55 protein-coding genes and 5 riboswitches (1 of these 60 running past the window's edge) are annotated in these 57,671 nt (G+C 30.0%); of the genes, 12 read left to right on the top strand and 43 right to left on the bottom strand.

Annotation, left to right across the window (positions count from 1 at the left end):
* The 4 genes from B2P65_RS05415 to pepT all read right to left on the bottom strand — a co-directional run.
* The coding region (locus B2P65_RS05415) for a collagen binding domain-containing protein (RefSeq protein WP_346879735.1) at nucleotides 1–3,162 on the bottom strand (3,162 nt) is incomplete at its 3' end.
* Nucleotides 3,163–3,235: 73 nt separating this feature from the next.
* Nucleotides 3,236–3,318: riboswitch (cyclic di-GMP riboswitch) on the bottom strand.
* Between the two features lie 182 nt (nucleotides 3,319–3,500).
* A riboswitch (cyclic di-GMP riboswitch) is annotated at nucleotides 3,501–3,582 on the bottom strand.
* A gap of 207 nt (nucleotides 3,583–3,789) precedes the next feature.
* Nucleotides 3,790–3,872, bottom strand: a riboswitch (cyclic di-GMP riboswitch).
* A 271-nt stretch (nucleotides 3,873–4,143) separates the two neighbouring features.
* The gene (locus B2P65_RS05420; protein ID WP_346879736.1) at nucleotides 4,144–5,472 is read right to left on the bottom strand and encodes a S1C family serine protease; all 1,329 of its coding nucleotides are present in this window, start codon (nucleotides 5,470–5,472) and stop codon (nucleotides 4,144–4,146) included.
* A gap of 255 nt (nucleotides 5,473–5,727) precedes the next feature.
* Nucleotides 5,728–6,033, bottom strand: coding sequence for a hypothetical protein (locus B2P65_RS05425; protein WP_346847087.1), 306 nt, complete (start codon nucleotides 6,031–6,033; stop codon nucleotides 5,728–5,730).
* An 86-nt stretch (nucleotides 6,034–6,119) separates the two neighbouring features.
* Nucleotides 6,120–7,337: a peptidase T gene (pepT, locus tag B2P65_RS05430; RefSeq protein ID WP_346879789.1), complete on the bottom strand. Its 1,218-nt coding sequence runs from the start codon at nucleotides 7,335–7,337 to the stop codon at nucleotides 6,120–6,122.
* A gap of 279 nt (nucleotides 7,338–7,616) precedes the next feature.
* Between pepT and B2P65_RS05435 the strand changes: the two genes are divergently transcribed.
* Both B2P65_RS05435 and B2P65_RS05440 read left to right on the top strand, forming a co-directional pair.
* On the top strand, nucleotides 7,617–8,105 hold the full coding sequence (locus tag B2P65_RS05435; protein ID WP_346847085.1) for a thioredoxin family protein: 489 nt from the start codon (nucleotides 7,617–7,619) through the stop codon (nucleotides 8,103–8,105).
* Between the two features lie 99 nt (nucleotides 8,106–8,204).
* Nucleotides 8,205–8,816 (top strand): HutD family protein, encoded by a 612-nt coding sequence (locus tag B2P65_RS05440; protein WP_346847084.1) that lies wholly within the window; start codon nucleotides 8,205–8,207, stop codon nucleotides 8,814–8,816.
* Between the two features lie 119 nt (nucleotides 8,817–8,935).
* Here B2P65_RS05440 and B2P65_RS05445 read toward each other — a convergent pair whose 3' ends face one another.
* Both B2P65_RS05445 and nth read right to left on the bottom strand, forming a co-directional pair.
* A complete protein-coding gene (locus B2P65_RS05445) occupies nucleotides 8,936–10,108 on the bottom strand; it encodes an NAD(P)-dependent malic enzyme (RefSeq protein WP_346879737.1) in 1,173 nt (390 codons plus the stop codon).
* Nucleotides 10,109–10,134: 26 nt separating this feature from the next.
* Entirely contained in the window at nucleotides 10,135–10,776 is a 642-nt protein-coding gene (gene nth, locus B2P65_RS05450; RefSeq protein WP_346879738.1) for an endonuclease III, read from the bottom strand.
* A gap of 185 nt (nucleotides 10,777–10,961) precedes the next feature.
* Between nth and hcp the strand changes: the two genes are divergently transcribed.
* Nucleotides 10,962–12,620, top strand: a complete 1,659-nt coding sequence (hcp, locus tag B2P65_RS05455; RefSeq protein WP_346877629.1) for a hydroxylamine reductase — start codon at nucleotides 10,962–10,964, stop codon at nucleotides 12,618–12,620.
* Nucleotides 12,621–12,692: 72 nt separating this feature from the next.
* Here hcp and B2P65_RS05460 read toward each other — a convergent pair whose 3' ends face one another.
* Together B2P65_RS05460 and B2P65_RS05465 are read right to left on the bottom strand one after the other, a co-directional pair.
* Nucleotides 12,693–13,085, bottom strand: a complete 393-nt coding sequence (locus B2P65_RS05460) for a bacteriohemerythrin (protein WP_346847080.1) — start codon at nucleotides 13,083–13,085, stop codon at nucleotides 12,693–12,695.
* A 161-nt stretch (nucleotides 13,086–13,246) separates the two neighbouring features.
* Nucleotides 13,247–13,750 (bottom strand): FliG C-terminal domain-containing protein, encoded by a 504-nt coding sequence (locus B2P65_RS05465; RefSeq protein ID WP_346847079.1) that lies wholly within the window; start codon nucleotides 13,748–13,750, stop codon nucleotides 13,247–13,249.
* Between the two features lie 342 nt (nucleotides 13,751–14,092).
* Between B2P65_RS05465 and B2P65_RS05470 the strand changes: the two genes are divergently transcribed.
* The gene (locus B2P65_RS05470; protein WP_414632293.1) at nucleotides 14,093–14,752 is read left to right on the top strand and encodes an NAD(P)/FAD-dependent oxidoreductase; all 660 of its coding nucleotides are present in this window, start codon (nucleotides 14,093–14,095) and stop codon (nucleotides 14,750–14,752) included.
* Nucleotides 14,753–14,866: 114 nt separating this feature from the next.
* On the opposite strand, the gene B2P65_RS05475 is transcribed toward B2P65_RS05470, so the two are convergent.
* On the bottom strand, nucleotides 14,867–16,117 hold the full coding sequence (locus B2P65_RS05475) for a serpin family protein (RefSeq protein WP_346879739.1): 1,251 nt from the start codon (nucleotides 16,115–16,117) through the stop codon (nucleotides 14,867–14,869).
* A gap of 251 nt (nucleotides 16,118–16,368) precedes the next feature.
* On the opposite strand from B2P65_RS05475, the gene B2P65_RS05480 reads away from it, so the two are divergent.
* Nucleotides 16,369–17,697 carry an MATE family efflux transporter gene (locus B2P65_RS05480; protein ID WP_346879740.1) on the top strand — a complete coding sequence of 443 codons (1,329 nt, stop codon included), beginning with the start codon at nucleotides 16,369–16,371 and terminating at the stop codon, nucleotides 17,695–17,697.
* A 64-nt stretch (nucleotides 17,698–17,761) separates the two neighbouring features.
* Here B2P65_RS05480 and B2P65_RS05485 read toward each other — a convergent pair whose 3' ends face one another.
* The 7 genes from B2P65_RS05485 to B2P65_RS05515 all read right to left on the bottom strand — a co-directional run bounded on the left by B2P65_RS05485 (nucleotide 17,762) and on the right by B2P65_RS05515 (nucleotide 24,752).
* Nucleotides 17,762–19,024: an MFS transporter gene (locus B2P65_RS05485; RefSeq protein WP_346879741.1), complete on the bottom strand. Its 1,263-nt coding sequence runs from the start codon at nucleotides 19,022–19,024 to the stop codon at nucleotides 17,762–17,764.
* 10 nt (nucleotides 19,025–19,034) lie between these two features.
* A complete protein-coding gene (locus B2P65_RS05490) occupies nucleotides 19,035–19,823 on the bottom strand; it encodes a zinc dependent phospholipase C family protein (RefSeq protein ID WP_346879742.1) in 789 nt (262 codons plus the stop codon).
* Nucleotides 19,824–19,993: 170 nt separating this feature from the next.
* Nucleotides 19,994–21,280 carry a hypothetical protein gene (locus B2P65_RS05495; protein ID WP_346879743.1) on the bottom strand — a complete coding sequence of 429 codons (1,287 nt, stop codon included), beginning with the start codon at nucleotides 21,278–21,280 and terminating at the stop codon, nucleotides 19,994–19,996.
* A 2-nt stretch (nucleotides 21,281–21,282) separates the two neighbouring features.
* A complete protein-coding gene (locus B2P65_RS05500) occupies nucleotides 21,283–21,843 on the bottom strand; it encodes a sigma-70 family RNA polymerase sigma factor (protein WP_346879744.1) in 561 nt (186 codons plus the stop codon).
* Between the two features lie 197 nt (nucleotides 21,844–22,040).
* Nucleotides 22,041–22,196, bottom strand: a complete 156-nt coding sequence (locus B2P65_RS05505) for a rubredoxin (protein WP_346879745.1) — start codon at nucleotides 22,194–22,196, stop codon at nucleotides 22,041–22,043.
* Between the two features lie 234 nt (nucleotides 22,197–22,430).
* Complete coding sequence (locus B2P65_RS05510; protein WP_346879746.1) at nucleotides 22,431–23,354, bottom strand: hypothetical protein; 924 nt, start codon at nucleotides 23,352–23,354, stop codon at nucleotides 22,431–22,433.
* A gap of 18 nt (nucleotides 23,355–23,372) precedes the next feature.
* Entirely contained in the window at nucleotides 23,373–24,752 is a 1,380-nt protein-coding gene (locus B2P65_RS05515; RefSeq protein ID WP_346879747.1) for a bifunctional metallophosphatase/5'-nucleotidase, read from the bottom strand.
* A 223-nt stretch (nucleotides 24,753–24,975) separates the two neighbouring features.
* On the opposite strand from B2P65_RS05515, the gene B2P65_RS05520 reads away from it, so the two are divergent.
* The 4 genes from B2P65_RS05520 to B2P65_RS05535 all read left to right on the top strand — a co-directional run bounded on the left by B2P65_RS05520 (nucleotide 24,976) and on the right by B2P65_RS05535 (nucleotide 26,557).
* Nucleotides 24,976–25,146: a spore coat associated protein CotJA gene (locus B2P65_RS05520; RefSeq protein WP_150844121.1), complete on the top strand. Its 171-nt coding sequence runs from the start codon at nucleotides 24,976–24,978 to the stop codon at nucleotides 25,144–25,146.
* 14 nt (nucleotides 25,147–25,160) lie between these two features.
* Nucleotides 25,161–25,409 (top strand): spore coat protein CotJB, encoded by a 249-nt coding sequence (locus B2P65_RS05525; protein WP_346879748.1) that lies wholly within the window; start codon nucleotides 25,161–25,163, stop codon nucleotides 25,407–25,409.
* A gap of 17 nt (nucleotides 25,410–25,426) precedes the next feature.
* Nucleotides 25,427–26,014 (top strand): manganese catalase family protein, encoded by a 588-nt coding sequence (locus B2P65_RS05530; RefSeq protein WP_346847068.1) that lies wholly within the window; start codon nucleotides 25,427–25,429, stop codon nucleotides 26,012–26,014.
* A gap of 171 nt (nucleotides 26,015–26,185) precedes the next feature.
* Complete coding sequence (locus B2P65_RS05535) at nucleotides 26,186–26,557, top strand: hypothetical protein (protein ID WP_346879749.1); 372 nt, start codon at nucleotides 26,186–26,188, stop codon at nucleotides 26,555–26,557.
* A 153-nt stretch (nucleotides 26,558–26,710) separates the two neighbouring features.
* Here the strand turns inward: B2P65_RS05535 and B2P65_RS05540 are convergent, their stop codons facing one another.
* From B2P65_RS05540 to B2P65_RS05565, 6 genes are all read right to left on the bottom strand, one after another.
* Nucleotides 26,711–27,148 carry a GNAT family N-acetyltransferase gene (locus tag B2P65_RS05540; RefSeq protein ID WP_346877617.1) on the bottom strand — a complete coding sequence of 146 codons (438 nt, stop codon included), beginning with the start codon at nucleotides 27,146–27,148 and terminating at the stop codon, nucleotides 26,711–26,713.
* Nucleotides 27,149–27,167: 19 nt separating this feature from the next.
* The gene (locus B2P65_RS05545) at nucleotides 27,168–27,614 is read right to left on the bottom strand and encodes a GNAT family N-acetyltransferase (RefSeq protein ID WP_346879750.1); all 447 of its coding nucleotides are present in this window, start codon (nucleotides 27,612–27,614) and stop codon (nucleotides 27,168–27,170) included.
* 201 nt (nucleotides 27,615–27,815) lie between these two features.
* Nucleotides 27,816–28,817 carry an alpha/beta hydrolase-fold protein gene (locus tag B2P65_RS05550; protein WP_346879751.1) on the bottom strand — a complete coding sequence of 334 codons (1,002 nt, stop codon included), beginning with the start codon at nucleotides 28,815–28,817 and terminating at the stop codon, nucleotides 27,816–27,818.
* Nucleotides 28,818–28,992: 175 nt separating this feature from the next.
* Nucleotides 28,993–29,850: a GNAT family N-acetyltransferase gene (locus tag B2P65_RS05555; RefSeq protein ID WP_346879752.1), complete on the bottom strand. Its 858-nt coding sequence runs from the start codon at nucleotides 29,848–29,850 to the stop codon at nucleotides 28,993–28,995.
* A gap of 423 nt (nucleotides 29,851–30,273) precedes the next feature.
* Complete coding sequence (locus B2P65_RS05560; protein ID WP_346877615.1) at nucleotides 30,274–31,077, bottom strand: GNAT family N-acetyltransferase; 804 nt, start codon at nucleotides 31,075–31,077, stop codon at nucleotides 30,274–30,276.
* 276 nt (nucleotides 31,078–31,353) lie between these two features.
* A complete protein-coding gene (locus tag B2P65_RS05565; protein ID WP_346847062.1) occupies nucleotides 31,354–31,851 on the bottom strand; it encodes an LURP-one-related/scramblase family protein in 498 nt (165 codons plus the stop codon).
* Nucleotides 31,852–32,110: 259 nt separating this feature from the next.
* Here B2P65_RS05565 and B2P65_RS05570 point away from each other — a divergent pair, with 259 nt between their 5' ends.
* Nucleotides 32,111–33,514 (top strand): APC family permease, encoded by a 1,404-nt coding sequence (locus B2P65_RS05570; protein WP_346847061.1) that lies wholly within the window; start codon nucleotides 32,111–32,113, stop codon nucleotides 33,512–33,514.
* 84 nt (nucleotides 33,515–33,598) lie between these two features.
* On the opposite strand, the gene B2P65_RS05575 is transcribed toward B2P65_RS05570, so the two are convergent.
* The 14 genes from B2P65_RS05575 to yedE form a co-directional block, all read right to left on the bottom strand.
* Entirely contained in the window at nucleotides 33,599–34,552 is a 954-nt protein-coding gene (locus B2P65_RS05575; RefSeq protein ID WP_346847060.1) for an L-threonine 3-dehydrogenase, read from the bottom strand.
* A 107-nt stretch (nucleotides 34,553–34,659) separates the two neighbouring features.
* Nucleotides 34,660–35,853, bottom strand: a complete 1,194-nt coding sequence (locus B2P65_RS05580) for a glycine C-acetyltransferase (RefSeq protein WP_035129643.1) — start codon at nucleotides 35,851–35,853, stop codon at nucleotides 34,660–34,662.
* 185 nt (nucleotides 35,854–36,038) lie between these two features.
* Nucleotides 36,039–36,737 carry a lysophospholipid acyltransferase family protein gene (locus tag B2P65_RS05585; protein WP_035129646.1) on the bottom strand — a complete coding sequence of 233 codons (699 nt, stop codon included), beginning with the start codon at nucleotides 36,735–36,737 and terminating at the stop codon, nucleotides 36,039–36,041.
* 35 nt (nucleotides 36,738–36,772) lie between these two features.
* A complete protein-coding gene (gene queG / locus B2P65_RS05590; RefSeq protein WP_346847059.1) occupies nucleotides 36,773–37,762 on the bottom strand; it encodes a tRNA epoxyqueuosine(34) reductase QueG in 990 nt (329 codons plus the stop codon).
* 77 nt (nucleotides 37,763–37,839) lie between these two features.
* Nucleotides 37,840–38,817 (bottom strand): NAD(P)/FAD-dependent oxidoreductase, encoded by a 978-nt coding sequence (locus B2P65_RS05595; protein ID WP_346878062.1) that lies wholly within the window; start codon nucleotides 38,815–38,817, stop codon nucleotides 37,840–37,842.
* A 73-nt stretch (nucleotides 38,818–38,890) separates the two neighbouring features.
* A complete protein-coding gene (gene modB, locus B2P65_RS05600; protein ID WP_346847057.1) occupies nucleotides 38,891–39,556 on the bottom strand; it encodes a molybdate ABC transporter permease subunit in 666 nt (221 codons plus the stop codon).
* A 130-nt stretch (nucleotides 39,557–39,686) separates the two neighbouring features.
* The gene (gene modA, locus B2P65_RS05605; protein ID WP_346879753.1) at nucleotides 39,687–40,478 is read right to left on the bottom strand and encodes a molybdate ABC transporter substrate-binding protein; all 792 of its coding nucleotides are present in this window, start codon (nucleotides 40,476–40,478) and stop codon (nucleotides 39,687–39,689) included.
* A gap of 241 nt (nucleotides 40,479–40,719) precedes the next feature.
* Nucleotides 40,720–41,619: a HAMP domain-containing sensor histidine kinase gene (locus B2P65_RS05610; protein WP_346877612.1), complete on the bottom strand. Its 900-nt coding sequence runs from the start codon at nucleotides 41,617–41,619 to the stop codon at nucleotides 40,720–40,722.
* 202 nt (nucleotides 41,620–41,821) lie between these two features.
* Nucleotides 41,822–42,586, bottom strand: coding sequence for an ABC transporter permease (locus B2P65_RS05615; RefSeq protein WP_346847054.1), 765 nt, complete (start codon nucleotides 42,584–42,586; stop codon nucleotides 41,822–41,824).
* On the bottom strand, nucleotides 42,579–43,502 hold the full coding sequence (locus B2P65_RS05620) for an ABC transporter ATP-binding protein (protein WP_346847053.1): 924 nt from the start codon (nucleotides 43,500–43,502) through the stop codon (nucleotides 42,579–42,581). Before B2P65_RS05620 ends, B2P65_RS05615 begins: the two co-directional genes overlap by 8 nt.
* 88 nt (nucleotides 43,503–43,590) lie before the next feature.
* On the bottom strand, nucleotides 43,591–44,286 hold the full coding sequence (locus tag B2P65_RS05625) for a response regulator transcription factor (RefSeq protein WP_035129662.1): 696 nt from the start codon (nucleotides 44,284–44,286) through the stop codon (nucleotides 43,591–43,593).
* 133 nt (nucleotides 44,287–44,419) lie between these two features.
* A complete protein-coding gene (locus B2P65_RS05630) occupies nucleotides 44,420–44,656 on the bottom strand; it encodes a putative Se/S carrier-like protein (protein ID WP_346847052.1) in 237 nt (78 codons plus the stop codon).
* A gap of 1 nt (nucleotide 44,657) precedes the next feature.
* Nucleotides 44,658–44,873, bottom strand: a complete 216-nt coding sequence (locus tag B2P65_RS05635) for a sulfurtransferase TusA family protein (RefSeq protein ID WP_341349071.1) — start codon at nucleotides 44,871–44,873, stop codon at nucleotides 44,658–44,660.
* Entirely contained in the window at nucleotides 44,857–45,954 is a 1,098-nt protein-coding gene (gene yedE, locus B2P65_RS05640) for a YedE family putative selenium transporter (protein WP_035129665.1), read from the bottom strand. The genes B2P65_RS05635 and yedE overlap by 17 nt, the downstream gene beginning before the upstream one ends.
* A gap of 262 nt (nucleotides 45,955–46,216) precedes the next feature.
* On the opposite strand from yedE, the gene B2P65_RS05645 reads away from it, so the two are divergent.
* Nucleotides 46,217–47,392 carry an aminotransferase class V-fold PLP-dependent enzyme gene (locus B2P65_RS05645; protein WP_346879754.1) on the top strand — a complete coding sequence of 392 codons (1,176 nt, stop codon included), beginning with the start codon at nucleotides 46,217–46,219 and terminating at the stop codon, nucleotides 47,390–47,392.
* A 234-nt stretch (nucleotides 47,393–47,626) separates the two neighbouring features.
* Nucleotides 47,627–47,809: riboswitch (cobalamin riboswitch) on the bottom strand.
* A 353-nt stretch (nucleotides 47,810–48,162) separates the two neighbouring features.
* Nucleotides 48,163–48,783, top strand: a complete 621-nt coding sequence (locus tag B2P65_RS05650; RefSeq protein WP_346847050.1) for a DedA family protein — start codon at nucleotides 48,163–48,165, stop codon at nucleotides 48,781–48,783.
* 81 nt (nucleotides 48,784–48,864) lie between these two features.
* Here B2P65_RS05650 and B2P65_RS05655 read toward each other — a convergent pair whose 3' ends face one another.
* The 7 genes from B2P65_RS05655 to asrB form a co-directional block, all read right to left on the bottom strand.
* The gene (locus B2P65_RS05655) at nucleotides 48,865–49,683 is read right to left on the bottom strand and encodes a DUF4430 domain-containing protein (protein ID WP_346879755.1); all 819 of its coding nucleotides are present in this window, start codon (nucleotides 49,681–49,683) and stop codon (nucleotides 48,865–48,867) included.
* A gap of 67 nt (nucleotides 49,684–49,750) precedes the next feature.
* Nucleotides 49,751–52,561, bottom strand: coding sequence for a DUF4430 domain-containing protein (locus B2P65_RS05660; RefSeq protein ID WP_346879756.1), 2,811 nt, complete (start codon nucleotides 52,559–52,561; stop codon nucleotides 49,751–49,753).
* Nucleotides 52,562–52,574: 13 nt separating this feature from the next.
* Complete coding sequence (locus B2P65_RS05665) at nucleotides 52,575–53,264, bottom strand: ECF transporter S component (RefSeq protein ID WP_346847047.1); 690 nt, start codon at nucleotides 53,262–53,264, stop codon at nucleotides 52,575–52,577.
* On the bottom strand, nucleotides 53,251–54,930 hold the full coding sequence (locus B2P65_RS05670; protein ID WP_346877608.1) for an energy-coupling factor transporter ATPase: 1,680 nt from the start codon (nucleotides 54,928–54,930) through the stop codon (nucleotides 53,251–53,253). The genes B2P65_RS05665 and B2P65_RS05670 overlap by 14 nt, the downstream gene beginning before the upstream one ends.
* Nucleotides 54,911–55,795, bottom strand: a complete 885-nt coding sequence (locus B2P65_RS05675; protein WP_346879757.1) for an energy-coupling factor transporter transmembrane component T — start codon at nucleotides 55,793–55,795, stop codon at nucleotides 54,911–54,913. The genes B2P65_RS05670 and B2P65_RS05675 overlap by 20 nt, the downstream gene beginning before the upstream one ends.
* A gap of 224 nt (nucleotides 55,796–56,019) precedes the next feature.
* Nucleotides 56,020–56,195, bottom strand: a riboswitch (cobalamin riboswitch).
* A gap of 96 nt (nucleotides 56,196–56,291) precedes the next feature.
* A complete protein-coding gene (asrC, locus tag B2P65_RS05680; protein WP_346847044.1) occupies nucleotides 56,292–57,254 on the bottom strand; it encodes a sulfite reductase subunit C in 963 nt (320 codons plus the stop codon).
* A 15-nt stretch (nucleotides 57,255–57,269) separates the two neighbouring features.
* Nucleotides 57,270–57,671: the 3' portion of an anaerobic sulfite reductase subunit AsrB gene (gene asrB / locus B2P65_RS05685; protein WP_346879758.1), read on the bottom strand. It continues 393 nt past the right edge of the window; the window shows 402 of its 795 coding nt (coding positions 394–795); its start codon lies beyond the right edge, outside the window; the stop codon is at nucleotides 57,270–57,272.

Genomic DNA, 57,671 nt, shown 5'->3' on the forward strand with positions numbered 1-57,671 from the left:
TATACTTTCAGGGTTTGCTTTTACTATCTTTCCATTTTCAGTGATAATAGCAGTTAGTATTTTCCCTGAAGGTATATATCCTTCTGGAGCTTTTGTTTCTTTTATTGCATACTCTCCATACTCCACATTTTTGAAATTTACTTTTCCATTTTCGTCACTTATAGCTATTGCTATAGGATTTGAATAGGAAGTGTCTGAAATCATATAGAGAGTAAACTCAGCTCCCTCAAGAGGGATATTATTTTCACCAGTTTTAAAGAATTCAATTTCACCTTTAATCTTTTCATCTTTATAATTATATGTTATATTCTTTTCATCTTTAGTATTTTTAAGTTGAAATTTATACAATTCACTACTTAATGTATATCCTGTTGGAGCAACCTTTTCTCTAACGTAATAGTCTATATCAAACTTCAATTTACTAAATACAATCTCTCCAGTTAAGTCTGTTGGTTCTGAAGTTTTTATAACATTTTCATACTTATCAAGAAGTTCAAATACAGCTCCTTCCAGTTTAATGTTTTCGTTATTTTTATCTACTTTTGCAACCTTAATGCTACCAGTTTCGCCAACTCCACCACCGCCAGCACCTTGGAATATAACATCAACATTTCCTGAAGAAGAAGTTCCCTCTATTCCTGTACCTTTAAAGGATATAGCGTTAGTAAATGGTGACTTACTTTTGTCCACTACATCAGTTCTAAAGGTTAAAATATATGCTTCTTCAGTTGGAGAAGGTAATATAAAGGTAAACTCTCTTGTTTCAGCATTATATTTTACATTTCTTTGATTTAAAACAACCTCTTCCCCTTTTTCAAGGTTTCCATCAGATTTTAAAATCTGCTTATACAGTTTTATAGATGTGGTATCAAGTTCAAGTCCCTCTTGAAGGATATCTGTTAAAGCTGCATCCTTAATTAATATTTTGTTAGAGTTAATGGTTACATTCCAATCAATATAAGAATTACCTCTTTCATAGATAGCTTTTTTATCTATTAAAGTACTTTTTATAGTACCTTTCCCTGTACTTTCTACACCTCCAGGCACTAAATCAGTTATTAGCTTTGCAGTATTCTCAACCTGCTTTTCTCCATTAGTGTTAAATATAGAGGTATCTGTAATTTTAGTCTTAAAAGTTATTATTTGCTCATCTTTGATTTCACTAGGGAAATTATATCTTAAGGTTTTGGCAGTTTCATCATAAACATAATTTGATGGCTCTGCAAGAATTCCATTAATCAAAACAGAATTAGGAACAAACTCCTGCCCACCCTTAATATTATCTATTATATAAGCATTAGGAAGAATCATTTTATTTTTATTAACTACAATCTTCCAGGTAATTTCTCTTGTTACATAGTCATAATCACTACTAGACTTATTTATAACTTCACTTTTTAAATACTGCCAATTAGAAGCATTAGATTCTTTAATATTGTCCCCTGTTAATCTAGCTTCATTGTAATAATTTTGATTATTGTAACTATATCCTTCCATATTTCCTGCATAAACCTTGGGATCTGTTACTTTTGTTCTAAAGGTTATTGTATAAGTTTCGTTAATATTACCATTAAAGGTATAAGTTAATGTTCCAGTTTTATTAGCATCACTCTCTGCTGCTTTCACATAGTTAAAACTTCCTCCTGGAACCTCTTTATCTATAGTAGCAGAACCCTCTACATACTCTTGTCCTAATCTTATTTCATCAGTAACCACTGGATTTTTTATTGCTATCTTATTGCTATTTATAGTAACCTTCCAAGTAATTTCTCCTGTAGCTGGATTATATCCTGCGCCTTGTTTAGAAATAATGCTAGTAGGTACTCCAACACCCTTTTCATCTGAAGCATCGCTTGGTACTCCATCACCAGTTAAAGTTGCTTTATTGTTATAGGTTTTCCCTGTATTGGAATTAAAAGCATCTCCATCAGTTACATCTGTTGAAAATTGGATTATATGTGGCTCATTAATAGCACTTGGGAAAGTATAGGTAAATTTTTGTCCAACTAAAGAGTAATTATCCTCAGTTTGGTTTCCATCCATCTTAACAGTACCATCTACAAAAGTTAACCCTTCTGGTATATCATCAGTAACTACAGCATTGGGAATATTTTGAGCATTCTTATTTATATAAATAGTCCAATTAATTCTCTTTGCCTCTACATCGTACTTTCCATCTTTTCTAATAAAGTCTGTATAAATAGCTACTGATGCCTCATTAGATTCTATAAAAGTTCCATCATGATTAAAGATTGCTTTATTCTTCTCATATACTGTAGCTCCCTCAGATTTAAAAACTTCTGGATTTACTACCTTAGTTTTAAAGGTAATTACTTGCTCTGTTTCTATTACACTTGGGAATTTATAAGTTAATCTATTATTGTTATAATCATAGTTATAATTTGCTGTATCTGCACTAACTCCATTTATAGTAACAGAACCAGGTATAAATTGTTGTCCCACTGAAATGTTGTCCACAATATCAGCATCATTAACCGTGACTCCTTCTGTATTCACAATTACTTTCCAAGTAATCTCATTTTTAGAAGGGTCATAACTTCCGTACTTTATAGCAGAAGCATCAGGAACTTCTGGTTGTTCAAAGTTTACGTTAATTATAACAGAAGAAGAATTTCCTCCAATTTCAAATGTAATAGGTACTGGACTAGGTCCTCCTATTTGGTCAGGATCAAATTGAGTATCAATAAAAAAGAATCCTGAAACATTGGAATTATTCTCTGCAAATTCATTAAACGTAATGGTAACATTACCATCAGTTTCTATTTTAACATTTGCAATTGTATCACCATTATCAAGAGTAATAGGGAAATTTAGTATACTTATTATTTGGATTTCCTTAGGTATTTTCAAAGTATAAGTATCACCATTTTTTACCGTCCCCTGATTTGGTATAGTAAACTTATAGGTTAGTTTTACCTCTTCATTTTTACTTATGGGATTTGATGACTCATTTATAGGATTCCCATCATTACCTGTTAATCTTACTTCAGTAATAAATGGGAAATCTCCTGTAATATCCATAGCACTAGCTTGCATTGTAGGAACAATATTTAAAACTTGACAAACTACAATAACTAAAGCCATAAAAATAGATAATCTCTTCTTTATCTTAGGTGCAGACATAAATTTCTTCTTTTTCATAATTCTCCTCCTTAATAATTTTTTTCAATAAAAAAAGACCGACCCTATACCAATCTTATATAAATATAAGATTTGTTATAAAGGTCGGTTGCACTACTTACTCCATATATACAAAGTGCCCAAATTAGTATATACTTCAATGTTTCCTTAAAACTATTAGTAAATTGTATTTAATATTTTATGGAACAAAATTAAATCAATCTATGCTTAAATATAAAAACAGATAGTTTCTTCTTTAGTTTGGGTATGGATTTAAATTTCTTTTTTAATCTTCCTCCTTAATAATTTTTTGTAATAAAAAAAACGACCCCATACCAATCTTATATAAATATAAGATTGGTTATAAAGGTCGGTTGCACTACTAACTCCGTATATACAAAGTGCCCAAATTAGTATATACTTCAGTGTTTCCTTAAAACTATTAATAAATTGCATTAAATGGTTTGCAAATAGAGCCAATCAACTTAATATTTGTTATTATTTAATATATTTTACCACCTAAGTATAACTCTTTGTTTAGTATTTGTCTATACACTTTTAGGTTTTTATACTAATATTTTCTATATCCAAGTTTTAAACTTATATAACTAAAACCGACCCCATGCAATCTTATATAAATATAAGATTGCTTATAAAGGTCGGTTGCACTACTAACTCCATATATACAAAGTGCCCAAATTAGTATATACTTCAGAATTTCCGTAAAACTTATAATTAATTAATCTACTATTTTATAAGAGGATATTAGCACAAGTATATATAACAGTCAACAATTTAATTACATGAAATACATAATTATCTATAAATATGACTAAAAGTAACATATGTATGTTTATTGTTTTAACATACAATATTTTATACATTAACAATATTATATTTTTACCTAAAAACAATAGGCATGAAACATTGATAACTCAAGCTTCACACCTATTTGAAATTTATAATATTATAATTAGGGGATAATTATAAGTATTAACTTTATTATTGTACTACTAAAGTAGCTTGCATTGTTTGACCCTTTCTTACGAATTCTATAGGAATACTATCTCCATCACTGTAGGCTTCTTTTTCCTTATTTAATTCTTCAACGGTCTTAACAGTTTTCTTACCTATTTTAGTAATTACATCTCCAGGTTGTAGTCCTCCCTTTTGTGCTATACTAAAATCTTCAATACTTTGAATATATATACCTACAGGTAAATTATATTGTTTTGATAAATCTTCAGTTATATTTCTAACTGCTATACCAAACTTTATTTTTTGTTTTACTAAGGCATCTAATTTTTCAGTGGCATCATTTATTGGAATTGCAAAACCTATTCCCTCTACTCCAGTAGAGCCTATCTTAGCTGTATTTATACCTATAACTTCACCTTGAGAATTTATTAATGGTCCTCCACTATTCCCTGGATTTATAGCAGTATCTGTTTGGATAAGGTTCATTTTCTCTCCACCTTCAGTTAAAGCTACTCCTCTATTAACAGCACTTATAATTCCTGTTGTTACAGAGCCTAGATATTCTTTTCCAAGTGGATTTCCTATGGCTATAACTTGTTCTCCTGCTTGAAGACTATCAGAATCTCCTAGTTCTACTTTACCTGGCATTTCAACATCATCAGTAATCTTAACAACTGCTAAATCTGCATCTTCCTGATAGTTTACAACCTTAGCACTTACTTCTTTACCTGTGCTAAAGATAACTTTAACTTGACTAGCATTTTTAACTACATGATAGTTTGTAAGTACATAACCATCATCTGAAAAAATAAATCCTGAGCCAATGCCTTCTTGTTCACCCATATCAAATCCAAATACATTAGTTGAAACTGAAGTGGTTGATACACCAACTACAGCTGGGGAAACCTTTGCTACTACTTCTGGTATATTCATACTGCTTATAGGATTAATATTTGTTGTTGTTCCACCGTTATTTGTTTTTGATTTAGCTTCCTTAATTGCTGATTGTATAGTGCCTCTCATAGCTCCATAAGTAACACCTGTACCAATTGCTCCTCCTAATATAGAACATATTAGAGCTATAGCTATATATGATTTAGCTGAACCTTTACCTTTATTCTTTTTATCTTTTTTCTTTTTTTCTTCTTCTTCTTGCCATGATGAAGCATTAACTTCATTCAATTTTAAGTCATCATTTGTTGTATATTCTACATCTTGAATCACAGTGTAGTTTATATTGTCACTAGTATTATTGTCATTATTATCTTTATTAATACCGGTGTTTTCATTTAAGTTATTATTGTTATTAATTTCATTATTATTTAATTCATTATTGTTTATATCTTTATCCATATTAAATCTTCCCCCTTATTAAAAGTTAAGTTGTTTACTATTCTTATCTATATATATTATTATCAACACTTATGTGTCAGTTAAGTGACTAAAATATGAATGAATTCTTAATTGTCCTTAAAGGATTAAAATTTAAAAATACCTATATGTAAATATAATATTCTAAAAAACTACTAAAGCCTTATAGCTTCAGTAGTTTCCTATGTGAACCCTAAATTAACTTAGAGGAAGAATAAATTCTTCCTCTAAGAAATATTAATATAATCTTTTCTTAGCATAATCTCCGTAATCATTACCATGATCACTCATGTCTACTTCATCTATAATGGAGTCAAAGTCAATTTCACTTTCGCTTTTTATATCTTCATTTAAATCATCAAAAGCAATTTCTTCACTAGTCTCCATATTGTAACTTCTTCGACTTTTTGTCTTTGCAGCTTCTATCTCAGCTTCTCTTACATTTTCCCAAACTGAATCAGACATAGGGGTTATGCTTCTAAAATCACCAAAATAGTTATGTGTATCTGGTGGATATATTGGTCTTGATTTATCATTACTCATATTATATCGCCCTCCTCAATCACTTTACTATAGTGTGTATTAAGGAGTTAATTTTTATGTATGAGTATTATAAATGTTAGAATTTTTTATTTTTCTGCATAAAGAGTTATTATCTTAACTATAGTTTCTACTGCCTTTTCCATAGAGTCTACAGGAATGAACTCAAATTTTCCGTGGAAGTTATGTCCACCTGTAAATATGTTTGGTGTTGGAAGTCCCATGAAGGATAATCTTGCTCCATCAGTACCTCCTCTTATAGGAACTATAATTGGCTCGATAGCAAGAGCTTTCATTGCTTCAACAGCTGTGTCTACTACATGAATTACAGGTTCTACTTTTTCTTTCATGTTGTAGTATTGATCTTTTACTGAAATTTCTATAGTGCCTGCACCATATTTTTTATTAAGAAGTTCTACTATTTCTTTAATTAAAGTTTTCTTTTCTTCAAAGGTATTTCTAAAGAAATCTCTTATGATATAAGACATAGTAGTCTTTTCTACAGTTCCTACCATATCACAAAGCATGAAGAAGCCTTCATATCCTTCTGTGTATTCTGGTCTTGCATTAACAGGTAATAATCCATTTAACTCCATAGCTATTTGCTGAGCATTTACCATTTTATTTTTAGCACTTCCTGGATGAACATTTCTTCCGTTAATAACTATTTCAACACCAGCAGCATTGAAGTTCTCATATTCGATTTCTCCAACAGCTCCCCCATCTACAGTGTAAGCAAAGTCTGCAGCAAATTTTTCTACATCAAAGTGATCTGCACCTTCTCCAATTTCTTCATCTGGAGTAAATCCAACTTTAATTGTACCATGTTTTATATCTGGATTTGCAATTAAATATTCCATAGCAGTAACAATTTCTGATATACCAGCTTTGTCATCTGCTCCTAATAATGTAGTTCCATCTGTTGTGATAAGAGTTTTACCTATATAGTCGTTTAATTCAGGAAAATCTATTGGAGATAAAACTGTATTTGCATTTAATTTAATATCTCCACCTTCATAATTTACCATTTGAGGCTTAACATCTTTACCTGAATAATCTGGAGCAGTATCCATATGAGATATAAACCCAATAGTTGGTATTTTTTTATCTGTATTAGCAGGCAATGTAGCCATTACGTAATTGTTTTCATCAATAGTAACATCACTCATTCCGATTCTTTTTAATTCTTCAAATAAAACTTCACCTAAAACTCTTTGGCTAGCAGTACTTGGAGTTGTTCCCGTAGAATCACTTGATTGTGTATCATACTTAGCATATCCTAAAAATCTTTCTATAACTTTTGACATAATATCGCCGCCTTTTTTAAATTTTATAAATATTTCATATTGTTTATCATATTTATTTTGTCTCATAACCCTAGTATATAAAACTCTAATTTTTTTTACAAGTTAATAAATTGTATATATCTACTATTTATCAATTTTATTTGTTATAATAATCATGAACAAGTTATATCTATTCGATGCTAACATAATGTATTATATTGAATAATTTTAATTTAATACAATACATTCTAATTTATAAAAGACAAAATTTAGTTATAAGTAATTGGAGGGTAAGATAATATGTTAGATTTTAATAAAGCCTTAAGCTTTGAGGAGTATGTAGAAAAACAACATGCCAAATATGGAAATATCCAAGATAAAACCTATGCAGACACTGAACTTTCTAGTGATACTAAGGAAGAAATAAAAAAACTAGACAAGGTTGTTCATGCTGCAATATTTACAGAAGGTTTTTGCCCTGATTGTATCGTAACTATTCCTTTCGTACAAAAACTTTCAGAAGAAAACCAAAACTTAAAGGTTCATTTATTTCCTAGAACAGGCTACGAAGGTTTTCTTGAAGAAGCAGTAGGCTGCAAAAGTATTCCTGCAGTAATCACTTTTACTGAAGAAATGGATCCTAAGGGTGCCTATGTAGAAATGCCTAAGGAGTTATTTAAAAAACTTCCTGTAATCTCTAATGATGAGAGAAAAGTTCTTGTTGCAGAATATAGATCCGGAAAATACAATGATTTAATAGAAAAAGACCTTTTAGATATAATACTCTAATTTTGTGATACATTTTAAAACTCATTCCTATATTTATTCATATATGGATGAGTTTTTTGTATTAATATTATATATGTTAATTATTAATGGGGTGATATTATGGGTTATAAAACAGAAATAATAACAAAGGATAAAATAAAAACTTCTAATTGGAGTGGGGGAACTACTAATGAAATATATATTTATCCTAAAGACTCTAATTACAAAGATTTAAACTTTAAATGGAGAATTAGTTCTGCCACTGTAGAGTTAGAACACTCCACCTTCACTAATCTTCCAAAAGTTTATAGATATATAACAACTTTGGAGGGTTCCATGGATCTTTGTCACAATAAAGGTCCTCTAATTCACTTAGAACCTTTTGAAGTTCATGGATTTTCTGGAGATGTAAACACAGAAAGCTTTGGAACTGTTACAGACTTTAATTTAATGATAGGACCTGGATGTGATGGGGTAATGAATGCACTAACTTTAAGTGAAGGTTCTTTACTAAAGCTGAATTTAAACAAAAGGAAAAACAGATACTCTTATCATAATTATATATTTTTCTCACCTAATTCAGACCTAACCCTTACAATAGATGGGAACAATATATCTCTACCTAAAAATCACACCTTAATCATAGAAAGTTGTGAAAAAGATAGCCTTTCTTCTATAGAAATTGCCTCCTCACAACCTTGCAATATCATTAGTATAGAAGTAGGCTTTTAAAAGTTATTTATTCAAATCTATGGCTCTGTTGAAAATTACAGTGATAAAATATAAATCTAATTTTTATAAAGTATGGAGCATGTACTTTAATATAGGTACATGCTCCATATTTTTAGTCTCTACAGACTTGCTACTCCCATTTCTCTTGCTATTCTCATAACTTCCTCTGCTACTTTGCCTGACACTCTCTTGTCTAAGGCATTTGGGATTATGTTTTCTTCATTTAATTCTTCTTCTGGAATTAGGTTTGCTAAAGCTCTTGCTGCAGCTAACTTCATTTCATCGTTTATTTCTGTTGCTCTAACTGTAAGAGCTCCCTTAAATATACCAGGGAATACTAGAACATTATTAATTTGATTAGCAAAATCTGAACGGCCTGTTGCTATTACTCTAGCTCCCCCTAATTTAGCTTCATCTGGCATTATTTCTGGAGTTGGGTTAGCCATAGCAAAGATGATTGCATCCGAATTCATAGTTTTTACATCTTCTGAATTTATCATATTAGGTCCAGATACTCCTATAAACACATCAGCTCCTACTAAAACTTCTTTTAATGAACCTGATTCTTTATTTTTATTAGTAACCTTTGCTATTCGCTCATGAGACTCAAATAAACAGTTACCACCATCATAAATAGCACCATTCCTATCACACATGATAATATTTTCTGCTCCTGCCTTTAAAAGCAATTTACAGATAGCAATTCCAGCAGAACCAGCACCATTTATTATTATTTTAACATCTTTAATATTCTTCTTAGTTAACTTTAATGCATTATATAAACCTGATAATACAACTACTGCAGTTCCATGTTGGTCATCGTGGAATACAGGAATATTTAACTCTCTTTTTAAAGTTTCTTCTATATAAAAACATTCAGGAGCCTTTATATCTTCAAGGTTTATTCCTCCGAATACAGGACATATTAATTTTACAGTTTTTATTACTTCTTCTGGGTCTTCACTGTCAATACATATTGGGAAAGCATCTACTCCAGCAAATTCCTTAAATAATAATGCCTTTCCTTCCATTACTGGAATTGAAGCTTCTGCTCCTATATTTCCAAGTCCTAATACTGCTGTTCCATTTGATACTATAGCTACAGTATTAGATTTTATTGTATAATCATAAACCTTATCTCTATCCTTAGATATTTCAATGCAAGGCTCTGCAACTCCAGGAGTATAAGCTATAGATAAGTCTTCTCTTGTATTAACAGGAATTTTACTTATAACCTCTAGTTTTCCCTTCTTCTCCTTGTGCATTTTTAAAGATTGTTCACCATATGACATAATTAAATCCTCCTAATTAAAATAATCTATTTTTTTGAAGATGCCTTATTTAAGTAATCACAATAAGGTGCTATAGGACATTCATGACACTTTGGCTTTCTAGCATCACATATTTTTCTTCCATGCCAAATAATATAATGATGTGCATCACTCCACATGTTCTTTGGTATGTACTTCATAAGTTTTTCTTCAACAATTTCTACATTATCTCCAGGTGCAAAACCTGTTCTATTAGAAATTCTAAACACATGGGTATCTACAGCTATAGCAGGCACTCCAAAAGCATTAGATAAAACCACATTAGCCGTTTTCCTACCTACTCCTGGAAGGGCTATAAGTTCTTCCATAGTTCTTGGAACTTTACCATTATGTTTTTCTACAATGGATTTACATGCCCCTAATATATTTTTACTTTTATTTTTATAGAATCCACAACTATGAATCTTTTTACCTAATTCTTCTTCACTTAAAGTTAGTATAGCCTGTGGAGTATTATACTCCTTATATAATTCCTTTGTAACTATGTTAACTCGCTCATCTGTACATTGAGCAGAAAGTATAGTTGATACTAAAAGTTCAAAGGGTGTTCTAAAATCTAACCCGCAGGCAGCTCCTCTATAGGTCTCTTCTAATATTTCTAAAATTTTCTTTCGTTTTTCTTTATTCATAAAATCACCTCAATAAATTTCAATGATTGTAGTATTCCTAGTTAGTTCACTTCTATTATATCAGATTTTTATTATTTTACTTAATTAAATAAGAGTTTAATTAGTATGTATTTATTTATAAAAGAATAATATTATTTTATAAACAAATACTATAAAAAACTTAATACAATAAGGAGGATTATTAAATGGATAATGCAATGTTTTGTTATCAATGTGAACAAACTGTAGGGGGAAAGGGATGTACTAAGTTAGGTGTTTGCGGTAAAACCCCTGAAATATCAAATTTACAAGACTTATTAATTTATCAGTTAAAAGGAATTAGTTGTTATGCTAAAGATTTACTTGATAATGAGCAAGTTATAGATAAATCAGTTGTTAGTTTTGTAGAAAATGCTCTATTTACAACTTTAACTAATGTTAACTTTGATGCAGCAAGCCATTTGAATATGCTTAAAGAATCACAAAAAATTAAAGAAAACCTAAGAAGTAAGGCATCTACCGATAAGGCGTATCCTGATCAAGCAACCTATAATTTAAGCAAAACTAAAGAAGAAATGCTTAAGGATGCCGTTAAAGCTGGAATTATGTATGATGGAGATTTAGATGCTGATATACGTTCTTTAAGACAAACTATTGTTTATGGTCTAAAGGGAGTAAGTGCCTATGGACACCAAGCTAGATTTTTAGGTTACTATGATGACCAAGTTGATAACTTCTATTTTCTAGGATTAGAATGTACAACTAATGATAACTTATCTGTTGAAGAGTTAATTAGAATGACTATGAGAACTGGTGATATGAGTGTAGCTGTCATGAAAAAACTTGATGAAGCTAATACTGAAAGTTATAAAAATCCAACTCCTCATCTAGTTAATGTAAAAGTAGAAAAAGGACCTTTTATAATTGTATCTGGTCACGATTTAAAAGATTTAGAGATGCTATTAAAACAAACTGAAGGTATGGGAATAAATATATATACCCATGGTGAAATGCTTCCTGCTCATGGTTATCCTGAACTTAAAAAATACCCTCATCTAGTAGGAAACTATGGTAGTGCATGGCAAAACCAACAAACAGAATTTGATAACATTCCTGGCTGTATACTCATGACTACTAACTGTCTTATGAGACCTAGAGAAACCTATAAGGATAGAATATTTACAACTAACGTAGTTGGATGGGATGGAGTTAGACATGTCACTCTTAAAGAAGATGGAACAAAGGACTTCTCTGAAATCATAAATAAAGCTTTAGAATTAGGTGGATTTACTGCTTCTGAAGACAGAAAAGAAATTCTTGTAGGCTTTGGTCATAAGGCTACCTTAAGTAATGCTGGTAAAATTGTTGATGCAGTTAAAAAGGGTGAAGTGCGCCACTTCTTCTTAATAGGTGGTTGTGACGGTGCAAGACCAGGAAGAAACTACTATACAGATTTTGCAAAAATGGTTCCTGAGGATTGTATTATCCTTACTTTAGCTTGTGGAAAATATAGATTTAACAAACTTGAATTTGGTGAAGTAGCTGGATTACCAAGACTTCTTGATGTAGGTCAATGTAATGATGCTTATTCTGCAGTAAGAATTGCTACTGCTTTAGCGGATGCCTTTGAAACTGATGTGAATGGATTACCATTATCTATTGTACTATCTTGGTATGAGCAAAAGGCTGTAGCTGATTTACTAGCTTTATTGTCCTTAGGAGTTAAGAATATATTCCTAGGACCTTCTCTTCCTGCATTTATAAGTCCAAATGTACTTCAATACTTAGTGGACACTTTCCAATTAACTCCTATAAGTACACCAGAAGAGGACTTAAAAACTTGTCTTAAACAAAGAGTTAACTAATATATTAAATGGTAGCCCATAGGACTACCATTTATTTTTATATTTTTATATTTTTATATAGTTCACAAAAACTTACCCTTGCGCAATCAGCTTGTCTTTTTCAAGAATGTGACTTACTAACCACTGATTTACGAATTCTAATAAATCAAGAATATATTTATGTTGATTTTCATCAATTTTATTTAAATCTATTTCCTCTAATTTTTTTATAAAGTTATCATGATCTATTTTTTGAGTAAACATTTTTTTATAATTTATACTCTCCATATAGGCTTCTTCATCTCTAAAGTGAAGAGCAGCATACCCTTTTAATTCTTCAATTAAATTTACTATTCTATCATATTTATCAATAATGAACTCATTATTTAATAACTCATAAATTTTATCAGCTATTTCAAAAAGCATTTTATGTTCATTATCAATAATCTCTATTCCTGTTTTAAATTCTTCCTTCATTTCGTACATTTAAATTACCCTCCAACTTCTCTCAATAGTGCTAGTTAAATACGTTCAACATGAATTTTTTGAACTATTTCACTCTAGGACTACATAATACCATATAAGTCAATATTCTTCTATAACTTCAAGTAATAAAATGGTGTATAATCCCTTAACTTAAACTTTTATTACTTATTATTTATTTCCATTATTATCTTATCTTGAGCCTGAAGTATTTCATACAATTGAACACTTCCTAATTTTCTTCTCGCCTCTACAAAATCAATATCTGGAAATATATTTTGAATATAATAAATAACTCTTGGTGAAGCTCCTAATATAGCTTTACATAGAGTATCCATATCTAATTTACACAGAACTGTTTTCACTCTTTCCCTATCTATACTAATAATATCCTCAAAACTAAATAGTTTCATAGATATTTTGTTAAATAAATATATGTCATTTTCTTGTATTGTCATCATTAATCTAGATTTTTCAACATCTTCAAGATTCCTTAGTAATTCTATTATCTGTTCTTCAACACTTAAGAGTTCTTTGTATGTTTTTTCTAGATAGTAGGATATTTCCTTCCAAAGTTCTTCTGTTACTTGTCCATTCCTAATAATTTCTTCATAATATTTGGTCCTTAGTTCTACTGATAGCAATGACACAAAAAAAGTTAAATTCATAATAATTCCCCCATAAACCCCATTGGTATAAATAAATTTATAACTATATACTCGTACCACTTTCCTAAAAATGAAATAATAACCTGTATTTGTTTCAAATAATTAACAATTATTACTGAACTACTTTGTGTGTACAGACAAAAACCTACAATAGGAAATAAATTTAGTTCTCTTTTAAGTATTAAATAAAAATATGGCATAGTAGTTACATGATGACATTCATTCCTTTACAAATTTAAGTACCTTCATTATCATAACTCTTTTGAATTCAGCAAGGTCAAGTAGATTAGTTCTTATTAAATGAGGTATAATATATTTAAAAAATATAGGAGGCAATATGTTTTGGCACATTACGGGAATCTTCAAAAAATAAGGGATGGTAAAAGAAAATATGGTATAACACCTCATATTCCTGGAGGTTTTATAACTCCAGAAAACCTTGAAAAAATAGCTAAGGTAGCTAAGAAGTATAATGGAGTTATAAAAATAACATCTGGACAAAGAATCTTAATAACTAATTTAGAGGAAAATGATCTACCTCAAATATGGGATGAACTACATATGGAACCCGCTGTTAAAACTCAAAATTCCGTTAAAAATGTAGAGATGTGTCCAGCAGGATATTGTAAAAGATCAAAATTTAATACAATTGGTATAGGTATGAAATTATCTAAAAAATATCAATGGATGGATATGCCTTGTAGAACTAAAATAGGTGTAGCTGGATGCAGAAATGCTTGTGGAAGTGTTTATAGTAAAGATGTGGGTGTTATAGCAGATATTAATGGTAAACTCATGGTAACAGCAGGTGGTTCAGCTGGATATAACCCTAGGATTGCAGATATTATAGCTAATGATTTATCAGAAGAGGACACTTTAAATTTAGTAGATGCTATATTTGATTTTTATAAAGAAAATGCTCATGATGGAGAAAAATTAAGTTTTTTTATTGAAAGAATTTCAATAGAAAACTTTAAAAAAGAAGTTCTAAGTAGGTGTTAGAATTTTTTATGATTTTAGTAAATGATGAAGAAAAGATTAACCATGTATTATAAATAAGCTAATTAAAGGCAAATAACAGGAGTTTTTATTAACTCCTGTTATCTTTTCCCTTTATTATTTTTTCACTTCTTCTAGTTTACCCATGAATAGTATGGTTCCACTTTCTTCATCTTCTATAATAAATACAAAAGGTCTATCAGCTATAAACTCTTTAGGGTCATTAATTATTGGCATTGCAGTTTCCCTAACTTCAACTATAGTAACTGCAGCTGCTTCACTTCCCTTTTCATTTACTTCTATTTTCCCTTGATGTAAAACGCTACTAACATATATATTTTCCCTTATTCCACTAAGATTAGCTCTATCACTAAAAATATCCTTCATTCCTAGGGCCACTAGAGATCCTTTTAATTCTTTAGTTCCATATTCCATTTCAAACTTCGGAAAGCTTACATTAACAGCTTCCGGCTCTTTTCCAATGGATTTTTTTATAGAATTCCACTTATTCATATCTAAATTATTTATAAAATTATCTATACTTAAACCTTCCTTTGGTAGTACTGCATACATAGATACTTTTCCACTATCATAAGGCATTTTTATAATTTTAAAATCATCCTTTTCTCCATAAAAGGTTTTATCATCAGCCGCAACCTTCCTCATAAAGTCTATCTCTGTTTTATCTCCCTTTGAATTTGTAAACTCACCTATAGTATTATTGTTTGTATCAAAGGGTTCTTGCCATTGTCCCTTGAAATATATAGCATTAATTAAATACATAATAACATCACCATCAATAGGACCTTTTAGCATATCTTTAATCATGTTATTAGTAGATTTTTCAATCCAATTATTAATTTTATCCACAGATGAGGATTTAGAGAAGTCCAAGTTATCCACTTTTGCACCAAAGATATCCTTATTAATGTTTATAAATTCTTTATTTATATGCTGACCTTCTCTTATCCATATAGAGTTACTTAGATTTAGCTTTACATTTTCATCTACATTCTCCAAATAACTATGAAGAATTTTATAACTATTATTTATCTTATCATCATTCATTCCTTCATAGCCTAGTACCTTATTCATCTCTGCCTTTGTATTCTCTTTAGCTCCATTATAGGTCATAGTAAGTGCCATGGAAATGCTCAAAGGAGATATAAACACATTCTTATTATTTTCATCCTTTGAAATTTCTTTGAATATATTGAATGCAAATTTATTATTGCCCTCAACCACTTCTTTATCCACCTCTTTAGCTGAAATCTCTTCCTTATTTTTACTATAAAATTTCTCACATCCAATTAAAGAAGTAGCTATTATAGCTATAAGCATTAAAGAAATTATCTTTTTTAATTTCATAACCTCACCTCTAAATTTAGTTTCACTTTATATACGCTGTTAAAGTGTTATAGTGCTATTTTTTATATTATTATAAATCTAATAATCAATTGATTAAATTATTTTCTATTGTATAATGGACATGTAATGCCTTAATAATTACCTATATCTTGAAAGCATTTTACTAAATTTAAGTATAGGTATTACTAAATTATGATATAAAAAAATGTTAATGTAGAATAAAAATATTGAATTAATAAAGTGAGGTTTATATGACTAAGGATTTAACTAAAGGAAATGAAACCAAAGCTTTAATAAGCTTTGCCATTCCCCTTATTATAGGAAATATATTTCAGCAATTATACAATATCGCCGACTCCATAATCGTTGGTAAATATATAGGAGCATCTGCTTTAGCGTCAGTTGGATCTTCTTTTACAATTATAGTATTTTTAACATCTATTATTCTGGGACTTTGTATGGGCGCATCCGTTGTATTTTCTCAATGCTTCGGAGCTAAAGATAATGCTAAATTAAAAAGTAGTATTTTTACTGCCTTTATCTTTATCGGCTTAATAACTATCATAATTAATTTATGTGCTATTTTCTTTACTGACAATATCTTAATTTTTATGAATACCCCACAGAGTTTATTTAATGATGCTAAACAGTATATAATTATAATCTTTTACGGTATAAGCTTTACCTTTATCTATAATTATTTTTGCTGTTTACTTCGTTCTGTTGGAAATTCCTTTATACCTCTTGTATTCTTAATAATAGCAGCCATAATTAATATAGTTCTTGATATTGTTTTTATAACTGTGTTTAATCTTGGTATTGCAGGGGCAGCTTATGCTACCATAATAGCTCAAGGCATCTCTGGAATTTTAACAGCCATATATTGTTTTATCAAACTACCTGAAATTAGATTTAAAAAATGCGACCTTAAAATAGATATAAAGATTTTAAAGTTAGTAGCAAATTATAGCCTTCTAACAAGTATCCAACAATCTATAATGAATTTCGGAATTTTATTAATTCAAGGCCTAGTAAACTCCTTTGGAGTATCAATAATGGCAGCCTTTGCAGCAGCTGTTAAAATAGATTCCTTTGCTTATATGCCTGTTCAAGATTTTGGTAATGCTTTTTCCACCTATATTGCCCAAAATAAAGGTGCCGGTGAAGCTTTAAGAATAAAAAAAGGAGTAAAATCTTCATTCAAGATTATTACCTTATTTTGCATTATAATATCAGCAATTGTAGTAATATTTTCAAAACAATTAATGACTATATTTATATCTCCATCAGAAGTTGAAATTATAGCTTACGGCTCTCAATATCTATGTATAGTAAGTGTATTTTACTTTCTCATTGGATATCTTTTCATGTTCTATGGTTTTTATAGAGGTATAGGTTCCACTAATATATCTATTTTTCTTACTATTATATCCTTAGGACTTCGTGTCGGAATTTCCTATTGGCTAGCTCCTACCTTTGGTATAACTGCAATTTGGTGGTCTATTCCTATAGGTTGGTTCATTGCAGATATAATTGGTATATCCTTTATAAAAAGGTTTATAAGAAATATAAATAAATAATAAAAACCTCTTACAGATTACTCCTTTAAGTATCTATAAGAGGTTTTTATATAATATTTTAAATTTATAAACTAATAGTAGTTTCTTTTTCTATAGATATATTTACTTTATCTGCTGCTTTAAATATTATAAGTCCAAAAGTAAACATTACCACAATTCCTGTTACCCCAGCCTTAGAGCTTCCTGTTATATGGGTTGCTATACTCATAAGCATAGTTCCCATGAAAGCAGCCCCTTTGCCAAATATATCATATAGTCCAAAGTATTCACTAGATTTCTCCTTAGGAATAATTTTTGAGAAATAAGATCTTGATAATGCTTGAATTGCCCCTTGAAATACTGCAACACATACTGCAAGAATCCAGAATTCCCACGCTTTATCTAGCTGTAATGCGAATATGGTTATTGCTATATAACCCATAATTGAAGCTGCTATTAACTTATCACTTTTAAACTTTTTAGATAATCTTCCAAATAAAATAGCACAAGGAAAGGCAACTACTTGAGTTAAAAGTAATGCTAATAGTAAATTACTATCTGTAATTCCAACATCTTTTCCATAGGATGTGGACATGCTTATAATTGTATGAACTCCATCTATATAGAAGAAAAATGCAAGGAGGAATAAAAAAATCTTCTTGTTTTTTCTAATGTTTAAAAGAACCTTACCTAGCCTCTTAAAACTTTCTGCCACTGGCTTATTTCCTTTTTCAACATAATACTTTTGTTTATAGTTCTTTAGTAGGGGCATTGTTATTAGTAACCACCATAGAGCAGTTAATATAAAGGCTGTCCCCGTTGCCATGGCAGTTGTAAGTCCAATTTTATCTGCAAAAAGTACGAGAAGTAAACTTACTGTAAAAGGAATGCAACTTCCGATATACCCCCAAGCATATCCATGAGATGATATCTCATCCATTCTATCATCAGTAGTTATGTCGTTGAGCATGGCATCATAAAAAATAAGGCTTCCTGAAAAACCAACCTTTCCTATGACAAATATAGCTAGGAATACAATCCATGGTACTGGAAGAGCTAAAGCTGCACAACCTAGCACTCCAAACATCATGAATAATGAAAATAGTGGTTTTTTATAACCTTTAGTGTCCGCTACGGTTCCAAGTATAGGTCCAAGTATCGCTACAATAATTGTAGATAAGGATACAGCATAACCCCAGTAAGCTGTTGAATCTGCTGGTGAAATCCCTGATAAACTCGCAACATTTTTAAAGTAAATAGGAATTATAGTAGACACCAACATGGTGAAAGCTGAGTTTCCTACATCATATAGAATCCACTGCTTTTCTAACTTAGTAAATTTACTCATTTTACCCCTCCTATAGAAAATTTCTATTGAAGAATTCCCTCAGGTTGTCATTACTTTTTATAGCACTATAGTACTCTTCAACTCTATGTACTGCCTCATCTATAGCCTCTTCATAAAGCTTTAAAAGCTTTTTATTTATTTCTATACACTTTATATTTGGTTCTACATTAATTATCATACGGCTAAAGCCTTCTCCACCTTTAATTAAGCCTAATAAGCCTTTTATAATCTTTCTTTTCAAATTGTTTTCACATAATAGTAGTTTATTATAAAACCTTACAGACTTAAGGCATTTATATATTTCTTTTCCACTAACATTATCATAAATGCTAGCAATATGTGCTGCTATAACCTTATTAGGAATAATATGAGCTCCTGCACTATGCCTTTGTGGACTTAAATTATTTCTCCTCATTAATGCTCCATCTAACTCTGCTTCTATTTCAGCATGAGATATATTACTTTCCTTCATAGCTTCTGCAATAAAAGGATGACAACTACTATCAAGGACAAAGTGACATACAAATCCTAAAATATAAGAGAGACAAATCTCATCCTTACTTTCTTTAATATACTTTTTCGACCTTTCTAAAAATCCATAGGCCTTTTCATCATGTAATCTATGTCCATACTTAATTATTTCATTCTTAAATAAGGGCTTATAATAAAAAAGTATATCTGGACCATTAAGCCCTATATAATATGCTTCTTTATTTTGGGTTATAATATCTTTTATCCCATGTGGCAGTTTTTCTAAGACAGTATGTCCAAAACTATAGTGAGTATAACTTGCGGGCATATAAATCCACCTTTCAAATTCATTAAATATTCTGACTTCTGTTATAATTATATATTTCTTATGTTTTAAGTGAGTTATATTAAGGTAAAATTCTTGTAAATCCTTATACTATTAATATTCCTAATTTAATTATAAAAGCACCAACTAATTAAAGCTAGTGCTTTTATAATTTATTCCACTATGAACTGCCAATTACCCTCTTGATGAACTAAAATATTATTTACATCTATATATATTTTTCTTAAAAATCTTTCTGTAATACTTAAATCTTCATTATCTAGGTATACCTCACCTTGCTGATTTTCCATATCACCCATGGCACCACCAGTTCTAAAATTTTCTCTTACCATAAATATTGTTCTACTTTCATCATAATTATTACTAAAATCAAAGTGTATAGTATACTCTCCACCTTTATTTGTGATAGAAGCAGCTTTAATACTATCTTGAAGCCCTTTAAGTTTAAGGTCTTCATTTATTTCAGAAGTTTCACCCTTCTTAGGAATTTTTATAGCTAATTTACCTCCTTCTTTTAAAACATAATTTATATCTATATCCTTTATTTTTATATCTAATTTGCCTTTGTACGGATCTAATATTTTAAAAGCTCTCCCAGTTCCATCATTAGCATTTTCTATAGATAATAAAGTACCTTCTTCATCTCTAACTTCAACTTTTCCAATGGCATCTAAACTAATGGTGTAATCTTCACGCTGCTGATAATCTATATTGCTCCATATTTTAAAGTATCTTTCTCCTTCTTCATAATAACTGGTTGCCCCTAAAAGAACTTCTTTATCTATGGCATTTCCACCAATTTCATCATAACTATTTTTAAAATCTACCTTTTTTAAATTAAACTCCCCTATATCTTTATCCTTATAGTGCAACTTAAAATCTGTTATTAAACCCTCACCCTGCTGAAAAGTAAATCCTGCATATCCTCCACTTGCAAAGCTAGTTAATCCTACATTATACATATTTCCATCACTAGTCTTTAATTTTAAGTTGTTTATTATTTCTCTTTGATATCCTATGCCTTCAGCTTCTGCATCTTGGTTAAACCACATCTCAACATATATATTCTCACCATCATTTGCAATACTTTTTACTAATGCAGAACTATCATCAATATTAATTCTTACTGGTTCTTCTAACATATATAGCTCTTTATCTGCTTGCTGTTTTATAATGCCTTGGGAAGGAGTAAATATTAGTTTTTCAGCTATCTGCGCAATGACTTCCTTGCCTAAAGGTGACATGCCTATTAATAGGGCTAATATAGCAACCACTGCAGCCACTTTATACTTCTTCATAGACTTTTGCATTTTCCCGTTTTTCTCCTTCAAGGATTTCTTCAATCTGTGTTTTTCAACTTCATCCATAGGAATTTCTTCAAACTCACTTATATCAAAATCAATCTCATTAAATTTATCATATATATCCTTATTATCCATAACTATACCCCCTCCCTAGCTTCCTTATAGTACTCTCTTCTTATCCTTTCTCTGCCTCTACTAATTCTAGTATTTATATTACTTACAGAAAGCTTTAATGCTTCACTAATGCTTTTACTCTTCTCTCCAAGTAAAAATTTCATTATAAAAATAGTTTTATCTGGTTCCTCCATACTTTCTATAATACTTACTAACCTGCTATTTTCTATATCATCAAGATAATGATCTTCTGCACTTTTACCATCAGTGATGGCTTCATCCATAAGCTGGTTATTTTCTTTTTTACCATACTTTCTGTAGTAATCAATTGCTTTAAATTTTGTGATAGCCCCTATCCAACTTTTAAACTTAGAACTATCCCCAGTAAACTTATACCCATTAACCCAAATTGCCATAAATACATCTGACATACATTCCTCAATTAAACCTTTATCCTCTATAGAACATAAGGTTTTAGATATAATTCCTTTTACTAAGGGCCCATATATATCAATGATATAATCAAGAGCTTTAGGATTTTTTCTTTTTAATTCTGCAATAAAATTGTCTTTATCCACCCTCATTAAATCTCCTCCAAATTTCCTTCTTCACCCTATATATCGAAAGCAATATAGCTTTTCTTACAAAATTATAAAATTAAATATAAAAAGTGTCTTAAAATATACTATACTTTAGTTTTTACTAAAATATAATCCAATATTTTAAGACACTCTTAAATTAAACATTATTTAATTATTTACTTCTCTAATTACTTACTTATCTAATCTACAGAATCTGTTTCCTCTAATGGTTTAAAGAAACTTTTTTCCCTTTTACAAACAGGACATCTCCAGTCTTCTTTTAATTCTGCAAAAGGTACCTCTTCTTGGCTTTCATCATACAAGTAGCCACATACACTACATTTATAAATTTTCATATCAATTCCTCCTCAATATAAAATTATATTAATAAACTCCTTATGTTAGTTAAATTACCAACTCAGGATTATTAATCTCTTACCCTTTGATGTAGCTTTAGTCATCCTATTTAAATTGTAAATCTCCTTAAAGTCCCATGAACAAAACAACTATTTAACTAGTTATATATATTCCTAGTTGTAAAGTTTTATATTTTTATATTTACATAGTTATATACTTGCCTTTTCAAGATTCTATGGCTCTACCTGTATAAAAGTATTTCCCCCAGAGGACTCCAACTTATTAAGTGTACCATTATTATTAATTGACGTCATAGGGTAATATTTATATTTAAATCCATAGGTGTCTTGAACCTCAACTAACACATCTAACATATCTCCATTTTTTAATTTATATTTCTCTTTGATAGTTCCAGTATAATTACTAACTTCACTTGAAGGTTCATTACTTTTTTCTAATTTAATTTCATCTATAACTTCCTCATTTATTCTTATCTTACATGAAGCTTCTTCTACAGAATTTCCTTTTATAGAACTTGGATAAATGACACTTTCAATCCGTCCATCAATTATAACTTCATCACCCTTTGTTTCATATTTCCCTTTAAAAGGTTGAGGCATAATTTGAAGTTGATACTCCATTTGATCTATATATTCATCTTCCCATGTTTCTTTTTTCACTTCTTCTCCATAGTCTAAAGTAAATCCAAATTTAACAGTACTCCTTATGGGAACTGCTATCTTTGCACTATAGTTTAAAGCTTTATCTAATTTACCTTCAACACTCTTACTATCTCCATCGCTACAGTCATAGTTAAAATAAAACTTTAATCCTTCTTTATATACCTTAGGAGTTCCTTTAAGCTTAATACTAATGGTTTTGTTTTCTGCATCTAGCCCTTCTACTGAGTAACTAAAGTCACTTAAAATACTCCCTTGCTTTTTTAGGGTTTCTTCTACGGTGGTATTAATGCTACTTAAGGATGTCCTCATATCATTATACTGATTATAAATATCACCTCGTAAGCTGTCTAGGTCTTGTCTAAGAGAATTAACTTTTAACAAACCCCACAGATTAAGCAATATCAAAACTATAAACCCTATAATAACTCTTCTTTTTACTTTTTTATTTTTCTCTAATAACTTATTATCTTCCACTTCAATCCCCTTTCATAACTATATTCTTATCCATCTATCTTCTAATGCTTTATTAACCATATCTTCATCACATAAATATTCTCTTAATATATCTCTTATGTATCTATCATCATATTGATGATTAGAATTATTCTTTAAATCTTTATATCCAGAACCTCTATGAAGATAATCAGAGCTACTTACCCTATAAACTTTATCTTCCTTAAGAGGTTGTCCATTTATAATAACTTCTAGTACTTCTCTTTCCCTATATTTAATCTGTACATTTCTAGAAAAATGAAGTCTTCCTACATATTTTCCTCTAAAGCCCGGCCCCCTACCATCAGCTAAAACTATATCTCCATCTAAACTTTCCTTAATAGCTTCTAATATAGATTTTCCTTCAATTTCAAAGTATGTAGGATTTAATGGAGATGGCTCTATTTGTAATAGCTTAAGATTAGTTACTGCACCTTTTTTTATTCCTCCATTTAATACTCCACTATTTATGAAAGCAAAATCACAATTATAAACTTTAGATAGTCCATCTGCTAATAAGTTAGTAATAGGATTTTCTTCTATTACATCATGCCATAAATTTTCTTTAACTTCATATAGTGGTATAGAAAGATTATTTAAAGCTATCTCTTTATTCTTCTTTAATACTTTAATTATACCTTTATCCATATCTAAGCCTTCTATATTTATATTTTCGCCTTTTACTAAACTTACTTTATTATCTTTTATAGATAGTTTCAATACTCCCAAGTGTTCTCCAAACTGTCCTGAGGTATGGATTATGGTATTATTTATGATCTTAGGTTCATCCATAAGAATATGAAAATGTCCTCCTATTATTACATCTACCTCTGAAATTTTTGTTGCAATCTCTTCATCCTTATCCATACCTAAATGGGATAGAACTATACATATATCATATTTACCCTTATTATTATTTATCTCCTTATTTATTCCCTGAAGATAATCTAAAATATCTAATCCACAACTTGTACTAAACTCATTTAAATTTGGAGAAGCACCTATAATTAATATCCTTAATCCTGCTTTATTAATTATTATACTTTTGCTTAGCCCTTCTATTTCCCCACCATTGAGTTTTCTTATATGACAACTCAAAAAAGGTATCCTTCCATCAGAGGTTAATCCTTCTAAAGTATGAATTCCATCAAAGGTCTCATTATTTCCAATGGAAATAGCATCATATTCAGCTTCCTGAAGTAAATCTATTGCAACCTTCCCCTTAGTTCCATTAACTTCTACTCTTTTAAAATCTGCTAGATCTCCTGCATCTAATACAATTGTATCATCATTTTTTAACTCATTAATTTTTGTAGTTATTCTTGCTAAATTTTCAAAATTGCTATGTATATCGTTAGTATGTAATATTTGTAATTCCATAATACATCTCCTTTGTATATGTTAATAAATCGTTATAAAATTTACATAAAAATATTTTTAGCTAAATCAACGAACATTATATATATCCATATATATAAATATTTTACAACATACCATGGAATATTTATATAAAAACCTCGTTGAAATTGAAATTTATTTTCACAAATATTACATATATAACATAACATACTATTAGGTAGAAATTAATTCAAGGAGAAAACAAATGAGCAATTATAGTAATTACTCACATAGAAAAATGGAATACGCTTGTGCTTTTGTATTACCTCAAGCATATGAAAATTTATTTTTAGTTAAAGATGCTCTATCAAAGGGCACAATATTTAAGGATTTATATAAACCTTACAACGAGAAGAAAAACTCAAGATGGGAATAGAGGGGTGAGATATTATGTATGATCAAGAATTATTAAATAATATAAGAAAACTTCAATTTTATTGCATAGATTTAAATCTATATCTAGATAACTTCCCTGATAACGAGGAAGCTACTAAGGATCTACAAGCCGTATCTCATAAGCTCGGAATATTAGTACGTCAATATGAAGAAAAATATGGCCTACTTACTAATTTCGGCTCAGCCTCTGTTGAAAGTCCAATGTGTTGGACTTCATTACCATGGCCTTGGGAAAATTATTAACACAGGAGGATTATAATATGTGGTATTATACAAAAATGTTAGAATATCCAATAAATCTTAAATCTAAAGATCTTAGAATGGCAAAATTTCTAGTAGCTCAATATGGTGGCCCAGATGGAGAATTAAGTGCAGCACTTAGATATTTGAATCAACGTTACACTATGCCTACTGGAAAATCTAAAGCACTACTTACTGATATAGGTACAGAGGAGATGGCTCACGTTGAAATGATAGCTACTATGATTTATCAACTTATGAGCAATGCTACTCTAGAAGAGCTTGAAGAAGTAGGACTTGGTGGTCACTATACTAATCATGGAAGAGCTTTATTCTACACAGACCCTAATGGAGTACCTTGGACAGCAGCTTATATACAAGCTAAAGATGATGTAGTTGCAGATCTTCATGAAGATTTAGCTGCAGAAGAAAAAGCAAGAGCAACCTATGAGTGGTTAATAAATCAAAGTGATGATTATCAAATTAAAGAAATTTTGAAATTCTTAAGGGAAAGAGAAGTTGTTCACTTCCAAAGATTTGGTGAAGCTCTAGATGACGTACAAGACTGTTTTAAAAGAAAACCATTACTAGATCCATTGAATAGATAAATTAAAAATTTATATTCTAAGTGAATATACTTATATAAATAAGGGGCTTGCAAAACAAACTAATTTTATATATTTTGCTAAGATCCCTTATTTTAGTTTTACTAGATAACATTGTTATGATTACTATAAAATTCCATATAATATAATAATCAATAAAAAAGGAGATTAATCATGGATAAGAGTCAAATTAAATCCTTAATTAAATGTGTTGTTTGGGGAATAGTCTGGTCTATTATCTTAGTGTTAATTGGATTAGGTATTGTTCATTTTACTGCCCATAACTTAAAGGATGTTTTATTTATTGAAGGTATAATATTAGTTATTCTAGGAATTTCTTCTTTCCTAGGAGGAAATCCAACGGGATTATCTCTTCAAGGACTTTGTCAAGCCAATGCTCAGTATATAGCAAATGCCAATCTTGAAGTAACCAAAATGGAAAAAGAAAAAACTAGTACTATTAAAAAGAATTTTAAGGCTAGCATAAATACTATTTCACTAGTTATGGGTGGTGTAATATGTATAATAATCAACTTTATTATTTAGATTTTAAAAATATTATAGGGGATATCAATAAATAAACTTCTAATCTTTCACTATGTTGAGCTTGTACTTATATTAGATGACAAGCTCGACATTAATTTAAGATTTAGCTTATTTTGAGATATCCCCTTTCTTAAATCAGAAGTTTTAACTATATTATAGTTGTATCTCCATTACTACTTCTCCCCACATTATCTTTCCAGTTTTTCTGAAATCTACAGACTCATATAATTTTTCAGCGACACTATTTTCTGGTTCAAAGCTTGTATAAACTTTTATATTTCCATGTTCTTCTTTTAATAGTTCTAATAGTTTTAATATAGCAGCCCTACCATAACCCTTACCTTGATATTTCTTATCCATCATAAGTCTACACATCCACCAGCTATTATCATCACTATCAAAGCTGTACATTAAAAATCCTACCATGGTTTCCCCATCGTAGATTGCCATCGGATAGTTTCCTTCTTCAAATTTAGACTCCAATATAGAATATGAATTTGATGCTACGAAACACTTCTGGTTTTCTTCTACAGAGAGCTCAATACATTCTCTCCAATTGTCATTGTCTATTGCTTTAAAAATAATCTCCATAAATATTTTCCCCCTAATATTATATTTCTTTCTTATAAAAAACCTCATCCTCAGCTTCAAATCCAGTTATAAACTGTTTAAAGCCAAAACTAGAGTATAGATTTTTTGTTACTATATTCTCTGGATGAAAGCTTAAATATATGGTTTTATATTTAGACTTTTTCTTGATATCTTCTAATACTAATGCTAATGCTTTTCTCCCATAACCCTTTCCTTGATATTTTTCATCTACCATAAATCTTCTTAATTCGGCCATTTCATCCTCATCTTCTTCTCCATGCATAGCAAATCCAATAATTTTATCATCCTTATAGATTCCTAACAGTGTATAATTAGGATAAAATCTGGATTCTGCAATAGACTCTAAATTAGAATGAGGCAAGTATGTCTCTTGCTCCTTTGATATTTTTAACTTAGCACATTCTTCCCAATTTTCTAGATTTATATCTTTAATGCTAATATTCATTTATTCACCTACCTAGAACTATTTAATTTTGAAAACACAACTCTATACTCATATTTATCAGTTGCTTTGTTATAAACTTATTCTCTACTTATCCCTTCTCTTATATGTCTTCAATTTTGTCTCCTATTAATTCTATAAGTTCTGTTCCCAGAGTTTCTCCCCAACTTAGATAATCATGCCCTGATGGAAAGTTTTCATAACTTACTTCATATCCTTTTTTATTAGCACATCTCTAATATTATTTATTACATCCATCATTATAGGTTCAGTATCATAAGGAGCATCTTCTAACACTCCAGCATTTAAATAAAATTTTATTGGTAACCTTTCGCTCTCTTTAAATTTATTTGTAAGCCACTGCTCATCATACCAATAAGAGCCTGACTGAGATAATACATTTCCAAAAATACTTGGATTTTTATAAGCCATATAAGTAGCGGCTAAACCTCCAAGACTCACCCCTCCAATAATAGTATCCTTTGGACTCTTGCTTACATTGTAATTTTCATATATCCATGGTATTAATTCCTTAGCTATAAAATCAGAATATTTATCACTACAAGTTAATTCTTCATACCTGTTCTTTGTACTTTCAATTAGTACACAAATTACATTAGAAATCTTTTTATCATTTATTAAATTATCTAAAACTGTAGCAGCCGAAATACTTAAATATTCAAAACCATCACTAAGAATTAACAGTTTACATGGCTCTTTAATTTCTTTATACCCATAAGGTACATATGTCCATATTCTCCGGCCACCTCCTAGGATATCACTATTAAGTCTATATAATTTTACTTCACCCTTCCTTGTATATTCCCTAAATTCTGTCCATAGCTCTGTCTTAACCTTAGGCATCATTACTAAAGACGATATTAACTCTTCTGATTCTGAACTTTCTTCATCCTTTGGAAACACAAATTGATTTGGATTTAATATATCTATAACAGAATTCTTCTTTATCTTTTTATAATCATCATTAAATTCATAATTGAGTGAAAAATTGTATTTAAACTTTACACCATTTCTTACCTTGTATGTTCTAAACCAAACATCAGTGTTTTCTATATTCTCCATAATATTTTCATTATATCGAAACCCTGGAACTCCCCCATAAATCATCACATTATTAATATCTTTTCCTCTATATAAAAAAGTTACTAATGCATTATTATCATCCCCTTTAATATTCTCTATCAAGGGAGTACCTTGTTCTTCTACGTATTTCCAAAACTCCTCTATAACATTAAATCTTTCAGTTTCTATATTCTCAATTAATTTTTTATTCTGCTACTTAATGTATCTTCCATACTATCATCCCCATTCATAAATACACCTTCATTATTACACAGCTAACTATTTTTAAGGCTACTTATTACTGAATCAAATATCTATAATAATCTAATTGTGTTTTAATCTTAAATCCATTATTAATATAAAGGTTATATGCTGTATGATTTTTGCTATCCACCTCAAGATATATATCTTTAATATCCAAGGTCAACGCCTTCTCTATTCCCTTACTTAATATCTCTTTTCCATAGCCAAGTCCTCGATACTTAGTTGAAATTCCTAATCCACAAATAAACGCATTGCCACCTTCTAAGCTAATACTACATATACCAACAATTTCATCATCTACTTTAGCCATATAGGATATCCTATCTTTAGATTCTATTGCTCTATTAACAATTGCATTTCCTTCTTCCAAAGTTTTATTAAAAATGTCTATGTGTAGCTTTGCTATTTCATCTACATCTTGATTAATTATTTGATATAATTTTAGCTTGTTCTGTGCTTTAGTAAATTTATCCTTTTTATAGACTAAGAGATACTCAGAAAAATCATATTTAACATTAAATTTCCTTAAAGTTAACCTACCATCATTGCTTGAAGGCTCATGCACAAAAAGTATTTCTCTAACATCATACTTTCTTAGCTCATTAATAGCACTTTCTAAAAGTATTTTAAAGAAACCTTTCTTTCTCTTCTCTGGCAATGTATATGTAGAAATCTCTGCCTGCTGTGATGTTGGTATAAACATAGCTAGAAAGCTTACAAGTATTTCTTCTTCATATAATAGGAAAAAACAATTTATTTCCTTATTAAAGTTAATTTCGTTTGATAGAAATGCACCTCCTTTAGTTTTATCGTAGTTTTTGCAAGCCTCTTCTAAGTTTTCAATATCTTCAATCTGCTTCTTATCTAGTTCTCTTAACTCTAAAATTTGCATTAATTCTAACCCCCTACATAAAAATGGCCATATCCTTCACCGCAGATGATAGGATATGGCTAACTAGCACATATTTGCTTTAAACATAGTCTTAAACTTAAATATTACTTTTAAGTTCACTATGCTATTTAAAATATTTAGATATAAAAAGCCCTAGGAATACCCCTAGGGCTTAATTACAAATTAATACTTTAAATTCAACTTTAAAAACCTATAATTTCAGGTAGGGCGTTATTATATATTCTATTTAATTTTATATTATTTTTATAAAAATCTCTGTTCATAAACAACGTATTCCCACCTTTCTCATTACTTATATTTACATTATAAGTTTTATTTGTATCACTTGTAAATATATTTATTCTCAATCCCAAATAAACCATGCTGCTTCTAATTTATTCCCCTCAAAATCTTTGAAATAGATTAATTCCCTCCCTTGTTATCTTTAAATTCCACTCTTAAAAGTCTGGTCTTACTTACGAATCCGCTACTTTCTAAAGTTTTTTTAGAATTTGTATTATAGTACCAACATCCGCAAATTGGAATTTCTCCTTGCTTATAGCAAAGTTTCTTTAGCTCTGCTATAATAGTTCTTCCAATACCCTTTTGTCTATATTCTTCTCTAGTAAACATACCTATACTAGTATATCCTTTTAGTACTTCTCCTTTTTCTTGTATACCAAAACCTAACACGTTAGTACCCTCTTCAAAAATATATAATTCTCCATCTTTAACCTGTTTGTATACGTCTTCAAAGAAGTCACCACTGAATTCCTTTATCACATCAATATCTTTATCCTCTGCTTTTCTTAGATTACCATTGTTATAATACCTTATTTTCTCTGGGTTACCTTTATGATCCTGGAAAAAATAAGCTTGATTTTTTACTTCTTTATTTTCTATATCACATATACAACTTAAATATAACTCGTCTCCTGTAAATACATAGGCTGATTTTGGATTAAACTTTTTTAATATAGCATTAAAATACTTTTGAGCGTATTTTATATATTTACATTTGATATAAAACAGTGTTAATAATTCATCATCATATATAGCAAAATATCCTATATACTTTGAATTCATAACTATTCTATAAAACTTAGATTTAATTATATGGTCCTCTAAATATGAATCGAAGGGTGAAGACAGGGTTTTTATATAATCTTTTAAAAACTTACTTATATCATCACAATTAGTTAATTCGAAGCTTATACTTGTTTTCATATGTTTCCTATAATCTCCAATAAATTAAACCCCTGTACCCTTATTAAAATACCTTCTTTTATGCTACAGCTTATATGTCGCATAAATAATCTTTCTTTAATAATTTTACTCATTTTTACCTAGTAAGTACCTGTTAATAGTACCACTAAATTCCCCCCTTTTTATTTTATTTACCCCAGTTATTTTCTTTACTTAGTAGCTTGTCTTTCTTTTATTGCAATAATAGTTCCCCCCTAGTAATTTTTTAGGTTACTAATTTACTATCTAATTTTAAACTTAGTTACCCCTATTATTAGCAGTACACATTTCACAGTCTATAGCTAAAACTATAGCTAAGCATAATATTTCATCAACCTGATCAGATATATTTAGTACATAGCTATCTCCCCAAGTAAACCATTCCTTGCTCACCGTCATAACAGCATATTCACCTTGATATAATGTATAATCATGGGCCCAAAAATCACCTGTTAACCTTAAGTCAGTTCCATCTAGATAATAATTTTGATTAATAAAAGTAAATTTTTTTATCAAATCTCCAATTACCATGCCATTTATGATAATTTCAAACTTAGGCATAAAGGTAAAGAGTTTCTGCCTTATATAGCCCACTTCCTTATGACTTATATCATAAATATGAAGTTTATGCCCCATGGAAAACATTTCACCTTCAACGAAATATTTATCTTCCTCTTTTTCATCTTTAACTATAAATCTATCAGTAAATGAAAATACTTTTTGCTTAATATATAATTTCATAGCTTCCTCCGTCATATATACTCATTATTAATATTATCTCATAAATTTTAGAACATTAATACAAATTTATGTAATTATACACCCAATTATTTTAATATGTTATTACTAATAAAATTATTCAGATTATATTTATAGATAAATGTTCAATAATATTTAATAATTTCTATAATATTTTAAAAATAATTCGATTAATATGAAAATATTTTATTTTAAATGTAAAAAGAATGTTTCCCATGATATAATAATATCGTAATTTAATATAGGAGGGAAATTTATGTCTGAAAAAAAGGATAAACAAATTCTTTGGTACACCTTAGCTTTTATGGCATTTTCAACAGTATGGGGTTTTGGTAATGTTATTAACGGCTTCTCTGAGTACAATGGACTTAAAGCAATTGTATCTTGGGTATTAATTTTTACTATTTATTTTGTACCTTATGCACTAATGGTAGGTGAATTAGGATCTGCATTTAAAAACTCTGGTGGTGGAGTTAGTTCTTGGATTCATGAAACCATAGGACCAAGAATTGCATACTATGCTGGATGGACATACTGGGTAGTTCATATGCCTTATATTTCACAAAAACCATCTGGTTTTATGATTTCAGCTAGCTGGGCAATTTTCCAAGATAAGCGAATCAGTAGTATGAATACAACTCTATTACAATTATCTTGCTTAGTAGTATTTTTAATTGCATTATATATTGCATCAAAGGGATTAAATCCATTAAAAAAGATAGCTACCTTTGCAGGAACATCTATGTTCGTAATGTCTATTCTATTTATCATCTTAATGTTAGCAGCTCCAGCAATTACAGATGCTAATCTAAATGCTATAGATTGGTCATTTAAAACTTTTATGCCTACATTTGATGTTAAATTCTTTACCAGCTTATCAATCTTAGTCTTTGCTGTTGGTGGATGTGAGAAAATATCACCTTATGTTAACCAAGTTAAAGACCCTGAAACTGGTTTTTCAAAAGGTATGATTGCATTAGCAATTATGGTTGCAGTATGTGCAATTTTAGGAACTATATCATTAGGTATGATGTTTGATTCAAATAATGTTCCTAAAGACTTAATGACTAATGGAGCATATTATGCTTTCCAGAAGTTAGGTGAATACTATCACATAGGAAATACTTTCGTAATTATTTATGCTATTACAAATCTTATTGGACAATTTGCAGTACTTATAATATCAATTGATGCACCTTTACGTATGTTACTTAATAGTGCTGATAGAGAGTTCATACCTGAAAAATTGTTTGTACAAAACAAATATGGTGCTTATACAAACGGACATAAACTTATATTAGTTATTGTTTCAATTTTAATAATTCTACCTGCTTTTGGTATAGGAAGTGTAGATGAATTAGTAAAATGGTTAGTAAAACTAAATGCTATATGTATGCCTCTACGTTATTTATGGGTATTTGTTGCATATATAGCTTTAAAGAAGGCAGGAGAAAAATTCAATCCTGAATACAAATTTGTGAAAAATAAAACACTAGGTATTATTATCGGAGCATGGTGTTTTGCATTTACCGCTTTCGCATGTATTGGTGGTATATACTCTACAGATCCATTCCAATTAGTACTTAATATTGCCACACCATTCTTCTTAATAGGTTTAGGATTAATTCTTCCTTATATTGCGAAGAAAACTAATCATTAATTTTATAGTTATATAGTACAAGCATATAAAAATAAAGGACTGAATAAAGATATTTTATCTTCATTCAGTCCTTTATTTTTATCTCTATTTTATGCCTTTAGCTTTTAATTTTTCAAGCATATCTGCTGTCATCTTAGCTAAGTCATATTCAGCTTTAAAGCCCCACTCTTCTTTAGCAGCAGATGGGTCTATTGAATCTGGCCAAGTGTTTGCAATTCCTTGTCTTACTGGGTCTACATCATAAGACATTTCAAATTCTGGAATATGCTTTCTAATTTCTGCAGCTATTTGCTCTGGTTCAAAGCTCATTGCAGTTATATTAAATGCATTTCTGTGCTTTAATTCACTTGGATCAGCTTCCATTAAAGTGATTATTGCATTTATAGCATCTGGCATATACATCATATCCATGTAAGTTCCTTTACCTATGAAAGAAGTATACTTACCAGTTTTTAATGCTTCATAATAAATATCAACTGCATAATCTGTAGTTCCACCGCCTGGTAATGCTACATAAGAAATAAGCCCTGGGAATCTTACTCCTCTTGTATCTACACCATACTTAGAGTGGTAGTAATCACATAATAACTCTCCAGAAACCTTAGTTACACCATACATAGTGTTTGGTCTTTGAATAGTATCTTGTGGAGTATTTACCTTAGGTGTAGATGGTCCAAATGCACCTATTGAACTTGGAGTAAAGAATTTACAATTTAATTCTCTAGCAACTTCTAAAGCGTTTACAAGACCACCCATGTTAATAGTCCATGCAAGTTGTGGTTTTGCTTCTGCAACTGCTGATAAAAGTGCTGCAAGATGAATAATAGTATCTACTTCATGTTTTTTAGCTATTGATAAGAATTCGTCATAATTTGTTACGTCTAAAGTTTCAAAAATTCCACCTTCAACGATTGGATTTCCTTCTGGTTTTCTTACATCTGTAGCTACTACATTATCTACTCCGTAAACTTCTCTTAATTTCGTTACTAATTCCGTACCAATTTGACCTAAGCATCCGCTAACTAATATTCTTTTCATATTGATTCTCCCTATCTAATGTTATTTAAATTTTATTTAAATGTTTTTTTAGTTAAAATCTATAACCTCTAGAGGAGGATATTCCTCCTCTACTTTTAATACAAATATTATTTTATTAAGCCCATTTCTCTTCCTACTTTTGCATATTTAGCAATAGCTTCATCTAACAATTCTTTTGTGTGAGCAGCTGATGGCATGTTTCTTACTCTAGCTGTTCCCAGTGGTACTGTTGGAAATACTATTGATTTAGCATATACGCCCTCTTCATATAATCTTCTACTGAATTCTTGAGCCTCAGCAGCCTCTCCAATTATGCATGGAGTTATAGGTGTTTCACTATGTCCAATATCAAATCCTAATTCTTTTAAGCCCTTTTTAAGGTAATTCCCATTTTCCCATAATCTATCATGAAGTTCCGTACTTTCAGTTAATATATTTACAGCCTCTATACAAGCTCCTGCTGCTGCTGGAGTTAATGATGTAGAGAATAGGAATGGTCTACCTCTAACCTTTAACCAGTCGATAAGGTCTTTAGATCCTGCTACATATCCTCCAACTACACCGATAGCTTTAGAAAGTGTTCCTATTTGGAAATCTATTTTGTCTGATAATCCAAAGTGGTGAACTGTTCCAGCACCTTTTCCTAGTACCCCAGAACCGTGAGCATCATCAACATAAGTAATTAAATCAAACTCTTCTGCAATCTCAACAATTTCAGGAAGTTTTGCAACATCTCCATCCATTGAGAATACACCATCAGTGATTACCATTATTTTTTCATATAATCCTGATTCTTTTGCTTCTTTAGCCTTTGCTCTTAAATCATCCATATCAGAGTGTTCAACTCTTATGATTTTAGCTCCTGATAATCTACATCCATCTATAATTGACGCATGATTTAGTGCATCTGAAAGTATTGCATCTTTTTTGTTCATTACAGCAGATATTGCTGCCATATTACAGTTAAATCCTGATTGGAAAGCTATTGCAGCTTCAGTATGCTTAAATGCTGCTAACTTCTTCTCTAATTCTATATGTATGTCTAATGTTCCATTTATTGTTCTAACAGCACCAGCACCTACACCGTACTTTTCTGTAGCTTTGATTGAAGCATCAATCATTCTCTTGTTAGTGGCAAGTCCTAGATAGTTGTTTGAAGATAGGTTTATTAGCTTCTTTCCTTCTATTTCTATCACAGGTCCATTTTGTCCTGTAATAACATTAATTTCATTATAAAGCCCTTTACTTTTAAGGTCCTCTAAATTAGTTTTAAGGAAATTGTTTAAAGATTTGCTTCCCATTTGATTACCTCCATTTAAATTATATTAAATAAAATTTACTATACATGCTAATATATTAATAACACATATAAGTATATTTATACTCCATAATAATATTTTTTAACACTTACCTTTATAAATCAGCTACTTATACTTTCCCTTTACATAATTAGAATATCATCTACTATAAGTTTTTCAATGAATCCTTATTTATATACACCTCTATATTTTTCTGGTAAAAGAGCAGCTATAGATTTCATAACTTCCAACATAGCTCTTTCATTATATTCATTCTTATCTTCTTCTTTAAGTTTTTCAGGTAAATATATAGGTTCTCCAAACCTTACAGTAACTTGAGCTGTTTGGAAGTTTTCTTCCCCCATATCACCATCATTTATAGGTAAAAATTCTTCTGTGCCTGCTAACCCAATTGGAATTATCTTAGCCTTAGATAGCTTAGCCATTAGAAGAAATCCCTTCTTGCCTTCTATCATTGAACCACTTCTACTTCTTGTTCCCTCTGGAAATATCATAATATTTTCTCCAGCTCTAAGTTTCTTTACAATTTTACTAATGGCATCCTTATCTGCAGAATTAGGTTTAATTGCTATGGTCTTTATAAACTTAAATCCATTCTTAGTAAAATCGTTATTGGAAAGCTTTACTCCCGCAATGAATGTGGGGTCAAAGTCTTTTAATAGTTCGTTAAGTATTAGTCCATCAGCATTACTTAAGTGGTTACATATAAATATTATTGGGCCCTTTATACCTTTAATTTTTTCGTAACCTTCAACCTTCATATTAGCATACTTTTTTATTGATGTCTTTACATAACTTCTTGCTAATTTTCCAGAAAGACTCTCTGGTAATTTATTTAAAATTTTTGTTAATATATCTCTTTTCATAGAAATCTCCTTTATACCTAAGACTTACCTCCATACTACTTCTTGAATAATCTGTTATAATACTCCTTTATGTATGGTGAGTTAATACTCTCTTCTATATTATCTATATCTTCATTATACCTCAAATAATAATTGATAAGCCCATTTCTTATTAATAAATTCTTTCCACGCCATCCACAAGAATGCATGATATACTTTTCTTTAAAGTTTTTATTATCAAGATTTATAAGCTCTAATAAATCAACCTTTTCCATATACTCCTTAGGTAGAAATTCTTTAATAGGTGAAACTTCCACATTTAAATTATGTGGACATACTTTTTGACAATTGTCACACCCAAAAATCTTGCCTTTAACCATATTTAATTCTTCATTATTTAAGTGCTTTTTTTGAGTTAAATAAGAAACACATTGTGAAGAATTAAACTTTTTAACATCTTCTATTATAACATTTGTTGGGCATTTTTCCACACATAAATTGCACCCTTTACAGCCATATTTTTTTGATTTATCCCCTTGTAGCTTAAGATTTGTTATTATTTCTCCTAAAAATACATAGGAGCCATACTTTTCCGTAATAAGAGTATTATTCTTCCCTATAAATCCAACTCCACTTATAGCTGCGATATATCTCTCTGGTAATGGGTTACTATCTACAAACCATTTAGCCTCTCCTCCTAAGGATTCTATATAATCACATATTTCCTTTAAATATTTTTCTACTACTCTGTGATAATCTAGCCCCCTTGTATATAGAGAAAATTTATCTCCTTCTCCTTTATCACCATGATAATAAGGAAAAGCTATTGATATAATAGTTTCTCCATTTTCCATTAAAAGCTTTGGATTAATCTTTTTTTCTATATCTTCCTCTTCAAACTCATTAAAAAGATTATTTTCTTTTCTATCTATGAAAAATTCTTCTAGTTCATTAAATCTTCTACACTCTGTAAACCCAATAGTATCTAAAGAAAGTTTCTTTGCATAGTTTATTATTTTCTGTTTTTTATCTATATATTCTCCCATTGATTTATATATTTCCTACTTTCTCTTTTACATATATCCTATCCATATCCTGAGCTCATTATTAGTTTACCCTTGCTCTATTGTACTCCACACAAATACTCTGCTGCATACTTAGCTGCTAATTTTCCTTGATTCATAACCTTCTCCACATTAGTATACCCATCAACCACTGCACCACAAGCAAATATTCCTTTCATTGAGGTCTCCATTTTATCCGAAATAAATATACCACCCTTTTCTTTCTCTATATCTATTCCCATTTTTTCTGCTATTGCAGTATCTGATTTTAAGTTCATACATAGCACTAAAGTATCACAATCCACATATTTACTAGTTCCTTCAATAACATTATATTCTTCATCTAGATGTACGATATCTACACCAGTAACTCTATGGGTACCATATATCTTTACTACTCTATGGTTAAAGAGTACAGGAATATTAAAGTCTTCAACATATTCCTTAGCTTTATTACTTACAGCTCTAATAGCTCCACTGGTTTCTATCATACTTATTACATTGGCTCCCTCTAAAACTAAAGTTCTCGCTGCAAGTATTCCTATATCATCTGAGCCTAATACAATGCATCTTTTTCCTGGTAATACACCTTTTCTATTAATATACTTTAGCGTTGAGCAAGCTGTGGTAATTCCGGCCAACCCATAACCCAATATGTTTTTATAACCAAAGGGTCTCTCCCTTGAGCCCATGGCAAAAATGATAGACTTAGCTTTTATAGTCTTTATTCCTTCCTTACTATTTACCATAACAACTTCTTTATTCTTTTTTATTTCCAAAACTGTAGTATCGCACTTAATAATTAAGCCTAAATTTAAGGCATCATTTACTAATCCTGATATTAATTCAGGGGCAGCTAAATTTTCTTTTATACTCTTATAGTAAAAACCTGCCTGAACACATGAAAGCATAGCTCCACCAGGTTCTATATCCCTATCTATTACAATAACCCTATTTACTCCTCTAGATTTGGCCTCTACCGCAGCCATAACTCCACTTACTCCTGCACCTATAACTATTAGGTCAAAAGCTTCCATGAAATCCCCTCCTATTCCCAAAACGCTATAAAATCTACCTAGATTATTATACTATTATTCTTAGTATTTATCATTATTTTCTAAGTTTCTTCCATCTATTCAACCAAAATACCATAATAAAACTAAATACAACTACAATTGCTACCAGCACATTTCCCTGAGTTCTATTTCCACTTTCCATAGCAAAATATATTGCTATTGGTATAGTTTGAGTTTTTCCTGGTATATTACCGGCAACCATAAGACTAGCTCCAAATTCACCTAAAGCTCTAGTGAATGCTAAAATAACTCCACTGATAATACTATCAAAAGCCATAGGTAATACTATATGAAAAAATATATAACTATCACTGGCACCAAATATTCTAGCTGCCTCTATACATGTAATATCTACGTTTAAAAAACCAGCCTTAGCACTTTCATACATTAATGGCAATGCCACAATTGCAGCTCCAATGGCAGCACCTTGCCACGTAAATACTAAAGTACCTCCAAATACAGCTTCAGTAAGCTTTCCTAAAGGACCATTTCTACCCATGACTATTAGCATTCCATACCCTACTACTGTAGGCGGAAGACACATAGGCAAGAGTATTATTGTTTCTAATACTGACTTCCCCTTAAAACTATATCTACAAAATATCCATGCTAATGCTATACCAAAAATAATAACTATCCCTGTGGCAACAAAAGCTACTTTAAGCGAAATCATCACTGGTGTTAATATGGATTCCATCATATATTTATCATCCTCATCTTATATTGTTTATATATACTATAGGAATGCTGTTTTGTATAACATGTATAATTTATAAGCTTCATAAGGCAATTGTTTCCTATGAAACTTATAAATTATCCTTGTTTAATAACTAATTAATCTTAAAACCATACCTTTCCAGTATTCTTTTACTTTCACTAGTAGCTAAGAACTCTAAAAAACTTTTAGCCTCAGCTTTAACTTCAGAAGTCTTTATTACCCCTCCTGGGTATATGATCTTTTTATGACTTGATGTATCAAAAGTAGTGACCACAACAGAATTTTTTATACTAACTGTATCAGATTTATAAACAATACCACAAGCTGCTTCACCATTTTCTACATAACTAACAACTTGTTTAACATCCTTTGCAAAAACAATGTTATTCTCTATGATATCCCACTTATTATAGTGATTTAAAGCTTCCTCAGCATATTGTCCTGCGGGTACAGAGCCTATTTCGCCTAAAGCTATATGTCCATCTAGGTTATCCAAATCATCTAGCTCCTTTATTTTATCTTTATATTCATTATTAACAATTAAAACAAGTTCATTTTCTACTATGTCTTTCTTACTTCCACTTTCTATAAGTTCCTTATCCTCTAGAGCTTTAAATTGCTTTTCTCCTGCAGACATAAATATATCTACCGGTGCCCCTTCCTCAATTTGTTTTTGAAGCTCTCCTGATGCCCCAAAGTTAAAAGTTAAAGTTATATTATTTTTTTCTTCATAGATCTTTTTAATTTCCTCCATAGATTCTTTAAGACTTGCCGCTGCTGAGATTATTATTTCTTTTTTTTCTCCACTATTATTAGTTTCTTCTTTATTAGCTTGTCCATTTGAACATCCAACAAAGGCTATAGCTAAAACTGTAATTACTATTATACTTCTTAACTTTTTCAAAGCACTTCCACCTTTTTCCACAATTATGTATTAATTATACATCTTATTGTGTAGATTTAAAATACATTTTAACCATTTTATTGCTATTGTTAAAAATGTTCTTTTTATCCTCATATAGAATATGCTGATTTTTTAAGATTGAGTTTAAAGTCATATATTATACATAAAAAAGAACAATCATAAACTGTCTTCTCAGCCTTGAATGTTCTTTTCTTATTTAAAACTTATATATTTTATACTACTATTTTAATTTGAATCTAATCTGAATTGTAAAGACTTCATCCTCTAAACTAGCAGAAACCTCATGTCCCATACTTTCTGTAAGTTTCTTTACAATAGTTAATCCAAGACCTGTATTTTGTCCTGTCCTCATTCTGTCTGTAGTAAAAAATCTATCAAAAACATGTTCTAAGTCTTCCTGTGTAAAGTTTTCTACCCTATTACTAAAAGTAGAAATAATTACTCCATCTACTTGCCTTTGACATATAGACATAGTTTTACTACCATGCTTTAAGGCATTTTGAAATATATTTGTAAAAATTCTAATTACAGCATTTTCATCAGCAATTATAGCTGGTAATTTTTCTTGTAGATCAACTTCTACTTCAAAGTCTTTATCAACAAAATCATTATAAAAAGCTGCTACAATTTCACGCAATAAACTTTCAACATTAACCTTTTTAAATTCTAGGTCATATTCATTGGCTTCTAATCTAGATAAATCATAAAAGCTAGTAATAAGATTTTGCAACACCTTAGAGCGTTTTTCTATAATATCTAAGTACTCCTGTTTTTCTTCTTCACTAGTAGACTCATCCCTAATTAGCTGTACATAGCCTAGAATAGATGTAAGAGGAGTTCTTAAATCATGAGATATATTAGCAATTTGCTTTCTTAATTCACTTTCACTCTTTTCATGAGCTATTCTATCATTTTGACTTTTTTCTAATATAAAATTAATTTCACCTATCATCTCTTCAATATTTTTATTAGGGGCTGCTAATTTTAATTGTTCATTGGTTTTTATATTTTTAAGCTTCTTCAATTCCTTATTTATATTGTTTATATTATAGCGATTTAGTAGAAAGAGCACTATAAATAATGCTGCTATACCACCAAATAAAATAGTTATATATATCATTTAATGCTCCTCCCAAGACTTACGCCCTAAATATATTTCTTCAAATAACGAAACCCTCTTAACCCCCATAAACAGAACAAATAGTTAACTATTTTAATATTTAACTATATTCCTATTTTACTATTTAACTAGGTTTATATTTATATAGTTTCATATTTAAATAAGTATGAATTTATATATGTGTGAATTTAAATAATTAATTCTATTTTATCTCTCTTCTTCTAAAGGAAATAATTCCTATAACCGTTATTAAAGTAATGTATACTATACCTAGTACATAAAATTTTGTAATATCCTCAGAAAGAACCCTGTCTTGACCTACTATAAATTTAATGTTGTAAGAAACTAAATATAATTGTATTTTTGCAAATATAGGTTTATAGTAACCTAGGAGCTTAATTATTCCTGGAAATATAGCTACTACCCCTAGATAAGCAAAGGCAAATATATTATTATTCTTAATATTAAAAGCAAGTAAGTTTGCAATAGCAATTCCTGTTAACCAAAGTGGGAATACAGCAATGAGTTTATTCCCAAAATTACCAAGTGTTTCTGCCATAGTTGCTCCACCTAAACCAAGACATATATAAGAACTTAATATTAACACAGTGGCAACTATAATTAAAGATACTGTGGCTACAATCACTTCTACAATAAATTTCCCTAAATATATTTTTGTTCTATTAATCCCAAAGGATACTGTATTTTTTAAAGTTTGATGCTTATGTTCATCTGAAAATACAATATCTACAATCATAATTACAGAATAATAAATCAATGTAAAAAGACCTGTTGAAATCATTAGCATATCTGGCATTGTTATTCTGTTAATTGCTTCTTGGTCTTTCATAAACCATAATGCTAATACATTAACTAGAATACATATCAATGAAGAAGTTCCAACTAAAACATAAGGATATTTACGATGAGTAGTTCTATATAATTCACTTTTTATATAATTAAGCATTGATAACACCTCCAACTAATGAAACAAAGTATTCTTCTAAATTGGTTCCCTTTATATTCATAGAATTTAACTCTACCCCATTTTTAACAATTGTACTGCTTACCATGGAAGGTGTATCTTTAAATTTATAAATTCGAATTATGTTATTAGGTAATACCTCATATTCATGACAATTTAGTTTATCCTCTAACAGTACTGCTGCCTTCTCAGCATTATCTACTGATATCTCTAAACATTCCTTACACTTCTCCTTAAGTTCTTCTGCAGAAATCTGTTCTACCATCTGTCCTCTCTCAATAAAGCCATATTCCGTTGCTATACTAGCTAATTCACTTAGTATATGACTAGAAATTATTATGGTAATATTCTTCTCTTCATTTAGTTTTAAAAGAAGATTACGAATTTCAACAATCCCCATTGGATCAAGTCCATTTATTGGTTCATCTAAAACTAAAAAGTCCGGATTATTCATCATTGCAAGAGCTAACCCTAATCTCTGTTTCATACCTAAAGAAAAACTCTTAAATTTTTTCTTTTTAGTATCTTCAAGTCCTACATCTTTAAGTAATTGTTTTATGCATTCTGAACCAGCTATTCCTCTTTGAACTCTATAATACTCAAGATTTTCCTCCGCCGTTAAATATGGAAAAAAACTTGGAGTTTCAATCATTGCGCCTATTCTTTTTCTTGAAATCTCTAAACCTTTTTCTGTAGTTTCTGAGAATAATTGTATCTCACCACTAGTTATCATAGTTTGGCCTGCAATCATCCTTAATAAAGTAGTTTTACCAGCACCATTTTTTCCTACCAATCCATATATTGAGCCTTTTTTTATATTTATATTAGTATCCTTTACTGCCTCAAATTTTCCGTAGGATTTACTTAAATTTCGCGTAATTAATATACTTTCTTCCATAAATCTCACCCTTCCCTTTTCTTATTGTCTTTATTATAAAATTCAAAACTCAATAAACACTTAAGAAAAGTTAAAGAAATCATAAAGTTTATTCAGCCATAGTAAACCCTATACCCCAAATAGTTTTTATATACTCTGTATCCTTATCTAATTTTGATATCTTAGATCTAATATTACTAATATGCACATTTACAGTATTATCTTCTCCATAGAACTCTTCATTCCATATATTCTTATACAAGTTTTCTCTAGTAAATACTTTTTTAGGATGAGTTAGTAAAAGCTCTAGTATAGAAAACTCTCTTACCGTTAGTGTAAGGTCATTTCCATTCACTGTGACCTTCATAGCTTCCTTATCCAGCTCTAAATTCTTATAAGCTAAGACCTGCCCCTTATCCTCTGAAGTACTAAATCTTTTATATCTTCTCAGTTGGGCTTCTACTCTTGCAGCAACTTCACTTATCTCAAAGGGTTTAGTAATATAGTCATCTGCACCTAATTTCAGCAGCTTTACCTTATCTGAAATCTCAGTTTTCGCAGAGATAATAATAATTGGCATAGTTTTTGATTTTCTGATTTCTCCTATCAACTCTTCTCCAGTTAATCCTGGTAACATTAAATCTAAAAGAATCAAATCATAATTATACATGTTAATGCACATTCTAGCTTCACTACCTGAATATGCACTACTCACCTCATAATTTTGCTTTTTAAGAATTTTGCATAGTAATCCATTTATATCTACATCATCTTCTACTACTAAAATAGATATTCTTTCTTCCATATATAACACCCCTCTTTATTAGTATCGTAATGGAACTTACATATATATTCTCTATATACTTTATATCACATAATTAACTATAGATAAACAGAGTAAAAAAGAACCTATCCTGTTACAGATAGATTCTTTCTATTTATTCACATTCATATACAAGAATGCTTTCATTACCCTCAATTTTAAATATCTTTTCAATATCTTCAGTTATCATATTGTTTATATCTCTGTCTGTAATAAATTTAACCCCAATTCCACAGTTAGAGCTAAGTCTTCTTGGAACTGGCATAGTTTCATTAGCAATTTCAATACTATCTAAATATCTGTGATATTTTATAGCCCCTGAATGGGTGAAAAAAACTCCAATATACTGCATTTTATTTAACTGCCTTTATTAGAAAATCTTCTTCTACTTCTGTAACTACAGCATTTAAACCTGCATTTTTAATAAACCTTGAAACATTTTCCTTAGCCACATTATTATCAACTAATATTTCAAATCCATCTTTGTTTGCACTTAATGCTTTTTTAGCCATTAAAACTGGTTGAGGACAGCTCATTCCCCTTGCATCTACCTTAACCAATAGAAACACCACCTTTGCTATCAGCCTTACTCTTACTTATGTTAAATGATTTATTCATACAGAAATAAGAAATCCCTAATAATATTGCTATTCCTATAAATATTGCAATCTTTCCATTGCCAGTAGGACCTTCTCCTGAAGATGCTAATTTGAAGTTATGTGCAAAAGCTGCTCCAACAATCATCCCCATTACTGTGATTGCAGAATCTGCATTTCCTTCCCCAGCAAGTATTAATTGTCTTAATGGGCATCCTCCTAAAAGTACTGAACCCCAACCTGCAACTAACATACCCATAAAGTTCCATAGTGCATCATTATGAGCTATAGGTTGTTCAACAAAGCCTAGTTTGAAATCTCCTAGAACTAAGTTTCCTATTAATGTTACTACAAATATTGATATAAATCCCCACATTAAATAACTATCTTTAAACATGATTAAATCCCTAATTCCACCTACCATGCAAAGTCTTGTTCTTTGTGCTACAATTCCTATAATAAGTCCTGCTGCTAAAGCAAACCATATAGGTGCATGCATAGAACCTGGACCCTTTGCACTAAAGAATATAAATGCTGGAGCAGATATTAATAATACTAATAACATTATTGCTATTACTGGCATTGCATATCCTTCAGCTGTAGTTAAATTATAATTTCTCTTTAAAGTAAAGCCTCTGTTTAAAAATTGAATTCCAACAAATATCCCTGCTGCAAATCCAAGTAAGCCTACTACAGCATTTAAGTCTCCACCAGCAATTCTAAGAACCATTCTAAGTGGACATCCTAAGAATACTAGAGCACCAATCATCACTATAGCACCAAGAATAAATCTTAAGAATGGTGAAGAACCACCCTTTACTTTGAATTCCTTTGTAAATAGTGCAATTATAAATGCCCCTAAAACTATACCAATTACTTCTGGTCTTATATACTGTACAACTTCAGCTCTATGTAGTCCTACCGCACCTGCTATGTCTCTTAAGAAACATGCTATACAAGCACCCATGTTTTTAGGATTTCCTAAATACACCAAAGCTACAGATAATAGACCAATGATTCCACCAGCAAAAATTATGCCTCTTTTTTCTTTCATGGTTTACTCCCCCCATATATTTGATAAATATAATAAATTTTGATAATAACTCATCCAAAGTAAATTTTAACATATATTTATATTTTTATTAAATTTTTATTACGAATAGACGAAGAACAATCTATTTGTTTTTTTAATACTTATGTAACCCTAATATATAAAACCTTTATATTTAATTCTCTATGATATAATAATGTAGGAAAAAATGTTTATTTTTAAAGCTTTAATTAGATATAGGATATATAGATTTCAGGAGGTAATTATGAGAAAAGTATATTTAGATAATGGTGCTACATCCTTTCCTAAGCCTAATTCTGTAGCTGAAGCTATGACAAATTATATTGTTAATGTAGGTGGAAATGTAAATAGGGGTAGTTATGATAGTTCCTTTAATGCAGAAAACATAGTCTATGAAACTAGAGAACTACTCTGTGAACTATTTAATTTTTCAAAACCTGAAAATGTAATTTTTACTAGCAATATAACTCATAGTCTTAATGTTATTTTAAAAGGATTTTTAAAGGCTGGTGACCATGTGATTACTTCTTCTATGGAACATAATGCAGTACTTCGCCCTTTAAACGCCTTACAAAGCAAAGGTATAGAGCACTCTGTAGTACCTTGTAATTCCCTAGGACAGTTAAATCCATCTGATTTACATAAATACCTTAAGCCTAATACTAAAGCTGTAGTAATGACCCATAGCTCTAATGTATGTGGAACTATTATGCCCTTTGAGGAAATAGGACAGTTCTGCAAGGCAAATAATATTTACTTCATTGCAGACACAGCACAAACAGCTGGATCAATTCCAATAGATATGGAGAAAATGAATATAGATGTTTTATGTTTTACTGGTCATAAGGGACTTCTTGGACCTCAAGGTATAGGTGGGTTTTTGATAAAAGATGAATTAGCTAAAATAACTACTCCTCTTATAGAAGGTGGTACTGGTAGCTTCTCTGAATATGAAATTCAACCTGATTACATGCCTGATAAATTTGAAGGTGGTACTCCAAATATACCTGGAATATTTGGCTTAAATGCAGCCTTAAAATATCTAAAGGAAAAAGGACTTAGTAGTATAAAAGATCATGAAATGAAATTAACTAAACTATTTTTAGATAACATTAAGGATATAAAAGAAATTAAAGTTCTGGGACTACCTTCTGCTGAAAATAGGATTTCTGTAGTATCCATTGATTTTCCTAAGGGTGATAATGGTCAAATATCCCATATGCTATCCAAAAACCACGGCATATCTGTGAGATGTGGGCTTCATTGTGCACCATCAGCTCATAAGACCCTAGGCTCTTTCCCTAACGGAACAGTAAGATTCGCCTTTGGCTCCTTTAACACTGAAGATGATGTATTATATGCTGTTAATGCTATTAAAGAAGTAATTGCTTCATCAGATAATAACACTCTATGGTTTTAGCAATATAATAATTAAAGGCTCAAAGATGCAATATCTTCAAACCTTTAATTATTATATATAAATTTTTTATAGGGCAATAATTACTAGGGATTTAAAGTTATATATTTACTCAACAACAAAACCCCTTAACTCTTCAGTTAAGGGGTATAAAAATCACAGAAAATTACATTAAAGTATATGCTATGCTTTAATATATCCATTCTTTTATAACACCCCTCCATCTACCGTAGAGTATCTAGTGTATTAATATAGGCAGGTCTTCTGACTTTGGTTCACAGTTGCTTCAGCCTTCCCAACATTCGTCAGTGGCGCTTTAAGAAGCTTCTCACCATTACAGCGGCGGGACCGTATAAGATTTTCACTTACTTCCCTTTTAAACAAAGTATTAAACTTTGTACCTCTATTATTTTTATATTAAATTTTCTCTTTATTAATCAGCTTATGTAAGCTAATGCTATATATTGTTTTTTAATATAATATAGTGTATCAACTACAATATCATTATACTACTTTTACCCATGTAATTCAAGGATTTTCCTTGATTTTCATTTAGTATCTTATACAATACACTTATTATTCTTATTAATTTCCTTCAATATAAAAGTATAAGTAATCTATACATAAAAGTTATATCCTTAAGCCTTTAATAATATATTACAATATATTGTATTTAACATAAACTTAACTTAATTAAACTTTAAGTTTATACACTTTAAGTTTATAATACACTTGTTTAAATATATCTTAAAATATAAATTTGAGGTGCTTATATGAATTTTGTAAATGATTTTTTAAATACAATAATAACTACTATACAAGGATTTGGATATCCTGGTGTATTCTTAGCGGTATTTTTAGAATATTCCTGTTTTCCATTGCCTAGTGAAGTACTGTTACCTTTTATAGGTCTTTTAGCTTCTTATGGTAACTTTAGCTTTATTGGAGTTATTCTTCTTAGTACTGGAGCAGGATTAATTGGTTCAACTCTTTGCTATACCATTGGATACTTTGGAGGCTCTCCTATAATAAATTGGCTTTGTAGTAAATCATCTGGTGCAAAAAAAAGTTTCAATAAGTTAGATTTATTTCTTGATAAGTATGGAAAACCTGCTGTGTTTCTAAGTAGATTATTCCCTTTAACTAGAACTTACATATCACTAGCTGTAGGGGCTGTAAAAATGAGTTATTCTCAATTTATATTATACTCCCTTGGGGGTATAACTATTTGGAACATAATTCTTATATCTTTAGGATATTTTTTAGGTGAAAATACTGACCTAATTCAAAGGATTTTGAAAGATTATTCTATTGTAGCTATAGCTATTCTAGTAATTTGTTTTGGATTCATAGCTTATAAATTCATGAAAAAAAGAAAGAATTCCTTGGAGTAATTAAAAAATAAGAAAGTACCTTCAGTGATAATAGGTACTTTCTTATTTTATATATTTAACTAATGTTGGCATTGATAAAAATTAATTATTAACTCCATCCTCCCAATATTTCCATATCACAGTATCACCTTTATTATAAATCCAACTTCCGGTTCCCACATTAGGTTTAACAAATCCATTACTCCCACTTTTCTTTACATAGTAGCACCATCCACTTAAAGGACCAGCAGCTTTCTCTCTAAGCCCTGCAATAGATGCAAAGTATGTTGTATCGTTAAAGCCTGTAGTTCTATATTTTATCCCTAACTCATCTAAAACCTTGAATGTTAATTGAGCAACAGTAATATTATCATAATCTACATATTTAGAAGCTAGTGTTTTATTACTTATTGTATCAATTACTATAAAGTTTGGAGTTTCATCTTTTACCACTGGAGTTGGCTCCTCCTTTTTAGGTTCTACAGTTGCTTTAGAACTATTGGATGAATTTGATGATTCTTCCTTTTTACTTGCAGTTTTTTTCTTTTCAGTAGATGAATTTTTCGAATTATAGCTATTAGCATTAGATTTCTTTTCAGTGTTAGAATCAGAATTATCTTTAACTTTAGATAAATCATTAACTACAACATTTTCTTTATCATCAGTCTCTTTATTGCTTTCATTAACCTTACTATCTTCTTTATTATCAGTCTTATCCGTACTAGTTTCCTTATCACTTACTTCCTTATTAATTTTATCATTTTTGCTGTCTTCTTTATTTTCTTGCTCAGCTGTGATTGTAGCTTTTTCAGCAATTGTATTATTGAATGACTTTTGAAGTTTTTGTGCAAAAACAAACATTCCCGCAAAAATAATAAGAGCGGAAATTATAAGTAATATCTTATTTTTCCCCTTCAACATAGCACCTTCTCTCTAAATTCTAATAAATACACAAGGAAGCCTACAGCTTCCTTATGTATTTACTATTTTAGTTATTACTAATTCTTTTTCTTTTTATTAAAACAATCCCTGATACTATACAAATCAATGATCCAACTACTAATAAATTCAAATTCATAGGTTTTCCTGTTTTAGGAAGATCGTCTGCTTTATTACCATTAACGGTATTGGACTCACTCTTACCACCATTGTTTGTTTTGTTATTTGTATCATTATTTGTTTTATTATTTGTATCATTATTTGTATCATTATTTATTTCATTATCTGTTTTATTATTTGATTCCTCATCTGTTTTATCACTATTATCCTTAGATTCATCATCTTTAACCATCAAGCTATAAATACTAAAATGTGTAGTTTCAAAGGTAAATGTTAAATTATTATTATCAAATTTACCACCATCTATTTTTTCCCACTTAGTACCATTGTAATAATATGCTGCTAATTTTGAAACATCTATTCCCTTTATATCATCTTTTGATAATTTTATTACGACCTTTACTTTATTGCTACCAAAATCTTTTATTTCAGTTATCTTTCCTTTATTATCTTTTACTGACATAGTATAATCAAAAACCTTACCTATGATCTTAGTTCCATTTTCTATATTTAATATATTAGAATTTTTATCTAAAACTTCTCTTTTTAAGATAACCTGATAATCTTCTAAAATTCCTGTATATGAATCAAAAATCTTAGATGGTATATTCAAAGATGTATCATTCCAATTTACTACTACTTCATTTGACTCTGGACTCTTAATTATACCTATAGGTATTTTGATATCATCTGTATCTTCTGGAACATTAACTACAGGAGTATTATTACCTTCAACATATACAGGTAATAATTTTGCATCAATATTACTCTTATAATAATTGTATTTACCATTTCCTCTAAATTGCTCTAAGGCAATTAAAGCTCTTAATGCCTGCTCACTTGACATGTAATTATTATTAGTATCTGTTGTATGCTTAAATTGACCATCAGTGCCCTTAAATGTAAGCAGGGCAGAAACTAAATTATTTAGGTCTTCTCCATTTGATTTAGTGAATAACTCACCAGCTGGGTCAACACCTATTGATGTAAGTCCTAAAATTGTAAAACTAATACTTTCACTAGCTTCACTTCCCCAAGCTTCATAACATCCATTTTCTTTTTGCATTAATGCTAATGTTTTAACTGCTTTATCAATAGTATCTTTAATTTCTTTATTATTATCATAATAGCTTGATAACGCATTTATTGCAGCAGCAGTTGTATCAACATCTACATCAGAACCCCATATATTCCATCCACAATATTCATCTCCATCTACATCATAAACTACTTTACTATTAACTAACTCCTTAGCTAGTATATCTTTTGTAATTTTATATTCTCCACTTACATTACAGTAATCGTAAACCATCAGTCCAAATATCTGTGCATATCTATTGAATTCTTTTACATCTCTGTTAAATAACTCCTTAACCAAGTCATGACCTAAGAAATTATAAGGATTATAACCTTGGCTAGTAACATACATTATCATTTTTTCAAGATCTGTATCTTTATAAAAATACTCAGATAATCCATCTTCCTCTACTCCACTCTTAAATTGCTTAACTATATTGTTAAAGCTTTCTTTATTACCTTTGATTCCAAATTTACTTAAACTTAAAGCTGCCCACTCATCACCATTATTAGCAATCATATAGTTTTTAGTTTTTTCTAATTCACTCTTAACATCATATGAATCAATAGATGATAATTCTTTATAGTTAACTACTATAGTCTTCTTTCCTTCATTTCCAGCCTTATCTACTGCTTTAACAGATATTCTATTTTCGCCCTTAGAAAGATTAACAACATATTGTCCATCTTCATTAGGTTCAATAACATTTTCCCCTAATTTAACTTCACTATTAACCTTACCATCAACATCATCAATGGCAGATACTATAAATGTAAACTCACTTTTTGTCACTGTTGTTTTACTTATATTTGTTGTTATTTGTGGAGCAACTTTATCCTTTTGTTCAACAACAATTTTACAGTATGGTCTTGCTAGCATTCTATTGTCAAGAACTTTATCTTTAAAGGGCCTGCCAGTTTTACTGTAGTCAAAGGGATCACAATCCTTTACCCTTTTATCTGCAGTAACAATGTAGGTTCCTGGTTTATCGAAGTTTAGTTTTACTTGTCCATTTTCATCAGTAATATATTGGGTTTCTTTATCATTAATAATTATTTTTGCCTTATCTACTAAAGCCACATCATTTGGTATTCCACCCGGGAAAAAATATTTACCAGTTAAATCTAGTGAAATATCTTCCCCAGTTTTTGCGCTAACTGCTTTCTTATTAAAGTAACCATAACGTGCGTACACATAATTTTCCATGTGGAATAGTACTATACTGTCCCCATCTACTAAATCATGACCACCAACTAACTTATCTGTATAATTATCATTAACATAATATCCCCAACCATCAAATGACCCAAATGATCCCTGAGATACTCCATCAATATTGGATATATAGCTTCCACGTCCAAAGTTAAATTTGCTTTGATCTTTTGGATTAAGACCATTGGCTTCTAAAGCTTTGATTATAGCATGTATTGCCTTAGGCTCACCGCTAACTTCATTACAGTTATAAGGTTCTAACTCAAAATTTGTTACATCCACTTCTGTTTCTGGAACGATAGTATGGTCACTAGCTTCAATCCTAACCTTCACCTTTACAGATTTATCAGCAGCTTCAACTTTTTGTGTAAAAATTGTAGAAAACTGAGTAAATCCAATTAGTAATGCAACTAATAAACATAATAGATTCTTTTTAAATGTCTTCTTCATAAAATCCCCTCCATTAATTTTTTATATAAGTTATATCAAGCCTTCTTTTGTATCTTAAAAGTACATCAATAAAGCTATCATAGAATATAATTGAAAAAATAAAGCTACCTCCTCCATGTAAAATATCAAATGTTAATCCTGACAGATAAGCCATGATAACACTTTGTATTGTAATTGGTTTTACAAAACCCAAAACATACCAAAAATTCATGATCCAATCAAACATAAATCCATAGATAAAACATATAATTGAAAATTTTAGAGCCCTTACTCTTTTTCCCTTTCTACCCCAAATACCAGATATAATTCCCACAAGTCCCCAGGAAAACATCTGCCACGGTGTCCATGGTCCCTGACCAAAAAATATATTAGATAAAAATGCTGATGTACTCCCAATAAGAAATCCTTCATAGGGCCCAAATACAAAACCTGATAATGCCACAAGGAATGTTACAGGCTTCACATTTGGTATAGGAGCAAAGGCAATTCTCGATAGTGCAGTAAATGCACTTAAAGTTGCAATTACTGCAATCTCCTTTGTACCCAGCATACTTTTCTCAAAGTAAAAATAACTTAAAAACAGTATTCCCAAAACCCCCAATGTAGAAAGTAGGGCAAAACTATTTTGGATATCCTTTTGCAGTGTAAGTATCATAAGAACTAAAATAATAAGGGAGGTTATTATTAAACTAATTTTTTTCATTTGCTTGTCCCTCTTTTAGTAAATATTTTTTTCCTTCATCAAGTGTAAAAATCTTCTCATTTACATTCTTAAAAAGTTTATTTATGGAAGTTGTATAGTAAATTCCATGGCTTAGTACCTCATCTCTACTTCCCTTTGATACTATTTCTCCATTAAACATAAGAGCAAAACTTTTGCAAAAATCACAGGCAAAATCCACATCATGGGTGACCATAACTATTGTAGTTCCATTATTATTTAAATTTTTAAGAACCCTACCTAATTTATTTTTAACTTCAAGGTCAAGGCCTCTTGTTGGCTCATCAATGAGAAGTATTTTAGGCTTCATCACTAATATAGAACCTATGGCTACCCTCTGTTTTTGACCTCCACTTAAATCCCTTGGATTTTTATCCTTAAGTTCATAAATATCTAAATCTTTTAAAACCTTTTCTAATTCTTCCTTATCAAAGGAATTATAATTATCCATTGTAAACTTTAGTTCTTCATACACCGTTGATTTCGATATGTAATCATTCGGATTCTGTGATACATATCCAATGATACTTGCCATCTTATTAACAGTTAGTTTTTTCACTTCATTACCAAATACCTTAATACTACCCTTATACTCTTTAAGCCCAATAAGAGAATTTAAAAGTGTACTCTTACCAGCCCCATTTGCTCCCATAATACCTATGAAATCTCCATTTTCAATATTTAATGAAAGATCTTTTATGGCATGAATTGAATTGAAGTAACAATTTAATTTCTCTGTTTTTATTGCATTACTACCATATTCGCAAACTTGTTTCTTAACATGATTTTTATCTATTTTAAAATCTAAACAATCTATGCTAATATCAGAATATTTATCATCAATTCTACATCTAGTTTCTTTGAAATTATTAGGCATATTACCCCATGAAAGGTTTTTGCTAAGCTTCAAATAATCAGGTAAAAAATTAATAACTTCTTCTTTAGATTCTTTATAAAAATCATACCTACTATTATAAAAATTAACTTTACCCTCATTCATAAAGGCAATTTTATCAGCTATATCAAACCATTTATTTACTCGCTGCTCTATAATGATTATTGTTATTCCTAATTCTTCATTTATTTTTCTAATTAGATTCACAATGCTTTCTGCCGCAGAAACATCAAGCTGAGAGGAAGGTTCATCAAAAATAATACATTTTGGCAAATATGCCACTGCAGAGGCTATTGCAACTTTTTGCTTTTGACCACCTGATAAAGTTGTTATATCTCTTTCTGCCAGGTCAGTTATTCCTATAAACTCCATGACCTCCCATACACGTCTCTTAATAGTTGATTCACTTACCCCTATATTTTCAAGTCCAAAAGCAATCTCTCTATGAACCTTATTCATCATTAATTGTTTCTCCGGATCCTGAAAAACCATTGTAACTGTCTTTGCCCTTTCGCTATGGCTCATCTCTTCTAATGGTACTCCATCAATGATAATTCCTCCTGATATTGTGCCCCCATAAAAATGAGGAACAGCCCCAGTAATTGATTTAGCTAAAGTTGATTTCCCTGAACCCGATTTCCCAACTACTAATAAAACCTCTCCTCTACCTAATCCTAAATTTATGTTATTTAAAGATTTCTTTCCTTCTAGAGGATATGAATAACTTAAATTTTCAATCTCTATATATTCCATAGTCTTTCTCCCTACTATATTTTAAAATTAATAATGTAATAGCTAGAATAATCACAAATATTGATGTTGTTCCATAGTTAAATATATTTACTATACTTACCCCATCATATATTTTGAAATCAACAGCTCCTTTATATTGAGCAAATATATATACTATTAATAAAACTCCGCTTAAAACCATAATAGAAATATCTTTTTTTCTAAACTTCTGTCTGTCATAGGTACTTCTTTCATTACTTAAAAATCCTCTAACAAAAGCTGCTTCCCCTATATCAAAAGAACTTTCCATAGAATTTTCAAGTAATATTGACAATACTGGAACATAGCTTTTAGTCTTTTCTCTTGAACTCTTTTTATTAAAATCAACTCCTCTAATTGTATAAATTTCTTTAAGTTTATTTAATCTATCTCTAAGACCAGGAACTAACTTAAAAGCAATAACTAGAGTTAAAGTTGATTTTGGCATCTTGCTTGAAAAATATGAAATTGCCCTATCTGAATCAATAATAAATTCAAAGGATATAAAGAGACTGGCCACTGCAAATAACTTAAGTGCCATTGTTAATGCATATATTAAAGCCTCCAAGGTAAATTTTTTACTTCCAATTTGAAATAAAATCATACTACCTTGTGTAACAAATATCATATTTAGAAGAATTATAAATATGGCAAAGGGTATAAAATAAACTAAAACTTTTTTTAATTTATATGTGTTTCCGCTATATATGAATAATGAAAATATATAAAAATATAGAGAGAAAACCACTGCCGGATTATCATTAGAAAAAATTATTATTATTAATGATAAAAATAGAATAATATATGTTAAAACATGAAAATCAAACTTTCTTTTGTTAAAACTCAATTTTTCGCCCCCTTTTAAAAATATTAATTTATTACTTATTTCAAATAAATTTAAACGTAAAAAAAGTCCATTTAACTCTAAGTTAAATGGACTTAAATAACATCATATTTACCAACCATATACATCATAAAAATATATAAATACAAAAAATATATTAAAAATATATTTATGTATACATATGTATATAAATATCTTGTGTTACACCACTCCATTCTCCGCAGAGTTTACGTGTTAAAACACAGGCAGGTCTTCTGACTCAGGTTTCATGGTTTTTGTACACCTTCCCAGTTTCCCAGTGGTATAAGTACAAAACTCCACCTTTACAGCGGCGGGACCGTGTAGGATTTACACCTACTTCCCTTTTAATTGATAAAATCAAACCTATATTTCATTATTTAGTTTTATTTATTTTTTCAAATTTTACAAATATGATTATACTACAACAAATATTTACATTCAAGGGTAAAAAGTCAATTGTGACTAAAATATATTATTTTTAATACTTAATCCCATCCCAATACATGGTTTCTTGAACAACAGTTTTATCAGAAAGCTTAACTCCCTCCATGGCCCACTTTTTAAATTCTGGGAAGCCTGTTCTATCTACAATATATCCTATATGCTCCTTACCACCTGGTGCATCCTTATCTATATATTCCTTAACATAGCTGTAGGTGTTACAGATTATTTTTATTATACTCTCTTCGTCTACCCAAGCTATAAAATCCTTAGCTAAACGTGGATTTTTCTTTCCTGTTCTACCTAAAAGAACAAGCTTGTAATATTTTTCTCTGCTTCTAGTCCATGCATCTGTTGGACATGCTATTACACACTCTCCACACCCTATACACTTCTTATGATCACGTTGAATTTTATAGTTATTCATAGTTAATGCTCCAGTGGACTTCTTTGTACATGCTCTTACACAAGCTCCACAGGATACACATTTATTCATATCATATTGAGGTTCTGTCATCCCTATTATTCCAAAATCATTTAGTCTAACTTTTCCACAGTCATTAGAACATCCTGTTAAAGCTACTTTGAAGTGTAAATCATTGGGGAAGATGGCCTTTTCTATCTTCTTTGCAAATTCCGTTGTATTGTAATTAGCATATGGACAGATATTGTTTCCTACACAGGCAGATATATTTCTAGTTCCAGCTGCAGAGTAACCCTTTCCTTCATCTGTTTGATTAATTTCTAATCCTTCAATGATTGGTTGCAATAATTCATTTACTTTATCCATATGTTCAAAGCTAATACCTGGTACTTCAAAGCCTTGCCTCATAGTAATGTTTACAGTTCCATCACCGTATTTTTCTGCAATCTCTTGAATCATGGCTAAATATTTAGCATCCATCTTTCCCCCTGGAACACGAATTCTTGATGCTGTATATCCTCTTCTTTTTGTAACCCTAAATGCATTCTTTTTTAGGTTTTTAGTGTTTATATCCATGTAATTCACCTCCAATTAATCTATTAACTCTTTGCCCTTTGTATAGTTAAACACAGGTCCATCTAGGCATATATACGTATCATCTATCTTGCAATGTCCACATTTTCCAATACCACAGCACATTTTTCTCTCTTGAGAAATCCAAATATTTTTTTCTGGAATTCCTCTTTTTAAGAATTCATCCACAGTAAACTTCATCATAATTGGTGGTCCTACTACAACTACTTGTACATCATTAATATCATCTATCTTCATATCTGGAATGTACTTAGTCACCATTCCAACATTTCCTCCATAGCTCTCCTCTGCCTTATCTACAGTAAGAATTAATTCCATGGTGTTATTCCATCTCTTAATATCTTCTTTAAATAAAACATCTTCAGGAGATTTAAATCCACAAATTAGAGAAAACTTTTT

Source organism: Clostridium sp. UBA3061 (assembly GCF_002367465.1).
GTDB classification, from domain to species: domain Bacteria; phylum Bacillota; class Clostridia; order Clostridiales; family Clostridiaceae; genus Clostridium_J; species Clostridium_J sulfidigenes.

Bases quoted from the DNA above. Each gene is read 5' to 3' on its own strand.
- B2P65_RS05420 (WP_346879736.1), bottom strand. From the start codon at position 5,472: ATGGATAAAGATATAAACAATAATGAATTAAATAATAATGAAATTAAT.
- B2P65_RS05425 (WP_346847087.1), bottom strand. From the start codon at position 6,033: ATGAGTAATGATAAATCAAGACCAATATATCCACCAGATACACATAAC.
- pepT (WP_346879789.1), bottom strand. From the start codon at position 7,337: ATGTCAAAAGTTATAGAAAGATTTTTAGGATATGCTAAGTATGATACA.
- B2P65_RS05435 (WP_346847085.1), top strand. From the start codon at position 7,617: ATGTTAGATTTTAATAAAGCCTTAAGCTTTGAGGAGTATGTAGAAAAA.
- B2P65_RS05440 (WP_346847084.1), top strand. From the start codon at position 8,205: ATGGGTTATAAAACAGAAATAATAACAAAGGATAAAATAAAAACTTCT.
- B2P65_RS05445 (WP_346879737.1), bottom strand. From the start codon at position 10,108: ATGTCATATGGTGAACAATCTTTAAAAATGCACAAGGAGAAGAAGGGA.
- nth (WP_346879738.1), bottom strand. From the start codon at position 10,776: ATGAATAAAGAAAAACGAAAGAAAATTTTAGAAATATTAGAAGAGACC.
- hcp (WP_346877629.1), top strand. From the start codon at position 10,962: ATGGATAATGCAATGTTTTGTTATCAATGTGAACAAACTGTAGGGGGA.
- B2P65_RS05460 (WP_346847080.1), bottom strand. From the start codon at position 13,085: ATGTACGAAATGAAGGAAGAATTTAAAACAGGAATAGAGATTATTGAT.
- B2P65_RS05465 (WP_346847079.1), bottom strand. From the start codon at position 13,750: ATGAATTTAACTTTTTTTGTGTCATTGCTATCAGTAGAACTAAGGACC.
- B2P65_RS05475 (WP_346879739.1), bottom strand. From the start codon at position 16,117: ATGAAATTAAAAAAGATAATTTCTTTAATGCTTATAGCTATAATAGCT.
- B2P65_RS05480 (WP_346879740.1), top strand. From the start codon at position 16,369: ATGACTAAGGATTTAACTAAAGGAAATGAAACCAAAGCTTTAATAAGC.
- B2P65_RS05485 (WP_346879741.1), bottom strand. From the start codon at position 19,024: ATGAGTAAATTTACTAAGTTAGAAAAGCAGTGGATTCTATATGATGTA.
- B2P65_RS05490 (WP_346879742.1), bottom strand. From the start codon at position 19,823: ATGCCCGCAAGTTATACTCACTATAGTTTTGGACATACTGTCTTAGAA.
- B2P65_RS05495 (WP_346879743.1), bottom strand. From the start codon at position 21,280: ATGGATAATAAGGATATATATGATAAATTTAATGAGATTGATTTTGAT.
- B2P65_RS05500 (WP_346879744.1), bottom strand. From the start codon at position 21,843: ATGAGGGTGGATAAAGACAATTTTATTGCAGAATTAAAAAGAAAAAAT.
- B2P65_RS05505 (WP_346879745.1), bottom strand. From the start codon at position 22,196: ATGAAAATTTATAAATGTAGTGTATGTGGCTACTTGTATGATGAAAGC.
- B2P65_RS05515 (WP_346879747.1), bottom strand. From the start codon at position 24,752: ATGGAATTACAAATATTACATACTAACGATATACATAGCAATTTTGAA.
- B2P65_RS05520 (WP_150844121.1), top strand. From the start codon at position 24,976: ATGAGCAATTATAGTAATTACTCACATAGAAAAATGGAATACGCTTGT.
- B2P65_RS05525 (WP_346879748.1), top strand. From the start codon at position 25,161: ATGTATGATCAAGAATTATTAAATAATATAAGAAAACTTCAATTTTAT.
- B2P65_RS05530 (WP_346847068.1), top strand. From the start codon at position 25,427: ATGTGGTATTATACAAAAATGTTAGAATATCCAATAAATCTTAAATCT.
- B2P65_RS05535 (WP_346879749.1), top strand. From the start codon at position 26,186: ATGGATAAGAGTCAAATTAAATCCTTAATTAAATGTGTTGTTTGGGGA.
- B2P65_RS05540 (WP_346877617.1), bottom strand. From the start codon at position 27,148: ATGGAGATTATTTTTAAAGCAATAGACAATGACAATTGGAGAGAATGT.
- B2P65_RS05545 (WP_346879750.1), bottom strand. From the start codon at position 27,614: ATGAATATTAGCATTAAAGATATAAATCTAGAAAATTGGGAAGAATGT.
- B2P65_RS05555 (WP_346879752.1), bottom strand. From the start codon at position 29,850: ATGCAAATTTTAGAGTTAAGAGAACTAGATAAGAAGCAGATTGAAGAT.
- B2P65_RS05560 (WP_346877615.1), bottom strand. From the start codon at position 31,077: ATGAAAACAAGTATAAGCTTCGAATTAACTAATTGTGATGATATAAGT.
- B2P65_RS05565 (WP_346847062.1), bottom strand. From the start codon at position 31,851: ATGACGGAGGAAGCTATGAAATTATATATTAAGCAAAAAGTATTTTCA.
- B2P65_RS05570 (WP_346847061.1), top strand. From the start codon at position 32,111: ATGTCTGAAAAAAAGGATAAACAAATTCTTTGGTACACCTTAGCTTTT.
- B2P65_RS05575 (WP_346847060.1), bottom strand. From the start codon at position 34,552: ATGAAAAGAATATTAGTTAGCGGATGCTTAGGTCAAATTGGTACGGAA.
- B2P65_RS05580 (WP_035129643.1), bottom strand. From the start codon at position 35,853: ATGGGAAGCAAATCTTTAAACAATTTCCTTAAAACTAATTTAGAGGAC.
- B2P65_RS05585 (WP_035129646.1), bottom strand. From the start codon at position 36,737: ATGAAAAGAGATATATTAACAAAAATTTTAAATAAATTACCAGAGAGT.
- queG (WP_346847059.1), bottom strand. From the start codon at position 37,762: ATGGGAGAATATATAGATAAAAAACAGAAAATAATAAACTATGCAAAG.
- B2P65_RS05595 (WP_346878062.1), bottom strand. From the start codon at position 38,817: ATGGAAGCTTTTGACCTAATAGTTATAGGTGCAGGAGTAAGTGGAGTT.
- modB (WP_346847057.1), bottom strand. From the start codon at position 39,556: ATGATGGAATCCATATTAACACCAGTGATGATTTCGCTTAAAGTAGCT.
- B2P65_RS05610 (WP_346877612.1), bottom strand. From the start codon at position 41,619: ATGATATATATAACTATTTTATTTGGTGGTATAGCAGCATTATTTATA.
- B2P65_RS05615 (WP_346847054.1), bottom strand. From the start codon at position 42,586: ATGCTTAATTATATAAAAAGTGAATTATATAGAACTACTCATCGTAAA.
- B2P65_RS05620 (WP_346847053.1), bottom strand. From the start codon at position 43,502: ATGGAAGAAAGTATATTAATTACGCGAAATTTAAGTAAATCCTACGGA.
- B2P65_RS05625 (WP_035129662.1), bottom strand. From the start codon at position 44,286: ATGGAAGAAAGAATATCTATTTTAGTAGTAGAAGATGATGTAGATATA.
- B2P65_RS05630 (WP_346847052.1), bottom strand. From the start codon at position 44,656: ATGCAGTATATTGGAGTTTTTTTCACCCATTCAGGGGCTATAAAATAT.
- yedE (WP_035129665.1), bottom strand. From the start codon at position 45,954: ATGAAAGAAAAAAGAGGCATAATTTTTGCTGGTGGAATCATTGGTCTA.
- B2P65_RS05645 (WP_346879754.1), top strand. From the start codon at position 46,217: ATGAGAAAAGTATATTTAGATAATGGTGCTACATCCTTTCCTAAGCCT.
- B2P65_RS05650 (WP_346847050.1), top strand. From the start codon at position 48,163: ATGAATTTTGTAAATGATTTTTTAAATACAATAATAACTACTATACAA.
- B2P65_RS05655 (WP_346879755.1), bottom strand. From the start codon at position 49,683: ATGTTGAAGGGGAAAAATAAGATATTACTTATAATTTCCGCTCTTATT.
- B2P65_RS05660 (WP_346879756.1), bottom strand. From the start codon at position 52,561: ATGAAGAAGACATTTAAAAAGAATCTATTATGTTTATTAGTTGCATTA.
- B2P65_RS05665 (WP_346847047.1), bottom strand. From the start codon at position 53,264: ATGAAAAAAATTAGTTTAATAATAACCTCCCTTATTATTTTAGTTCTT.
- B2P65_RS05670 (WP_346877608.1), bottom strand. From the start codon at position 54,930: ATGGAATATATAGAGATTGAAAATTTAAGTTATTCATATCCTCTAGAA.
- asrC (WP_346847044.1), bottom strand. From the start codon at position 57,254: ATGGATATAAACACTAAAAACCTAAAAAAGAATGCATTTAGGGTTACA.